This is a genomic window from Longispora albida DSM 44784 (genome assembly GCF_000379825.1).
Lineage (GTDB): Bacteria > Actinomycetota > Actinomycetes > Mycobacteriales > Micromonosporaceae > Longispora > Longispora albida.
Genome location: NZ_KB903834.1, coordinates 449,263 through 504,833, shown reverse-complemented (window position 1 = coordinate 504,833; position 55,571 = coordinate 449,263). Strand labels below are relative to the sequence as shown.

The 55,571-nt window shown below is 70.4% G+C and carries 56 protein-coding genes and 1 riboswitch (1 of these 57 running past the window's edge); of the genes, 25 read left to right on the top strand and 31 right to left on the bottom strand.

The annotated features are described in order from the left end of the window. Nucleotides 1–3: 3 nt before the first annotated feature. The gene (locus A3G1_RS42230; protein WP_026212422.1) at nucleotides 4–396 is read left to right on the top strand and encodes a cold shock domain-containing protein; all 393 of its coding nucleotides are present in this window, start codon (nucleotides 4–6) and stop codon (nucleotides 394–396) included. Between the two features lie 3 nt (nucleotides 397–399). Here the strand turns inward: A3G1_RS42230 and A3G1_RS0122890 are convergent, their stop codons facing one another. Genes A3G1_RS0122890 through A3G1_RS0122880 form a run of 3 tightly spaced genes read right to left on the bottom strand, consistent with a single transcriptional unit; the run spans nucleotide 400 to nucleotide 3,672 of the window. After that, nucleotides 400–2,220: a hypothetical protein gene (locus tag A3G1_RS0122890; RefSeq protein WP_018351829.1), complete on the bottom strand. Its 1,821-nt coding sequence runs from the start codon at nucleotides 2,218–2,220 to the stop codon at nucleotides 400–402. 26 nt (nucleotides 2,221–2,246) lie between these two features. Further along, nucleotides 2,247–3,032: a 1,4-dihydroxy-6-naphtoate synthase gene (locus tag A3G1_RS0122885; protein ID WP_018351828.1), complete on the bottom strand. Its 786-nt coding sequence runs from the start codon at nucleotides 3,030–3,032 to the stop codon at nucleotides 2,247–2,249. 10 nt (nucleotides 3,033–3,042) lie between these two features. After that, nucleotides 3,043–3,672 (bottom strand): futalosine hydrolase, encoded by a 630-nt coding sequence (locus tag A3G1_RS0122880; RefSeq protein ID WP_085985730.1) that lies wholly within the window; start codon nucleotides 3,670–3,672, stop codon nucleotides 3,043–3,045. 14 nt (nucleotides 3,673–3,686) lie between these two features. Between A3G1_RS0122880 and A3G1_RS0122875 the strand changes: the two genes are divergently transcribed. Together A3G1_RS0122875 and A3G1_RS36310 are read left to right on the top strand one after the other, a co-directional pair. Beyond that, nucleotides 3,687–4,460: a DUF3027 domain-containing protein gene (locus A3G1_RS0122875; protein WP_018351826.1), complete on the top strand. Its 774-nt coding sequence runs from the start codon at nucleotides 3,687–3,689 to the stop codon at nucleotides 4,458–4,460. A 25-nt stretch (nucleotides 4,461–4,485) separates the two neighbouring features. Then, nucleotides 4,486–6,894: a sacsin N-terminal ATP-binding-like domain-containing protein gene (locus tag A3G1_RS36310; RefSeq protein ID WP_018351825.1), complete on the top strand. Its 2,409-nt coding sequence runs from the start codon at nucleotides 4,486–4,488 to the stop codon at nucleotides 6,892–6,894. A 17-nt stretch (nucleotides 6,895–6,911) separates the two neighbouring features. On the opposite strand, the gene A3G1_RS41860 is transcribed toward A3G1_RS36310, so the two are convergent. Both A3G1_RS41860 and A3G1_RS0122860 read right to left on the bottom strand, forming a co-directional pair. Next, nucleotides 6,912–7,178, bottom strand: a complete 267-nt coding sequence (locus A3G1_RS41860; protein ID WP_342664505.1) for a DUF2530 domain-containing protein — start codon at nucleotides 7,176–7,178, stop codon at nucleotides 6,912–6,914. Between the two features lie 164 nt (nucleotides 7,179–7,342). Beyond that, nucleotides 7,343–8,935 (bottom strand): peptide-N4-asparagine amidase, encoded by a 1,593-nt coding sequence (locus A3G1_RS0122860; protein ID WP_018351823.1) that lies wholly within the window; start codon nucleotides 8,933–8,935, stop codon nucleotides 7,343–7,345. A gap of 81 nt (nucleotides 8,936–9,016) precedes the next feature. Here A3G1_RS0122860 and A3G1_RS0122855 point away from each other — a divergent pair, with 81 nt between their 5' ends. Then, a complete protein-coding gene (locus tag A3G1_RS0122855; RefSeq protein WP_018351822.1) occupies nucleotides 9,017–10,426 on the top strand; it encodes an NCS2 family permease in 1,410 nt (469 codons plus the stop codon). Between the two features lie 13 nt (nucleotides 10,427–10,439). On the opposite strand, the gene A3G1_RS0122850 is transcribed toward A3G1_RS0122855, so the two are convergent. The 7 genes from A3G1_RS0122850 to A3G1_RS0122820 form a co-directional block, all read right to left on the bottom strand. Next, the gene (locus tag A3G1_RS0122850) at nucleotides 10,440–11,000 is read right to left on the bottom strand and encodes a hypothetical protein (RefSeq protein WP_018351821.1); all 561 of its coding nucleotides are present in this window, start codon (nucleotides 10,998–11,000) and stop codon (nucleotides 10,440–10,442) included. A 54-nt stretch (nucleotides 11,001–11,054) separates the two neighbouring features. Then, nucleotides 11,055–11,792, bottom strand: coding sequence for a maleylpyruvate isomerase family mycothiol-dependent enzyme (locus A3G1_RS0122845; RefSeq protein WP_018351820.1), 738 nt, complete (start codon nucleotides 11,790–11,792; stop codon nucleotides 11,055–11,057). Nucleotides 11,793–11,890: 98 nt separating this feature from the next. Continuing rightward, nucleotides 11,891–13,129 (bottom strand): MFS transporter, encoded by a 1,239-nt coding sequence (locus tag A3G1_RS0122840; RefSeq protein WP_026212418.1) that lies wholly within the window; start codon nucleotides 13,127–13,129, stop codon nucleotides 11,891–11,893. Between the two features lie 66 nt (nucleotides 13,130–13,195). Continuing rightward, nucleotides 13,196–13,630, bottom strand: coding sequence for a MarR family winged helix-turn-helix transcriptional regulator (locus A3G1_RS0122835; protein WP_018351818.1), 435 nt, complete (start codon nucleotides 13,628–13,630; stop codon nucleotides 13,196–13,198). 64 nt (nucleotides 13,631–13,694) lie between these two features. Further along, on the bottom strand, nucleotides 13,695–14,717 hold the full coding sequence (sepH, locus tag A3G1_RS0122830) for a septation protein SepH (protein WP_018351817.1): 1,023 nt from the start codon (nucleotides 14,715–14,717) through the stop codon (nucleotides 13,695–13,697). 169 nt (nucleotides 14,718–14,886) lie between these two features. After that, a complete protein-coding gene (gene serC, locus A3G1_RS0122825) occupies nucleotides 14,887–15,996 on the bottom strand; it encodes a phosphoserine transaminase (protein ID WP_018351816.1) in 1,110 nt (369 codons plus the stop codon). 127 nt (nucleotides 15,997–16,123) lie between these two features. Next, the gene (locus tag A3G1_RS0122820; protein WP_026212417.1) at nucleotides 16,124–17,224 is read right to left on the bottom strand and encodes a citrate synthase 2; all 1,101 of its coding nucleotides are present in this window, start codon (nucleotides 17,222–17,224) and stop codon (nucleotides 16,124–16,126) included. 231 nt (nucleotides 17,225–17,455) lie between these two features. On the opposite strand from A3G1_RS0122820, the gene pdxH reads away from it, so the two are divergent. Genes pdxH through A3G1_RS0122805 form a run of 3 tightly spaced genes read left to right on the top strand, consistent with a single transcriptional unit; the run spans nucleotide 17,456 to nucleotide 19,319 of the window. Next, nucleotides 17,456–18,073: a pyridoxamine 5'-phosphate oxidase gene (gene pdxH / locus A3G1_RS0122815; RefSeq protein ID WP_018351814.1), complete on the top strand. Its 618-nt coding sequence runs from the start codon at nucleotides 17,456–17,458 to the stop codon at nucleotides 18,071–18,073. Between the two features lie 50 nt (nucleotides 18,074–18,123). Then, nucleotides 18,124–19,029 (top strand): aldose 1-epimerase family protein, encoded by a 906-nt coding sequence (locus A3G1_RS0122810; protein WP_018351813.1) that lies wholly within the window; start codon nucleotides 18,124–18,126, stop codon nucleotides 19,027–19,029. Then, nucleotides 19,026–19,319: a type II toxin-antitoxin system VapB family antitoxin gene (locus tag A3G1_RS0122805; RefSeq protein WP_018351812.1), complete on the top strand. Its 294-nt coding sequence runs from the start codon at nucleotides 19,026–19,028 to the stop codon at nucleotides 19,317–19,319. The genes A3G1_RS0122810 and A3G1_RS0122805 overlap by 4 nt, the downstream gene beginning before the upstream one ends. A 5-nt stretch (nucleotides 19,320–19,324) precedes the next feature. On the opposite strand, the gene A3G1_RS36305 is transcribed toward A3G1_RS0122805, so the two are convergent. Further along, entirely contained in the window at nucleotides 19,325–19,963 is a 639-nt protein-coding gene (locus tag A3G1_RS36305; RefSeq protein ID WP_157641290.1) for a hypothetical protein, read from the bottom strand. Between the two features lie 42 nt (nucleotides 19,964–20,005). Between A3G1_RS36305 and A3G1_RS0122795 the strand changes: the two genes are divergently transcribed. After that, nucleotides 20,006–21,166: an acyl-CoA dehydrogenase family protein gene (locus tag A3G1_RS0122795; RefSeq protein ID WP_026212416.1), complete on the top strand. Its 1,161-nt coding sequence runs from the start codon at nucleotides 20,006–20,008 to the stop codon at nucleotides 21,164–21,166. Here the strand turns inward: A3G1_RS0122795 and A3G1_RS0122790 are convergent. Next, entirely contained in the window at nucleotides 21,163–21,447 is a 285-nt protein-coding gene (locus A3G1_RS0122790) for a DUF202 domain-containing protein (protein ID WP_018351809.1), read from the bottom strand. The two genes, A3G1_RS0122795 and A3G1_RS0122790, sit on opposite strands and share 4 nt — an antisense overlap. Beyond that, complete coding sequence (locus A3G1_RS0122785) at nucleotides 21,444–21,833, bottom strand: YidH family protein (protein ID WP_018351808.1); 390 nt, start codon at nucleotides 21,831–21,833, stop codon at nucleotides 21,444–21,446. Before A3G1_RS0122785 ends, A3G1_RS0122790 begins: the two co-directional genes overlap by 4 nt. A 14-nt stretch (nucleotides 21,834–21,847) precedes the next feature. On the opposite strand from A3G1_RS0122785, the gene A3G1_RS0122780 reads away from it, so the two are divergent. The 7 genes from A3G1_RS0122780 (at nucleotide 21,848) to A3G1_RS0122750 (ending at nucleotide 29,641) form a co-directional block, all read left to right on the top strand. Further along, a complete protein-coding gene (locus A3G1_RS0122780; RefSeq protein WP_018351807.1) occupies nucleotides 21,848–22,750 on the top strand; it encodes a 2-hydroxyacid dehydrogenase in 903 nt (300 codons plus the stop codon). 93 nt (nucleotides 22,751–22,843) lie between these two features. Further along, on the top strand, nucleotides 22,844–24,193 hold the full coding sequence (locus tag A3G1_RS0122775) for an L-serine ammonia-lyase (protein ID WP_018351806.1): 1,350 nt from the start codon (nucleotides 22,844–22,846) through the stop codon (nucleotides 24,191–24,193). 50 nt (nucleotides 24,194–24,243) lie between these two features. Beyond that, on the top strand, nucleotides 24,244–25,479 hold the full coding sequence (locus tag A3G1_RS0122770) for an ABC transporter ATP-binding protein (protein WP_018351805.1): 1,236 nt from the start codon (nucleotides 24,244–24,246) through the stop codon (nucleotides 25,477–25,479). 151 nt (nucleotides 25,480–25,630) lie between these two features. Beyond that, nucleotides 25,631–27,898, top strand: coding sequence for a family 20 glycosylhydrolase (locus A3G1_RS0122765; RefSeq protein ID WP_211216368.1), 2,268 nt, complete (start codon nucleotides 25,631–25,633; stop codon nucleotides 27,896–27,898). Nucleotides 27,899–28,015: 117 nt separating this feature from the next. Next, nucleotides 28,016–28,432 (top strand): hypothetical protein, encoded by a 417-nt coding sequence (locus tag A3G1_RS0122760; protein WP_018351803.1) that lies wholly within the window; start codon nucleotides 28,016–28,018, stop codon nucleotides 28,430–28,432. 5 nt (nucleotides 28,433–28,437) lie between these two features. Further along, nucleotides 28,438–28,959, top strand: a complete 522-nt coding sequence (locus A3G1_RS36300; RefSeq protein ID WP_018351802.1) for a thiol-disulfide oxidoreductase DCC family protein — start codon at nucleotides 28,438–28,440, stop codon at nucleotides 28,957–28,959. Then, a complete protein-coding gene (locus tag A3G1_RS0122750; protein ID WP_018351801.1) occupies nucleotides 28,931–29,641 on the top strand; it encodes a TetR/AcrR family transcriptional regulator in 711 nt (236 codons plus the stop codon). Before A3G1_RS36300 ends, A3G1_RS0122750 begins: the two co-directional genes overlap by 29 nt. Here A3G1_RS0122750 and A3G1_RS0122745 read toward each other — a convergent pair. Beyond that, nucleotides 29,638–30,540, bottom strand: coding sequence for a LysR family transcriptional regulator (locus A3G1_RS0122745; RefSeq protein WP_018351800.1), 903 nt, complete (start codon nucleotides 30,538–30,540; stop codon nucleotides 29,638–29,640). The two genes, A3G1_RS0122750 and A3G1_RS0122745, sit on opposite strands and share 4 nt — an antisense overlap. A gap of 161 nt (nucleotides 30,541–30,701) precedes the next feature. On the opposite strand from A3G1_RS0122745, the gene A3G1_RS0122740 reads away from it, so the two are divergent. Further along, nucleotides 30,702–31,043, top strand: a complete 342-nt coding sequence (locus A3G1_RS0122740; RefSeq protein WP_018351799.1) for a nuclear transport factor 2 family protein — start codon at nucleotides 30,702–30,704, stop codon at nucleotides 31,041–31,043. A gap of 61 nt (nucleotides 31,044–31,104) precedes the next feature. On the opposite strand, the gene A3G1_RS0122735 is transcribed toward A3G1_RS0122740, so the two are convergent. Continuing rightward, nucleotides 31,105–31,800 carry a DUF4097 family beta strand repeat-containing protein gene (locus A3G1_RS0122735; protein WP_018351798.1) on the bottom strand — a complete coding sequence of 232 codons (696 nt, stop codon included), beginning with the start codon at nucleotides 31,798–31,800 and terminating at the stop codon, nucleotides 31,105–31,107. Nucleotides 31,801–32,094: 294 nt separating this feature from the next. On the opposite strand from A3G1_RS0122735, the gene A3G1_RS36295 reads away from it, so the two are divergent. Together A3G1_RS36295 and A3G1_RS0122725 are read left to right on the top strand one after the other, a co-directional pair. Continuing rightward, complete coding sequence (locus tag A3G1_RS36295; protein ID WP_245563579.1) at nucleotides 32,095–32,643, top strand: copper resistance CopC family protein; 549 nt, start codon at nucleotides 32,095–32,097, stop codon at nucleotides 32,641–32,643. After that, a complete protein-coding gene (locus A3G1_RS0122725; RefSeq protein WP_245563570.1) occupies nucleotides 32,640–34,661 on the top strand; it encodes a bifunctional copper resistance protein CopD/cytochrome c oxidase assembly protein in 2,022 nt (673 codons plus the stop codon). Before A3G1_RS36295 ends, A3G1_RS0122725 begins: the two co-directional genes overlap by 4 nt. Nucleotides 34,662–34,902: 241 nt before the next feature. On the opposite strand, the gene A3G1_RS36290 is transcribed toward A3G1_RS0122725, so the two are convergent. After that, on the bottom strand, nucleotides 34,903–36,393 hold the full coding sequence (locus tag A3G1_RS36290) for a M4 family metallopeptidase (protein WP_018351795.1): 1,491 nt from the start codon (nucleotides 36,391–36,393) through the stop codon (nucleotides 34,903–34,905). A gap of 108 nt (nucleotides 36,394–36,501) precedes the next feature. Here A3G1_RS36290 and A3G1_RS0122715 point away from each other — a divergent pair, with 108 nt between their 5' ends. Together A3G1_RS0122715 and A3G1_RS0122710 are read left to right on the top strand one after the other, a co-directional pair. Further along, nucleotides 36,502–37,581: a WD40/YVTN/BNR-like repeat-containing protein gene (locus A3G1_RS0122715; protein ID WP_018351794.1), complete on the top strand. Its 1,080-nt coding sequence runs from the start codon at nucleotides 36,502–36,504 to the stop codon at nucleotides 37,579–37,581. A 25-nt stretch (nucleotides 37,582–37,606) separates the two neighbouring features. Further along, nucleotides 37,607–37,864: a MoaD/ThiS family protein gene (locus A3G1_RS0122710; RefSeq protein ID WP_245563569.1), complete on the top strand. Its 258-nt coding sequence runs from the start codon at nucleotides 37,607–37,609 to the stop codon at nucleotides 37,862–37,864. 5 nt (nucleotides 37,865–37,869) lie between these two features. Here A3G1_RS0122710 and A3G1_RS0122705 read toward each other — a convergent pair whose 3' ends face one another. The 11 genes from A3G1_RS0122705 to A3G1_RS0122655 form a co-directional block, all read right to left on the bottom strand. Beyond that, nucleotides 37,870–38,082, bottom strand: a complete 213-nt coding sequence (locus A3G1_RS0122705) for a PspC domain-containing protein (RefSeq protein ID WP_018351792.1) — start codon at nucleotides 38,080–38,082, stop codon at nucleotides 37,870–37,872. 78 nt (nucleotides 38,083–38,160) lie between these two features. Continuing rightward, on the bottom strand, nucleotides 38,161–38,928 hold the full coding sequence (locus A3G1_RS0122700; RefSeq protein ID WP_018351791.1) for an ECF transporter S component: 768 nt from the start codon (nucleotides 38,926–38,928) through the stop codon (nucleotides 38,161–38,163). Continuing rightward, a complete protein-coding gene (locus A3G1_RS0122695; RefSeq protein ID WP_018351790.1) occupies nucleotides 38,925–40,490 on the bottom strand; it encodes an ABC transporter ATP-binding protein in 1,566 nt (521 codons plus the stop codon). Before A3G1_RS0122695 ends, A3G1_RS0122700 begins: the two co-directional genes overlap by 4 nt. Next, nucleotides 40,490–41,527 carry a CbiQ family ECF transporter T component gene (locus tag A3G1_RS0122690; RefSeq protein ID WP_018351789.1) on the bottom strand — a complete coding sequence of 346 codons (1,038 nt, stop codon included), beginning with the start codon at nucleotides 41,525–41,527 and terminating at the stop codon, nucleotides 40,490–40,492. The genes A3G1_RS0122695 and A3G1_RS0122690 overlap by 1 nt, the downstream gene beginning before the upstream one ends. Then, nucleotides 41,520–42,314, bottom strand: coding sequence for a hypothetical protein (locus tag A3G1_RS36285; protein WP_018351788.1), 795 nt, complete (start codon nucleotides 42,312–42,314; stop codon nucleotides 41,520–41,522). Before A3G1_RS36285 ends, A3G1_RS0122690 begins: the two co-directional genes overlap by 8 nt. Further along, a complete protein-coding gene (locus A3G1_RS36280; protein ID WP_018351787.1) occupies nucleotides 42,311–43,576 on the bottom strand; it encodes an LPXTG cell wall anchor domain-containing protein in 1,266 nt (421 codons plus the stop codon). The genes A3G1_RS36285 and A3G1_RS36280 overlap by 4 nt, the downstream gene beginning before the upstream one ends. A 76-nt stretch (nucleotides 43,577–43,652) precedes the next feature. Continuing rightward, a riboswitch (cobalamin riboswitch) is annotated at nucleotides 43,653–43,777 on the bottom strand. A gap of 104 nt (nucleotides 43,778–43,881) precedes the next feature. After that, nucleotides 43,882–44,331, bottom strand: coding sequence for a type II toxin-antitoxin system VapC family toxin (locus A3G1_RS0122675; protein WP_018351786.1), 450 nt, complete (start codon nucleotides 44,329–44,331; stop codon nucleotides 43,882–43,884). Then, the gene (locus A3G1_RS36275) at nucleotides 44,328–44,642 is read right to left on the bottom strand and encodes a hypothetical protein (protein WP_018351785.1); all 315 of its coding nucleotides are present in this window, start codon (nucleotides 44,640–44,642) and stop codon (nucleotides 44,328–44,330) included. Before A3G1_RS36275 ends, A3G1_RS0122675 begins: the two co-directional genes overlap by 4 nt. A 125-nt stretch (nucleotides 44,643–44,767) precedes the next feature. Beyond that, nucleotides 44,768–45,928: a low temperature requirement protein A gene (locus A3G1_RS36270; protein ID WP_018351784.1), complete on the bottom strand. Its 1,161-nt coding sequence runs from the start codon at nucleotides 45,926–45,928 to the stop codon at nucleotides 44,768–44,770. A 47-nt stretch (nucleotides 45,929–45,975) separates the two neighbouring features. Further along, on the bottom strand, nucleotides 45,976–46,293 hold the full coding sequence (locus A3G1_RS0122660; protein ID WP_157641287.1) for a hypothetical protein: 318 nt from the start codon (nucleotides 46,291–46,293) through the stop codon (nucleotides 45,976–45,978). 44 nt (nucleotides 46,294–46,337) lie between these two features. Beyond that, nucleotides 46,338–46,895, bottom strand: a complete 558-nt coding sequence (locus A3G1_RS0122655; RefSeq protein ID WP_018351782.1) for a TetR/AcrR family transcriptional regulator — start codon at nucleotides 46,893–46,895, stop codon at nucleotides 46,338–46,340. A gap of 51 nt (nucleotides 46,896–46,946) precedes the next feature. Here A3G1_RS0122655 and A3G1_RS38885 point away from each other — a divergent pair, with 51 nt between their 5' ends. After that, nucleotides 46,947–47,366: a DUF3995 domain-containing protein gene (locus tag A3G1_RS38885; RefSeq protein ID WP_157641286.1), complete on the top strand. Its 420-nt coding sequence runs from the start codon at nucleotides 46,947–46,949 to the stop codon at nucleotides 47,364–47,366. A gap of 105 nt (nucleotides 47,367–47,471) precedes the next feature. After that, the gene (locus A3G1_RS0122645) at nucleotides 47,472–48,428 is read left to right on the top strand and encodes a helix-turn-helix domain-containing protein (protein WP_018351780.1); all 957 of its coding nucleotides are present in this window, start codon (nucleotides 47,472–47,474) and stop codon (nucleotides 48,426–48,428) included. On the opposite strand, the gene A3G1_RS36260 is transcribed toward A3G1_RS0122645, so the two are convergent. Continuing rightward, complete coding sequence (locus A3G1_RS36260; RefSeq protein WP_018351779.1) at nucleotides 48,425–50,773, bottom strand: XRE family transcriptional regulator; 2,349 nt, start codon at nucleotides 50,771–50,773, stop codon at nucleotides 48,425–48,427. The genes A3G1_RS0122645 and A3G1_RS36260 overlap by 4 nt on opposite strands. Before the next feature lie 135 nt (nucleotides 50,774–50,908). On the opposite strand from A3G1_RS36260, the gene A3G1_RS41200 reads away from it, so the two are divergent. From A3G1_RS41200 to A3G1_RS0122625, 3 genes are all read left to right on the top strand, one after another. Beyond that, the gene (locus tag A3G1_RS41200; protein WP_018351778.1) at nucleotides 50,909–51,388 is read left to right on the top strand and encodes a hypothetical protein; all 480 of its coding nucleotides are present in this window, start codon (nucleotides 50,909–50,911) and stop codon (nucleotides 51,386–51,388) included. Nucleotides 51,389–51,498: 110 nt separating this feature from the next. Continuing rightward, a complete protein-coding gene (locus tag A3G1_RS0122630) occupies nucleotides 51,499–51,918 on the top strand; it encodes a hypothetical protein (RefSeq protein ID WP_157641284.1) in 420 nt (139 codons plus the stop codon). Then, nucleotides 51,915–53,444, top strand: a complete 1,530-nt coding sequence (locus A3G1_RS0122625) for a multicopper oxidase family protein (protein WP_245563568.1) — start codon at nucleotides 51,915–51,917, stop codon at nucleotides 53,442–53,444. Before A3G1_RS0122630 ends, A3G1_RS0122625 begins: the two co-directional genes overlap by 4 nt. Nucleotides 53,445–53,497: 53 nt before the next feature. Here A3G1_RS0122625 and A3G1_RS0122620 read toward each other — a convergent pair whose 3' ends face one another. Continuing rightward, nucleotides 53,498–55,571, bottom strand: partial view of a PhoX family protein gene (locus A3G1_RS0122620; RefSeq protein WP_040479381.1) — the 3' portion only. The gene runs 20 nt beyond the window's last position; the window shows 2,074 of its 2,094 coding nt (coding positions 21–2,094); its start codon lies beyond the right edge, outside the window — the gene reads right to left on this strand; it ends in the stop codon at nucleotides 53,498–53,500.

Genomic DNA, 55,571 nt, shown 5'->3' with positions numbered 1-55,571 from the left:
GCTGTGCCCACCGGTCGCGTGAAGTGGTACGACGAGGGCAAGGGATTCGGTTTCCTCACCCGGGACGACGGCGGTGACGTCTTCGTGCACAAGGCGGCCCTGCCCGCCGGCGTCGGCGCACTGACCCCCGGGCAGAAGGTCGAGTTCGGCGTCGTGGAGAGCAGGCGTGGCGACCAGGCACTGTCGGTGAAACTTCTCAGCCAGCCGGTCTCGCTGACCGAGCTGCGGCGGCGCTCGCCGGAGGAGCTGCACAGCCTCATCGAGGACATGATCAAGGTGCTGGAAGTGAAGGTGCAGCCCGGCCTCCAGCGCGGCAGGTACCCGGACAAGAAGGCCGCTGCCCAGCTGGCCGAGGTCGTGCACGCCGTCGCAAATGAGCTGGCGGCAGGGGCCTGACCCCTACGACGTACGCGTGAAGAGCAGTTCGATCCCGCGATCGGGCTGCTCTTTCTGTACCTGCGTGGTCAGGTCAGCCATCCACTGCTGGTCGGTCACGACGCGCAGCCAGATCGGGTATGTGCGGAGCAGTTCCCGGTAACCCTGCTCGTCGCGCACCCCGAGGTACCAGGGCTGGCCGTAGGCGAGGTTCGCCGCGACCGGGTACTGGTGCTGGAGCGTTCCGCTGTAGAGGGTCGCGTTGAAGCCCGACTCCTTCTCGGCGGACACGGCCAGGACGACCCGGCCGTCGGCCTGTGGCCACCGGTTGAGCGCGGCGATGACGAGCGCGGCCCCGGTACCGTCGACGCGGTTCGGCGACTTGTACCGCTTGCCCCACGAGTGCACGCCGGGCATCTTCGGCGCCGCCATCACCACGAACGCCACGGCCACCACGACGAGGCCAGTCACGTACCGGAAGCGATTGCGGACGATCAGCGCGACGAAGGCTCCGGTACCGACGAGGACGACCACGGTCGCCTGGTGCCACATCTTCTCGAAGTAGTAGATCGTCCTGCCCACCGTGGACAGCTGGTACACGGCGAGCGCGGCCGTGGCGAGGACGGCGATCCCGGCCGCCAGGGCCATCGACCGCCACACCCGGTCACGCCAGGACGCCACGATCCCGAGCAGCGTGAGGCCGAGGACCACCAGGACCGGTACCCGGGAACCCGTGAGCGAGCTGCCCGGCAGGTTGAGGTTGTCGCCGACGGGAGCCCCGAACACCGCGATCAGTGGCAGCACAGCCGATCCGGCCGCCGTGCCCAGCATGACGACGGCGGCGAGGAGGCGGTGGCGGAGGACGTGCCTGCGGTACACGACCAGCCAGGCCAGCGCGATCAGCCCGGCCAGCGGCAGGAACAGGTAGTAGGTCAGGGCGACGGCGGTGACGAGCAGCCCGACGAGGACGATCTGCTCGCGCGTGCGGTGCAGGGGCCGGACGCACAGCGCCGTCAGCATGGCCACCATCGTCAGCCCGGAGATCTCCGACGGGAAGGACATCATGAGCACGATGACCGGCTCGCCGTACAGGATGAAGATCGTGAGCAGGGCGGTGAGGGTGAGGCTGGTCCAGCCGGTCGCGCGGGCGATCCACCGGGCAGCCCACAGCATGACCAGCAGGAACAGCAGCCAGCCCGCCACGTGCAGCCAGATGTAGATGTTGAGCGCCGCCATGCCGGGGCCGGGATCGGTCGTGCCCTGGACGAAGTTGGCGGCGAGGGCGGACACGAGATGCGAGCCCTGCGGATACGACTGGTAGTGCAGCCAGGCCGTGAGATAGGGGTAGGTCTCGGCCGAGTGGTAGAAGAGATAGCCGCCGAACCGCCGGATGCTGTCGAACATCACGAAGTGCCGCGAGAAGTCCTCGGCGAAGAACGCCTCGAGCAGACCCCGGAAACCCTTGCCGGCAAAGGGGGACACGGTGAAGGCCGCACCTGCGGCGACTGCCGCCACGATGCCCCAGTCCCCAGCTGGTACCCGTTTCCACGGCAGCCTGGGTGCGCGGGGCACGAGCGCGAGGGCGGTCAGTGCCATGCCGGCCACGGGGACAGGGTGCATCGGCAGCGGGACCAGCCAGAGCACGCACACGGCCGAGTAGAGCGCGGCCGCCGACAGGACCAGCCGGTCGAGCAGCGTCCGGCCACCGCGCAGCAACGCCGCGAGCCACAGCCACACCAGCACGGGGAGCAGGAAGTCCGCCCCCGCCGCGTGGGCGGCGAACGGGACGGCCCAGGCCCCCAGCACCTTGAGAGCGGTGAATGCGATGGTCCGGCGAGTGAGCACTGGTTCTTTTCCCTACGGGTCGCGGCTTACCGGACCGTACACGGGGGCACCAGCCCAGCCTCCGCCGCCCGGCCGAGCAGCGCCTCGATCGCCGCGTACCCCTCCTCGCCCAGATCCTCGGTGAACGCGTTGACGTACAGCTCGATGTGCTGGGCCGCGACCTCCGGCGACAGCTCCTGCGCGTGGGCCATCACGTACTCGTGGCTGGCAGCCGGATGCGCCCAGGCGTGCCGGACGGACGACCGCACCCACTCGGTGAGCGCTGCCGTGTCGAGCCCGCGCCGGGCCAGGATCGCGCCGAGCGGGATCGGCAGCCCCGTCTCCCGCTCCCACCACTCCCCGAGATCGGCGAGCGCGACCAGCCCGTGGTTGGAGTACGTGAACCGGGCCTCGTGGATCACCAAGCCTGCGTCCCAGCGCCCGGCGGCGACCCCCGGCATGATCTCGTGGAACGGGACGACCGTGATCTCGTACTCCTCCGGCGACCACAGCCGGAACAACAGGTAAGCCGTGGTCCGGTCACCGGGGACGGCCACCGTGCGGGGCTTCACGCCGGGGCGGGACACGACGAGCGGGCCGCAGCCCCGGCCGAGCGCCCCGCCACACGGCAGCAGCTCGTACTGGTCGAGCAGCCACGGCAGCGCGGCGTAGGAGACCTTCACCAGGTCGTAGTCACCGGTCAGCGCCGAGGTGTTCGTGACGTCCACGTCGGCGAAGGTCACGTCGAGGTCAGGCGCGCCGGGTACCAGGCCGTGCGCGAGCGCGTGGAAGACGAACGTGTCGTTCGGGCAGGGGGAGTATGCGACCTTCACGAGCACTCCTTCAGGGAGTGGCCTCGGCGAACACTGTGGTCAGCGCGGCCAGGGCCTCCTTGATGAACCATGCGGACTTGTCGCGCGGCCCGACCAGGTTGGAGATCGTCCGCACCTCGGCGAACGGTACCCCGGCCCGGCTCGCCGCCGTCGCCACGCCGAAGCCCTCCATGCCCTCCGCCACAGCGTCCGGGTACCGCAGCATCAGCGCCTCGGTGCTCGCGGCCGTCCCGGTGACCGTCTGCACGGTCAGCACGGAACCGGTGACGACGGGGGAGAAGCCGAACGGGACGGCGGGCAGCCGGGACGTGCCGAACCCCAGTTCCTCGATGGGCACGAAACCCTCAGGTGAGTCGGCACCCAGCTCGGGAGCGATCGACTCCGAGGCCACCACGACCTCCCCGATCTCCGCCCGGCCCCGGAACCCGCCGGCGATCCCGGCACTGACCACCAGCTCGTATCCGCGCCTGGCCAGCTCGTGCGAGCGGGCGGCGAGCAGGACAGCCGTACCCGCGGCAGCTGCGGCGATGCCGACGCCCACGGCGTGCACATCGGCGTCGTCGCGCCCGGCGGCGAGCAGACCGGCCCGGACAGCTGCTGCCTCGGCTTCGACGGCCGTGACGATCAGGGTTCGCATGATGCGAGAATAAGCGGGTGACCAGCGCAGCGACCCGACCACGTGCCCGTGCGGCCAAGATTGACCAGGTGTGCGCCGACGCGCAGGAGCTCGCGCGTGCGGCGCTCCTCGCAGCGATCCCAGAGGCCGACGGCAGCGTCGGCAAGTACATCGAGGCCGAAGGCACTGGTGAACGGCTCGTCACCCACTATTTCGAGTGCACGCTCACCGGGTACCGGGGCTGGCGCTGGGCGGTCGTTGTGACCCGCATCTCGCGCAGCAAGCACGTGACGGTGTGCGAGACCGCGCTCCTGCCCGGCGACGGGGCGCTCACCACCCCGGCCTGGGTGCCGTGGAGCGAGCGCCTCCAGGCCGGCGACGTGGGCGTCGGTGACCTGCTGCCGACCGCGCCCGACGACGAGCGGCTCGCCCCCGGGTACCTGATGTCCGACGACCCTGCCGTCGAGGACGACCAGTGGGAGCTGGGCCTGGGCCGGCCACGGGTGCTCAGCCGGATCGGGCGGCAGGACGCCGCCCAGCGCTGGTACGAGGGCGACCACGGGCCCAACGCGCCGATCGCCAAGGCCGCGCCGGACGGGGCGAGCTGCGTGGGCTGCGGCTTCTACCTGCCGCTGGCCGGCGCGCTCAAGCAGAACTTCGGGGTGTGCGGCAACGAGTACGCCGCTGACGACGGCCGGGTGGTCTCCTCCGACCACGCGTGCGGCGCGTTCTCGGAACTGTTCACGGAAGCTCAGCCGGAGGCCGAGCCGTCGGGTCCCGCGTACGATGACGCCGCTATCGAGGAACTTTAGCCACAAGTAGAGCGGCGGCGGTTGAGTGACCAGCACTGATCTGGCGGGGCGACGAGCGGCCATCCTCTCGGCGTGGCGGGACTCTCCGACGCGGTTCCGTGAGGACGCCAACGCCGAGGAAGACCTGGTGCACGGCGGGTACGCCGACCGGCTCCTCATCGAGCTGTGCACGAACGCGGCTGACGCGGGGGCGACGGCCGTCCAGGTACGCCTGGACGGTGACGTGCTCAGCGTGGCCAACAACGGCGCCCCGCTGACCGCGGCCGGGGTCGACGCGCTGACGTCGCTGCGGGCGTCGAGCAAGCGGGACGAGGGCGCGACCGGCCGGTTCGGGGTGGGCTTCGCCGCAGTACTGGCCGTGACCGACGAGCCGGAGATCCGGTCGACCGGTAGCGGAGTCCGGTTCTCCAAGGCGCTGACCCGTGACGCGATCGACGACGTTCCGCATCTCGTCGCGGAGGCCGACCGGCGCAAGGCCGTACCGGTGCTGCGGCTGCCGTGGGAGACGACGGGCGAGCCGGAGGACGGCTGGGCCGTCGAGGTACGGCTGCCGCTGCGGGGTGGCTGGCGCGCCGAGTTCGATCCGACGCTGCTGCTCGCGCTCGATCTGGACACTGTGGACTTCCTCGGCACCGTGTACAGCAAGGCCGAGGTCGAGAAGGAATGGAAGATCGCCCGGCGGAGCGGGACGCTCGACGCCGCGCTGCTGGCCGGCCGGCCAGCCGAGGAACAGAACCGGACCGGCTGGTGGATGATCGCCGCTCTCGGCCCGGTGGCTGACGAGGAAGTGGTCCACGCGCCGACGCCGAGCGCAGAGCGGATCAGCCTGCCGGTCCGGCTGATCGGCACCTTCCCGCTCGACGCGAGCCGCCAGCACATCCCGGACAGCGAGCTGACCAGCTTCCTGGTCGCCCAGGCCGCGGAGACGATCGCCGACCTGATCGCGACCCCGGAGGAAGCGAAACTCTTCCTGGCCGGGGGCTTCCCGGTCAGCGGGTTCGACGCGCAGCTCCGCGACCGGCTGCGCGACACCCTCGCCGAGCGGCCGTGGCTGCCCGGCAACCTGACCATGCGTGACGCGATCGCTGTGCCCGACGCCCTGGTCGACGTGCTGGGTGAGGCGCTGGATGGTGTGCTGCCAGCCGGCTGGTACAAGATCAAGGGTTTGAACAGCCCTGGTGTCGCCGACATCGTGGAACTCGTGCAGGGCCAGCACCGCGAACCCCGCTGGTGGCACGCCCTGTACGACGGCCTCAAGGCCGAGGACCCCGGTGAGCTGGGCGCACTGCCCGTGCCGCTGGCTGACGGCCGCACGGTGACCGGGCCGAAGGGCCTGCTGCTGCCCGACGGCGACCTGCCGCCGGTCGAAGGCCTCGGCCTCCGCGTCGTCCACCCCGAAGCCGCACATCCGCTGCTGGAAAAGCTGGGTGCCCGGCCTGCGACACCGCGATCGGTCCTGGCGGATGATTTTGTACGAGCCGCCGTGGCCGAATCCTTCGACAGCGAAGAACCGTCCCGAGTGGCGGAAACCGTGCTGGCCCTGGCCGCAGCGGCCGGACTCCAGCCCGGCGAGGAACCATGGCTCGCCGAACTGGCACTCGTTGCCGAGGACGGCGACTGGTACCCGGCAGGCGAGCTGCTGCTCCCCGGCGGCCGGCTGGCCGAGGTCGTCAGCCCCGACGCGCCCTACGGCATCGCGCTGGACGGCGACCGGGACGCGCTCCTCGCGGTCGGCGTCCTGGAAACGTTCCCGATCGTCGAAGCTTCGGACGTGCTCCTGTCCGAACTGGACGACCTGCACCTCGACGGCGCAGAGGACTGGGCGGCTGCCTGGGGACCGGACGTCCTGATCGAGCACCTCGTCGCGGTACGCGACCTGGAATGGGTCGACGACTGGGACACGGCGCTGCCCATGCTCCTCGAACTCCGGCGCGCCATCGACGCCCCGTGCCGCGTGATGCTGGCCGACGGCTCACCGATGACGGTGCCCTCGTACACGAAGTGGTGGCTCGCCCAGCAGCCCATCCTCGACGGCGTCGTACCCCGGGCCGCGACCGTCGCCCCGGAACTGGCCGGGCTGTACCGGCTCGTCGACGAGCGCATGACGGCGTTCGGCGCGTGGAGCGGGCTCGACCAGATCCTCGACGACCGCGACGCGTGCGCCGACCTGCTCGACCGGCTCGCCGACCCCGAACTGACCGTCCAGGCCGAACTACTGGCCGTCGTGTACCAGCGGATCGCGGCGGCCGACTTCGGGCTGGAACCACCGGCCCGGGTCCGCGTGGCACCCGGCCTGGTCGTACCGGCCGCCCAGGTGGTCGTGATCGACCAGCCGTGGCTGCTGGACCAGCTGGGGGAGAGGTACCCGGTGCTCGGTGGCATAGCCGTAGCCGACCTGCTGGACTCGCCCCTCCTGTCCGAACTCCCCGGCTGACGCCGGGAACCCAGCGGCTACACAGCCTCCCGCTGCTTCCGATTCCGCCGTCCGCGATCATGCACGATCATCGTGAGCAGCCCCGGGATCCCCACCAGCACACCGGCCAGGCAGATCTGCCCCCAGACCTCCGACCCGCCGAAGGCCTTCACGGCCACCCATGCCACAGCCCACAGCGCGATCCCCGCCACCGCGAACGGCGTACCCGGGAGATCCAGCGGCTCGGGCTCGGGCCGCGACTCCAACGACTTGTGCGGCTCACGCGGCTCGGGTCTCCTGGTCACGGGGCCAGCGTACCGAGCGTGATCGTCCCGGGCGAGACGAAACAGAACGCCCGTACCGCTCAGACGTACCCAAGCTCCGGCCGCAAGGCCCCGGGCCCGGCGGCGACCGGTCATGACTCGCGCCACAACCACCCCGCCACCGGGCCCGGAGCGTCGTACCTAACTCACACCCGGTACCCGTTGACCGTCTTGACGATCCGGGTCACGCCGTTCAGCTTGTACGTCTCCTGCGACGTCCCCGTCGCGTGCCGCTCGGGCCTCGGGACGCCCAGCGTGAAGCCGGCCTCCCCGTCGAACACGTCCTCCAGCTTGAAGCGCTCGATCGGCCCGCCGCCGATCCGGCTCCAGTTCTGGTAGTCGCCCAGGGTCAGCTTCGTGACGAGCCGGTTGGCGGAGTTCACGTCGATGTACCCGTTCACGGTGAACCGCTTCGTGTCCTTGACGATTCCCGTCCCCGGCCCGGCACCCAGCCGGCTGACCACCGAGGCGTCGGTCCACGTCGCGTTCAGCTCGTCGTGGTTCTCGCCCTCCGACCAGGTGTGGACGCTGTCGTTGCCGACCGTCTGGTCCACGCTCACCTGGACCTGGCCGCTCGCGGTCCGCAACGTCGCCGACGCCGTGAACCGGTGCCCGGCCTTCACCGCGACCCGCATGCCCCCGGCCGTCACGACGTTGCTCGCCGGGTAGTCGGCGGTCTCCACGGCAGTACCGGTCACGACACCGGCACCCTGCCACCCGAGGATGTTCGTCGGAACGTCCCAGCCGACCTGGCCCTCCGGCACGCCGACCACCCGGACCGAGACCCGGTGCGCGGCCCCGTCCGTCAGCTGCCCGAGGAACGGGCTCAGGTCATAGCTCAGCGGCCGGATGCTGAACGCCCTCGGCGCCGGCACCGCGTACCACAGGAACGGGTTCGACCATCCGCCGGTGTAAATGTGCGGGTACGGGGAGGCGATGCCGGCCAGCTTCCCGTCGATCAGCACCTGGACCTCGCGGTACGGTCCGCTCGCGTACGCGCACGAGTACGCCGTGTCCGCCGGCGCCACCGTGTACCAGAACTCCTCGCAGCCACCGCCCGACCCGGTCGCGTACACCTCCGCGACGAGCCGCTCCGTCTTCCGGTCCACAGTCACCGTGCCGACCTGGTCCGGCCCCTCCCGGTGCAGCCCGTCCAGCGCCTGCACCGTGTGCGGCGTGGCCCCGTACACATGATCCGGCCCAACGACCTTCGCCGCGGCACCCGTGTAGAACGTCAGGCTCACCTGGACGTCGAGAATCCCGGTGTACGTCTCGTTGACCACGTTCCCGATCAGCATCCAGATCGGCTGCTCACTCTTCAGCAGCGCCGAGTACTGGGTGACGTCCTTCTCGACGTGCCACTGGATGCCATCAGCCGACGGCTCCGGAGTGGACGTCTTGAAGATGGTCACCCCGCCCAGCGACAGGGCGCCGAGCCGGTCGAACTGCCGCCCCTTCACCGCCCCGTGCAGATCAAGCACGACCTTGCTCCAGCTACCGGCGGCGCCACACCCACCCGGCGGCACATACGTCCCGGTGAACGGCGTGAAGTTCACGAACTTGTGGTCGACGATCTGCACCGTGCACGAGTGCCCGGCCGGGCGCTCGACGGCCGGGGCGGCGGTCGTCGGGTCGTCCCAGTCGGTACCGAACTCTGGCGGAGGGGCCGCGGCATACGCCGGGGTACCCAGCCCGAAGGCGAGCACCCCGGCGGCCAGCGCGCCGAGAATCTTCTTCATCCGGACAACCTGGCAGCCCGCACCACCTCAGGACAAGACCCAATACCGGGATACGCAATGACCCAATGTAAAGATCTCCAGGTGACAGGCTTCGACAGGTACTTCCAGATCAGCGCCCGGGGTTCGACCATCAGCCGGGAGGTGCGCGGCGGGCTCGCCACCTTCTTCACGATGGCCTACATCGTCGTCCTCAACCCGCTGATCCTCGGCGGGGCCAAGGACATCACCGGAGCCAAGCTCAGCACCCCGGCCCTGGCCGCGGCCACCGCACTGGTCGCCGGGCTGATGACGATCCTCATGGGCGTCGTCGCGCGCTTCCCGCTGGCCCTCGCGGCTGGCCTCGGCGTCAACGCGATGATCGCCTACGAGATCGCCCCGCACATGACCTGGGCCGACGCGATGGGCCTGGTCGTCATCGAGGGCCTGATCATCACGATCCTGGTACTCACCGGCCTGCGCACCGCCGTCTTCAAGGCAGTACCCATCCAGCTCAAGGCGGCCATCGGCGCCGGGATCGGCCTGTTCCTCGCGCTGATCGGCTTCGTGGACGCCGGCTTCGTCCGCTCGACCGGCGTGCCCACCCCGCCGATCGGCATGGGTACCGGCGGCAAGCTGCTCGGCTGGCCGACCCTCGTCTTCGTCCTCGGCCTGCTCGGCCTGCTGGTCCTCGTCATCCGCCGGGTACGCGGCGCGTTCCTGATCGGTATCGTCGGCACGACCGCCCTCGCCATCGCCGTCGAGTCGGTCGCGAAGATCGGTTCCAGTGCCGGAAACCCCAAGGGCTGGCAGCTCAACGTCCCCAAGCTGCCATCCACCATTGTGGACGTACCCGACCTGAGCCTGGTCGGCAAGTTCGACCTGTTCGGCTCGTGGCAGCGGGCGGGCTGGGTGGTCGCGCTGATGTTCGTGTTCACCCTGCTGCTGACCGACTTCTTCGACACGATGGGCACGATGGTGGCCGTCGGCCAGGAGGGCGGCCTGCTCGACGCCGAGGGGAACCCGCCACGGTCCCGCGAGATCCTGCTCGTCGACTCGATCGCGGCTGCGGCCGGCGGCGCGGCCAGCGTCTCCTCCAACACCTCGTACATCGAGTCGGCGGCAGGCGTCGCCGAAGGTGCCCGTACCGGCGTCTCCAACCTGGTCACCGGCGGCCTGTTCCTCGCGGCGATGTTCCTCGCCCCGCTCGTGACGGTCGTGCCCTTCGAGGCGGCCACGGCGGCGCTCGTCGTCGTCGGTTTCCTGATGATGACGGCCGTCCGCACGATCGACTGGACCGACTACGAGATAGCGATCCCGGCCTTCCTCACCATCGTCCTGATGCCCTTCACGTACTCGATCTCCAACGGCATCGGCGCCGGCGTGATCTCGTTCGTCCTGCTCAAGGTCGTCAAGGGCAAGGCACGCTCCGTCCACGTCCTGCTCTGGCTGATCGCGGCCCTCTTCGTCCTTTACTTCCTCCGCGGCCCGATCGAATCCGCGATCGGCGCCTGACCGGGCACCGATCTCACCGGACCCGCAGCCCCGCCTCGATCAAATCCTCCTCGACCCGGATCCGCTCGGCGGCCAGTTCCACGCCGACCACGGTGTCCAGGTGGTGTGGCACGCCGAGCGCCCGGCACGCGTCCCGCAGTGCCTCGTCGTAGGAGATCCACACGGCCTCGCGGCGCAGCTCGGCCCGCCACTGGGCGGCGCGGCGCAGGGTCTCGGCCGAGGGCGTGGCGACCTCGGCCGGCTCGATGCCCTGTTCCATGCCCTCCAGCTGCCGGGCCAGCCGGTCGAGTTCGACGGCCTCGCGCTCGTCCTGCTCCAGCTCGGCCAGCTCCGCCGGGATCAGCACCGGGGCGCGCAGCTCGGCGGCCAGGCGGCGCAGGTCGGCGGCGATGTCCTCGATCGGCCGGTGTCGGGCGGTCGGCTCGTGCCCGAGCGGGCCGGGCAGCCTCTCGATGACATCGTCCGCGTACCCGGCGAGGTCGTCAGCGCGGACGACCAGCCAGGCGATCAGGATCGGGCTCGCGGCCAGGGTCGTCAGGGCGACGGCGACGGCAGCGGCATGCAACGCGGCCACGTCACCAGGCTAGGCGCGTCAGGAGCGGATGCGCCAGCCAGTTGACCGTGATCCTCACTGGGTGGTGACAGCCAGCAGCTCCCGGAGGTGAGCCACCCCGGCCGGGTCGCCTTCGACCTTGACGGTGTCGTCGCCGGCCCGGGCCCACAGCCACAGCATCAGCTGCTCCGGCTCGGCGCTGATCCTGGTCCCGGCGGCCACCTCGGCCCCGTCCGTGACCACGACCCGCTCGGTACCCGGCTGCACCGTCCACGAGCGGCCGCCGCTGTGCACGGTGATGGCGGGCCCGTCGGCCAGCGGGAAGTCCTCCGGCCACATCGTCGTCCAGCCTTCGAGGAAGACCTTCAGCATCTCGTCGACACCGTCCAGCGCGAGGTCGGCGGGCACCGGGCTCACCTGCCCGGCGGCGCGCTCGGCGTCGAGCCGGTGGACGACGGTCTCGTGCGCCATCCGCCGGATCCAGAACCCGACGCTCTGGTCGGGCTTGAACCACGTGTAGCGCACCTCTTCCGGCTCACGGCTGCCGAACTCCGCCGCCAGCTCCCGGTACGCCCGGTCGAGGAGCCCCAGCGCCTCCTCGCCCGAGAAGTCGCGTGGCCAGTCGACCGGCTGCTGGCCGAGCCGCATGCACTCGACCTTGTGCAGATACACCTCGGCGACGTGCCGGACCAGGTCCTCGACCGTCCAGCCCGGGCACGAGGGCACGGGAGCGGTCAGGCCGGCGCTGGCGGCGGCCGCGGCGAGCCGGTCGTAGTCGTCAGCCAGCCGGGTACGCAGATCAGAGAACTCCATGCCTGCAACCTTCACACGCCCGTACGACATTTTCGGCCCCAACGTGTGAACCGGCAGAGGCCCGTGACCACCACGGACCCTGCCGAGAGCAGGAGGTACTACCGGGCCAGCCTGGCCAGGGCAGGCACCGCCACCCGCAGGTCGTCAGCGCCCCGCAGCCTGATCCGGACGACCAGCGCGGTGATCGCGACGACGATCGCGGTCAGCCCGCCGACCCAGATGCTCGACCGGGGGCTGACGTGCTCGGCCAGCCAGCCGACGATCGGCGCGCCGATCGGGTTCGTCCCGGCGAAGACCATCATGTAGAGCGCGGTCACCCGGCCCCGGTACTCGGCCGGCACGCCCATCTGCACGCGCTGGTTGCACGCCTGCGCCAGGTACACCATCGCGAAGCCGGTCGGGAAGAGCAGCGCGATCATGGTCCAGTAGGTCGGGGCGAAGCCGAGGATCGTCTCCAGCACCCCGAAGAGGAGTGCCCCGCCGAGTACCACGAACACCGAAGGGCGTGCCCGCCGCTTGGCCCCGGCCAGCGCACCCATGAGCGCCCCGCCAGCGAGGGCTGAGGTGAGCAGCCCGAACGACGCCGCTCCATTGTGGAACACCGTCTTCGACATGATCGCCAGCGTGAGGTTGAAGTTGTACCCGAGCATCGCGATCACGCCCATCATCGCCATCGGGAGCATCAGGTCGGCCCGCCGCCGCACGTACCGCAGCCCGTCGGAGATCTTCGCCGGGGTCCGCGACGGGGCCGCCCGGTGCAGCTCGGCCGACCGCATCATGATCAGGCCGGCCAGCGGCCCGAGGTACGTGAGCGCGTTGAGCAGGAACACCGGCCCGGTACCGAGCCACGCGATCCCGACACCGGCGAGCGCCGGCCCGATGATCCGGGCGGTGTTGAACGTGGCCGCCGACAGCGACAGCGCGTTGGGCAGCAGGTCCGTACCGACGAGCTCACCGGCGAACGACTGCCGGATCGGTACCTCGATCGCGTTGATCGAGCCGAAAAGCGCCGCGGAGACGAACAGGTGCCAGAGCTGCACGTGGCCGCTGACGACCAGCAGGCCGAGGGCGATCGCGAGCACACCCCAGGCGGCGTTCGCGAAGATCAGGAGTTTGCGCTTGTCATAGCGGTCGGCGAGCTTCCCGGCCCACAGGGTCAGGACCAGGATCGGCAGGAACTGCAACGCGGTGATCACCCCGAGGGCTGTCCCGGAGTTGTCAGAGAGTTGCAGCACCAACCAGTCCTGGGCGACGAACTGCATCCAGGCGCCGATGAGGGAGATGAATTGTCCGGTGACGAAGAGCCTGTAGTTTCTGACCCGGAGAGAATGAAACACGCTGTAATGCGCCCCCTACGTAGACAGTGGTCGTCTGACGCGGGATGGTCCGGCGCACGGGCGAAGCTATGACCGGGCGATGCGCTCCAGCACCTCGGCGGCCCTGCTGAGCGTCTCGCGGTCTTCGGGATCGAGGTCCGCGAGGCGCTCGGCGAGCCAGGCGTCCCTGGCCCGGGTGCTGTCCCCGAGGAGCTCCCTGCCCGCTTCGCTGGCCGTCAGGATCACCTGGCGGCCGTCGGTCGGGTGGGGAGCCCGCTGGATCAGGCCGTGCTCTTCGAGCTTGGCCACGATCTTGGTCATCGTCGGCGGCTGGACGCGCTCTGCGTCGGCGAGCTCGCGGGGAGTCAGGGTCCCGGCCAGATCGATACTGGTCAGGGCCGAGAACTGACTCGGCGTGAGAACGCTGACCGGGCGCGCCCGGCGTAGTCCGCGGTTGAGCCGCATGATCGCCCGCCGCAACGTCGCGGCGAGGAGTGCCTGGCTCTCCGAGGGCCGAACCATCACGATCGTTAGCCTAACTCATTAGTTTGTGAAACGACCTGTGATGGTCCACACCAAGATCGGGTCAGGAAGTGGCCTGGCCGGGGGTGGCCGGCGCGCTGCCGAACAGCACATCGTCCCAGCTGGGGAGCTTCTTGCGGGGTTTGTCCGCTGTACTGTCCGCGCCGGCGGCCGGAGTCGCGGGCGTCGTCCGCCGAGGCCGGAGCACGGCCAGCGAGGGCACAGCCGGGATCTCCTTCGGGGCGTCGCTGTCGTCCTCGGCGAACGCGGAGACCGACAACGTCCCGCTCTTCGACGGCCGGGCGGCGGGCTCCAGCCCGCGGCCGGGCCGGTCGAGCGGGCGCTCCAGGGAGGCCAGCAGCGCGTCGCGGCCCGAGCGGATCGGGTCTGCCGCCTGCTTGCGGGCCTCGCCGAGCTGGTCGGCGGGGCGCAGCGGGCGGGCGGCCGGGCCGACCGGGTCGTGGCCCTTGCTGTGCGGCTCGGGCAGCGGGTCCTGGCCGAGCAGTGGTGCGGGGCGCTCGGTGCACAGGTAGTGGGACATGTCGTCGGACGGGATGACGACCTGCCGGGCCTTGTCCAGCTCCCAGACGGCCTGGGCTGTCGCCTTGCCGCTCGGCCAGGTCGCGACCACGCGCCACGTGCCGTCGTCACGCCGGTACGCGTCCCAGGAGACCTTCTCCGCGTCCACCCCGTGCTTGCCGAGGCGCGCGTCGACGACCTCGGCCAGCGAGGCGCCACGGTCGGAGGTGCGCAGCCGGGTACGGCGGGCGTGCTGGGCGAGCATGGCCCGCTCCTGGAGCACCGGCCCCGCGTACCGCAGGACGCGGTCGACGGGCACGTTTGCGACCCGGGCCACGTCCTCTGCGGACTCGCCGCCCCTGATCCGGGCCTGGATGTCCCGTGGGGACAGCGCGGTCTGGGAACTGACGGCCGGGCTCGCCGGATGCGTGCGCAGCGCCGTCCGGTCGTGCCGGAGGGCAGAGGTCATCTGCTCGTCGATGGGGAGCGCCAGCAGTCGTCCGACCTCGTCGGCGAGTACCAGCGCCTGGCCGTCCTCGGAGAGGGCGACGAAGCGTACCGGCCGCATCGCGATCCTCCGTCCCGTCGGGGGCGCCTGTCTAGACACCGTACGACGAACCTTAGCGGCTCGGTGCGAGCCACGCCGGAGCTATCTGGACTCCGAGTACCTCAAAAGTGGGCAAAAAGCCAGCAGCGGCACGCGGAATTTGGCGCCGCGTGCCGCTGTGCAAGATTAATTACAGTTCAGAAAGGACAAAGTCAATGCAGCTGGTCAACGCGGCCACATCGGACGGATCGACGCTCGGGAAGAGGGCGATCCGGAGCTGGTTGCGGCCAAGCTTACGGTACGGCTCCGTGTCCACGATCCCGTTGGCCCGCAGCGCCTTGGCGATCGCCGCCGCGTCCACCGAGTCCGCGAAGTCGATCGTGGCGACCACGTTGGACCGCAGCGCCGGGTCGGTCACGTACGGCGTGGCCACGTCGGACGCCGCCGCCCAGTCGTAGAGCACCGCCGCCGACTCGGCCGTCCGCTTCGCGCACCAGTCGAGCCCGCCGTTCGCCACCATCCAGTCGGTCTGCTCGGCGGCGAGGAACACCGTCGACAGCGAGGGCGTGTTGTACGTCTGCTCCAGCCGGGACTGCTCGATGCAGGTCACCAGGTCCAGGAACGCCGGGATGTACCGCCCGCTCGCCTTGATCGCGAACGCCCGCTCGATCGCGGCCGGGGACATGATCGCGATCCACAGCCCGCCCTCGGAGCCGAAGCACTTCTGCGGGGCGAAGTAGTACACGTCGGTCTCGGCGATGTCGACCGCGAGGCCGCCGGCCGCCGACGTGGCGTCGACCAGCATCAGCGCGCCCGGATCGGCACCGGCCACCCGGGTCACCGGCACGGAGACGCCGGTCGAGGTCTCGTTCTGCGGGTAGCCGTAGACGTCCACGCCGGCCTCGGCGGTCAGTACGGGGGCGCTGCCCGGCTCGGACTTCTGCACGATCGGCTCAGCCAGGAACGGCGCGGCCTTCACCGAGGACACGAACTTGGCGCCGAACTCGCCGAACGAGGCGAACTTCGCCTTCTCCTGGACCAGGCCGAACGTGGCGACCTCCCAGAAGGCCGTGGTGCCGCCGTTGCCGATCACCACCTCGTACCCCTCGGGGAGGCTGAACAGCTCAGCCAGCCCGCGCCGGAGCCTGGCGACTTCGTTCTTCACGGTCTTCTGCCGGTGGGAGGTACCGAGGAAGGTGGGCGCTGCCGCGGCGAGCGCTGCCACAGCCTCGGGGCGGACCTTGGACGGGCCACAGCCGAACCGGCCGTCGGCGGGCTTGAGGTTCTCGGGAATGATCACGTGCGTGCCCTCTCGGGGTACCGAAGAATGATCTGCCCGGCGACGCTGCCGTTACCCACGACACTATCCAATGAAAAGGGGCCGCTGGAAAGCGGCCCCTTAACGGTGATTCAGTAAAGAGAGCTGTCTACCGGGCGATCTGGTCGAAGCCCTCGACGTCCTCCGGCTTGCGCGCGGCGGGGCCGACGTAGCGGGCCGCCGGGCGCACGATCCGGTTGAGCTTCTTCTGCTCCAGGATGTGCGCGGACCAGCCGGCCACCCGGGCGCAGGTGAACATCGAGGTGAACATGTGGGCCGGCACCTCGGCGAAGTCGAGGACGACCGCCGACCAGAACTCGACGTTGGTGGCGAGCACCCGGTCGGGCTTGCGGGCGTGCAGCTCGGCCAGAGCGGCCTTCTCCAGCGCCTCGGCGATCTCGAAGCGGGGCGCGCCCAGCTCCTTGGCCGTGCGGCGGAGCACGGCGGCACGCGGGTCCTCGGCCCGGTAGACCCGGTGGCCGAAGCCCATCAGCCGCTCGCCGCGGTCGAGGACACCCTTGACGTACGCCTCGGCGTTGCCGGACTTCTCCACGCCCTCCAGCATGTGCAGCACCCGGGAGGGCGCGCCGCCGTGCAGCGGGCCGGACAGGGCACCGATGCCGGACGAGATGCAGGCAGCGGCGTCGGCACCCGTGGAGGCCACGATCCGCGCCGTGAAGGTGGAGGCGTTCAGGCCGTGCTCGGCTGCCGAGATGAAGTACGCGTCGACGGCCTTCACGTGCCGCGGGTCCGGCTCGCCCCGCCAGCGCTTCATGAACCGCTCCACAATGGTGGCCGCGGTGTCGATCTCCTTCTGCGGTACGGCGGGCAGGCCGACGCCGCGCGCGGACTGCGCGACGAAGGACAGCGCGGTCACCGACACGCGCGCGAGGTCCTCGCGGGCCTGCTCGTCGCTGATGTCGAGCAGCTGCCCGAGGCCCCAGTACGGCGCGAGCATCGCCACGGCCGACTGCACGTCGACCCGGATGTCTCCCGAGTGGACCGGCACCGGGAACGGCTCGGCCGGCGGCAGGCCCGGCCCGAACTTCCCGTCGACCAGCAGCGCCCACACGTTCCCGAACGACACCCGCCCGATGAGGTCCTCGATGTCGACGCCGCGGTAACGCAGCGAGCCGCCTTCTCGGTTCGGTTCGGCGATCTCGGTCTCGAAGGCGACGACGCCCTCGAGGCCCGGCTTGAAGTCGGACATCTTCACTACTCCCAGGATCCGCACATCGTTGTCTGACGGAATCTCCGGTTGCGCGCCTCCGGCCCGAGACCTTGCGCCCGGTGATGCTTTGGCGACATCTTGGACCCTGGAAGGCCCTGGTGGGGGGAAACCACCCCGCAGTGTGGCGAGTGCCACCCTAAAACGGCCGAAGGGCCGATCCGCTGACAGGATATCTGTGTGAGAGACGACGTTGCGGTAAATCTGGCGGCCATGCGCCAGGAGTACGGAGATCTTCCGCTCGACGAGGCGGACCTCGCCGCCGACTGGACGGCCCAGTTCGCGGGCTGGCTGGAGATCGCCAGGCTGACCGTCGCCGAGCCCAACGCGATGGTGCTCGCGACAGCCTCGGCCGACGGGCGGCCCTCGGCGCGCTCGGTGCTCCTCAAGTCCTTCGACGCGCGCGGCCTCGTCTTCTTCACCAACTACCAGTCGCGCAAGGGGCAGGAACTCGCCGGCAACCCGAACGCCAGCCTGGTCTTCCCCTGGTACGAGGTGCACCGGCAGGTGGTGGTCTGCGGGCGGGCCGAGCGCGTGACCCGGGCCGAGACCGCCGAGTACTTCGCGGAGCGGCCGGTCGGCGCCCGGCTCGGCGCGTGGGCGTCGAAGCAGTCCGCGGTGCTGACCGGCGGGCGGGCCGAGCTGGTCACGGAGTGGGAGGCGGCCGCCGACAGGTACGGGGAGGAGGTGCCCGTGCCGGATCACTGGGGCGGGTACCGGATCGTGCCGGAGACGGTCGAGTTCTGGCAGGGGCGGCGGAGCAGGCTGCACGACCGGCTGAGGTACCGGCACTCGGCGGCCGGCTGGATCGTCGAGCGCCTTTCGCCGTAAGTTCAGTTGGGGGTTTTGTCTGGTGTGCTGAAGCGCTATGGTCGGCGGCTATGGAGTGGTCCATCGCGGCGGGCGCGCACCGGGCAGTGATTGCCCAGGTCGGCGGTGGCCTGCGCGGCTACTCCGCCGGCACAGAGGACTATGTGGACGGCTACGGCCCCGGCGACGTGGCTCCGGCCGCCGCCGGGCAGGTGCTCGCCCCATGGCCGAACCGGGTGCGGGACGGCCGGTACAGCTTCGGCGGCGTCTACCAGCAGCTGCCGCTCACCGAGCCCGACCACCACAACGCGATCCACGGGCTGGTCAACTGGGTGCCGTGGTACCTGGTCGACCAGGCGGCCGACGCGGTCACCGTGGGCTACGACCTGCCGCCGCAGCCCGGCTATCCCTTCGCGATCCGGCTGCGCACCCGGTGGTCGGTCGGCCCCGGCGGGCTGACCGCCGAGCACGAGGCCACCAACACCGGGGAGGACCCCGCGCCGTTCGGGCTGGGGAGCCATCCTTATCTCCGGATTCCCGGGGTCGCTGTGGACGATCTGGTACTCCAGCTGAGCATGGGCTCCCGCCTGCTGACCGACGGCCGCCTTCTGCCGATCGGCGCGGCCCGGGTCGGCGACAGCTCCTACGACTTCACCGCAGGCCGCAAGCTGGCCGGCGTCCGCCTCGACACCACTTTCGGCCTCCCGTCCCGCGACGGCGAGGGCCGCGTGCACGGCGTGCTCACCGCGCCGGACGGCCGGGCGGTCAGCCTGTGGGCCGGGGAGTCCTTCCGCTGGCTCCAGGTGTTCACCGCCGACGGGCTGCCCGGTGGCCGGGACCGGCGCGCGGTCGCGATCGAGCCGATGACCTGCCCGCCCGACGCGCTGCGCTCCGGGCGGGACCTGGTCACCATCGCGCCGGGCGAGAGCTGGCGGGGGACGTGGGGAATTGCGCCGGGCGATACGCTCAGTAGGTGATTTTCAAAGCGGTCCGCGATGGCAAGCCGTACCCGGAGCACGGCCTGACCCTCAAGGAGTGGGCCGACATCCCGCCACGCCCGGTCAGGCTCGACCAGCTCATCACCACCAAGCGTGAACTCGGCCTGGACCGGCTGCTCGCGGACGACTCCACCTTCTACGGCGACCTCTTCCCGCACGTGGTCCGGTTCGAGGGCGCGCTGTACCTGGAGGACGGCGTGCACCGGGCGCTGCGGGCCGCGCTCCAGCAGCGGACCACCATCCACGCCCGGGTGCTCGAGCTGAGCTGATCTCTCTAGCCGGCCGTCACCTGGATCTCGCGGCCGTCCTCGGGGTCTTCGCCGGCCCCGGCCGTCTTCGCCCGTACCTTCGCCATCGCCGGCAGGCTCGACAGCGCCGGCCCGGCGATCACCACGGCCGCGGTGAGCAGGACGATCGCGGCGAGCGCGGTGTAGCCACCGGTGGTGAGCGTGACCTCGACCTTCTCGACCGGTACCCGGTTCAGGCCGTCAGGGCTCGGGCCGGAGTCCAGGTTGAGCTGGTCAGCGATCATCATCTTCATCGCGAAGAGCGTGGCGATCGCGTACAGGCCGGTACCGGCGGCGGCCAGCCGGGCGGCGATGTTGAGCCTCCCGGTGCTGACCAGGGCGGTGATCAGCAGGGCCGCCAGGGCGAACAGCGAGGTCAGGTACCCGTAGCCGCTGGTCAGGGACGTCTCGCCGAAGAAGCTCATGCCCCGGCCGATGTCGCCGACGTCCTCGCCGCCGCGCTTCACCGAGTACTCGTCGAGGAACTTGGTGGCGATCGCCGCGATCACGGCCAGCCCGGCCAGGGCGGACGAGATGACCAGGCGCGGCCCGGACACCGGCCGCGCGGGGGCCGCCCCGGGGTCGTCGTCCGTCGATATTGCCTGGTGGAAGGGTGCAGTCGTCATACCCGGCAATGATGCCCTAAGTTGGGCCTCATGACCGACCGGGTGACTCCGCAGGAACTTCTGGCCCTCGATTCCCTCCTCACCGCCGAGGAGGCTGCCTTCGCGGACAGCGTCCGCCGGCTCGTGGGTGACGTCGTGCGGCCGCACGTCGCGCAGTGGTACGAAACGGGCGTCACGCCGGTCCGTGACCTGGCCAGGGAGCTGGGCAAGCTCGGCCTGCTCGGCGCGCACCTCACCGGCTACGGCTGCGCCGGCGTCTCCGCGGTCGCCTACGGCCTGTCCTGCCTGGAGCTGGAGGCCGGTGACTCCGGCGTCCGCAGCCTGGTCAGCGTGCAGGGCTCGCTGGCGATGTACGCGATCTGGAAGTACGGCTCCGAGGAGCAGAAGCAGGAGTGGCTGCCCCGGATGGCGGCTGGCGAGGCGATCGGCTGCTTCGGCCTGACCGAGCCCGACCACGGCTCCGACCCGGCCGGCATGACCACGCGCGCGGTCCGCGACGGCGACGACTGGCTGCTCACCGGTACGAAGATGTGGATCACCAACGCTCCGGTCGCCGAGCTGGCCGTGGTCTGGGCGAAGGTCGACCAGGGCGTCACCGGCTTCGTCGTGCCGCTGGACCTGCCCGGCGTGACCGTCAACGAGATCCACAACAAGCTCTCGCTGCGCGCGTCGGCAACCGGTGAGCTGGTCTTCGACCGGGTCCGGCTGCCCGCCAGCGCCCAGCTGCCCGAGGCTCGCGGGCTCAAGGCCCCGCTGTCCTGCCTGACCGAGGCCCGCTACGGCATCGTGTGGGGCGCGCTGGGTGCAGCCCGTGACTGCCTGGAGACGGCGATCGACTACACCACGACGCGTACCCAGTTCGGCCGCCCGCTGGCCGGCTTCCAGCTCACCCAGGCCAAGCTGGCCGACCTGACGCTGGAGTACCAGAAGGGCTGGCTGCTCGCCCACCACCTCGGCAGGCTCGCCGACTCCGGCCAGCTCAAGCCGGAGCAGGTCAGCGTCGGCAAGCTCAACAACGTCCGCGAGGCGATCGCCATCGCGCGTACCTGCCGGACGATGCTCGGCGCGAACGGGATCTCCGGCGAGTACCCGATCATGCGGCACGCGAACAACCTGGAGAGCGTGCTGACCTACGAGGGCACCAGCGAGGTCCACCAGCTGGTGATCGGACAGAAGCTGACCGGCCTGTCGGCTTTCGCTTAGAACAAGGACAGCAAACCCAGAAGAGCCATCGTCAGTACCGCGCCGGCGGCCAGCAGGGCCGTCGGCCGGTGTAGCCGGTCGGGGCGGGGGCTGGCCAGGCTCAGGATGCGCCAGTGCGCGACGCGCAGCAGGGCCAGCCACGTGACGACGGCAGCCGCGACGAGGAGCGGCCTGGAAGCCCCCAGCAGCACGACCACCGCTCCCGTGAGGACGGTGCGCCGCCATGCCAGCCGGGTTCGTTCCGGCTGGAGCCCGGCGTCGCGTACCAGCCCGGGGCTCATCTGCTCAGGCCGCCGGCCAGGACCAGCACGATCAGGCCCAGCGCTCCGGCACCGACCACGAGCGCCAGCACCGCTGGGAACCGCTGGGCCGGCAGGTCGGCCCCCGAGCGCATCGCCCGCTCGCACCGGATCCAGTGGTCGACCGCCCGGATCGCGCACACCGCGCCCAGGACGAGCAGGACGACGGCGACGACCGTCCGCAGGTACGGGGCTTTCGGCGTGTCGACGAACTGGGCCACGGCCAGCCCGCCGCCGGTCAGGGCGAGGGCCGTGCGCAGCCAGGCGAGGAAGGTCCGCTCGTTGGCGAGGGAGAACCGGTAGTCGGGTGTGTCGCCCGTCTCACGGACTTCGTGCGGGTCGAACCACTGCCTGAACTCTCGGAACACCCCATCATTGTCCCGTGCGCTATCTGATCTCGCTCCCCGAGGCCGCAGCTGACCTGTCCGACCTCGCTCCCGGCATGTACGACGGCGACGTGCCACTGCCCAGCCAGGCCGAACTCGACGAGGTGGAGTTCTACGCCCTGCCGTACGGCTTCAAGCCGGAGACCGTCGCGCACATCGCGAGGATGCCCCGGCTGCGCGTGGTGCAGGCGCTGACGGCCGGGTACGAGCACGTGCTGCCCCACCTCCGCGAGGGCCTGACCCTGGCCAACGCGAAGGGCGTGCACGACGCGTCGACGGCGGAGCTGGCCCTGGCGTTGACCCTGGCTGCCCAGCGGAACATCGCCGGGTACGTCAGGGCCGGCGACCGGGGGGAGTGGGCCAAGGACTGGCGGCCCTCGCTGGCCGACGCGAACGTGCTGATCGTCGGGTACGGCTCGATCGGCGAGGCCATCGAGCGGCGGCTGGCCGGCTTCGAGGTCAACGTGCGCCGGGTGGCCCGTACCGCCCGGCCCGGCGTCGAGCCGATCTCCGAGATCGCCGGCATCCTGCCCTGGGCCGACGTCGTCATCCTGATCACGCCGCTGACCGAGGAGACCCGTGGCCTGGCCGGCAAGGAGTTCCTGGCGTCGATGCGTACCGGGGCGCTCCTGGTGAACGTGGCGCGCGGGCCAGTCGTGGACACGGACGCACTCGTGGCCGAGCTGGAGTCCGGCCGGCTGCGCGCGGCCCTCGACGTGACCGACCCGGAACCGCTCCCGGCCGGCCACCCGCTGTGGCGCGCGCCGAACGTTCTGATCAGCCCGCACGTCGGGGGCCTCACCTCAGCCTTCGTGCCGAGAGCCCGGAAGCTGGTCGTGGCACAGGCCCGCCGGTACGAGGCCGGAGAACCCCTGGTCAACGTCGTGTGGCCGGCGTGATCTCGGCGTTACTTTTGGGGTAGCGGACCAGGCGGCCCGTACGCTGGCCCGGTGGGGCAACGGCGCCCTCGGTGCTAGGGAAGTGGGACAGCGGTGATCAGCGTCTTTGACCTGTTCAAGGTGGGTATCGGCCCTTCGTCGTCGCATACGGTCGGCCCGATGCGCGCGGCCCGGACGTTCGTGTCCGGCCTGAAGGGTGATGGCCTGCTCGCCGACGTCGCCGTGGTCGACTCCCAGCTGTTCGGTTCGCTGGGCGCGACGGGTCACGGTCACGGCTCCGACAAGGCAGTCCTTCTGGGCCTGGCGGGCGAGGCGCCGGAGACCGTCGACACGCATACCGCTGACCAGCGGGTCTCCGTGATCAAGTCCGAGGGCCGGGTGTGGCTGCTGGGCGTCCACGAGGCCAGGTTCGAGCTGACGCTGCACCGGCGCCGTTCCCTGCCGCTGCACCCGAACGGGATGACGTTCACCGCGTACAACCCGGCCGGGGAGCAGATCCGGACCCGGACGTACTACTCGGTGGGCGGCGGGTTCGTCGTCGACGAGAACTCCGGTCAGCTCAAGGAAGACGACACCCAGGTCACGTACCCGTTCAAGACGGGTGCTGAGCTGCTGGAGCTGACCCGCTCGACCGGCAAGAGCATCTCGGACATCATGCTGGCGAACGAGCTGGCGTGGCGTTCCGAGGCGGATGTGCGCGAGGGGCTGCTGCACATCTGGCAGGTCATGCGGGACTGCGTGACCGCTGGCTGCGAGGCGGAGGGCATCCTCCCGGGCGGCCTGAAGGTGCGCCGGCGTGCCGCTGAGCTGAAGCGGCAGATGGAGTCCGAGCATTTCGGCACGGACCCGCTGCGCGTCATGGACTGGGTGACACTGTTCGCTCTCGCCGTGAACGAGGAAAACGCGGCCGGCGGGCGGGTGGTGACGGCTCCGACGAATGGTGCTGCGGGCATTGTGCCGGCGGTGCTGCACTATTACTGGCGGTTTGTTCCGGGCGCGAGTGATGACGGGATCGTGCGTTTCCTGTTGACGGCTGCCGCTGTCGGCGTGCTGTTCAAGGAGAACGCGTCGATCTCGGGTGCCGAGGTGGGCTGCCAGGGCGAGGTGGGTTCCGCGTCGTCGATGGCGGCCGCTGGCCTGGCTGAGGTGCTGGGCGGTTCGCCGGCGCAGGTGGAGAACGCCGCTGAGATCGCGATGGAGCACAACCTCGGCCTGACCTGCGACCCGATCGGCGGCCTGGTGCAGATCCCGTGCATCGAGCGCAACGCGGTCGCCTCGATCAAGGCGATCACGGCGGCGCGCCTGGCGCTGCGCGGCGACGGGGACCATTTCGTGTCGCTCGACAAGGTCATCAAGACCATGCGGGAAACCGGCGCGGACATGAAAATCAAGTACAAGGAAACCGCACGAGGCGGACTAGCTGTAAACGTTATTGAGTGTTGATATCCGTTCGGGGGATGGCCGGACTGTGACGCCCGTCGCACAGTGACGGGATGTCGACGGTTGGCCTGAAATCGATCACCAAGACTTTCCCGGACGGCACCATCGCCGTCGACAACGTCAGCCTGGACGTCCGCGACGGCGAAGTGCTCGTGCTGCTCGGCCCGTCCGGCTGCGGCAAGTCCACCCTGCTGCGGATCGTGGCCGGGCTGGAGGACCCGACGTCCGGCGAGCTCTTCATCGACGGGGCCCCGGCCAGTGACCTGCCGCCCCGGGAACGCCAGGTCGCGATGGTCTTCCAGGACTACGCGCTCTACCCGCACCTCACCGTCGCTGGCAACATGTCCTTCCCGCTCCAGCTGGCCGGTGTCGACCCGGCCGAGCAGGCCGAGCGGGTGGCGGGTGTGGCCAGCGCGCTCGGCATCGGCGAGCTGCTGCACCGCAAGCCGCACCAGCTGTCGGGCGGGCAGCGGCAGCGGGTGGCGATGGGCCGGGCGATCGTACGGCGGCCCCGGTTGTTCCTGATGGACGAGCCACTGTCGAGCCTGGACAGTGGCCTGCGGGCCGAGCTGCGGGCCGAGATCTCCGCGATGGTCAGGGAACTGGGCATCACCACGCTCTACGTCACCCACGACCAGGCCGAGGCGCTGACCGTGGCCGACCGGGTCGCGATCCTGCGCCGTGGGGTGCTCCAGGATCTCGGTACGCCGTCGGAGGTCTACAGCCGTCCGGCCACCATGTACGTCGCGGCCCTGCTCGGCACCCCGAAGATCAACCTGCTGGAGGCCGTGGTCCACGCGCACCTCGACAGCCGGGTCGCGCTCCGGATCGGCGAGCAGGAACTCGACGTGCCCTGGGCCGACCACCGGGCGCGCGCCCTGGCCAGGTACCACGGGGAGCGGATCGTGGTCGGCATCCGCTCGGAGGCGCTGACGCCGGTCGCCGAAGGCCCAGTGGGGGCGACGCTGCGCGGCCGGGTCCGGTACGTCGAGCACCACGGGCACGAGACCCTCGCGTACCTCGACATCGGAGCCTTCGCCGTGCAGGCCGACGACCCGGGTGGCCCGGCGGTGATGCCGCAGCCGAAGCGCTGGTGGCAGCGGCGGGCCGCGCAGGTTTCGACGCCTGCCGAGCCCGGCCGTCACCAGCGCAAGCCGGCGGAGCTGGCCGTCCGGCTCGCCGCGTACCCGGCGCTGGTGACCGGCGAGCCGATGACGATCGGGGTCGCCCTCGGCCAGCTGCACTTCTTCGACTGGTCGGGTACCCGGATTGATTCGGGCTGGCGATGAACATGAATCTTGCTCGATAGGTACCCGGATCGTGCGCGGGGTGCGTCTCCCGTGCGCGGAATCTGATCAGATCCGTCGATGTCTTGTTCTTGACCATTGACGTTCGTAGCATCCCCGCAACGCGCAACTTCGTGCACGCAGGGAGGCTCACGTGGCTCAGGTGCGGACTTTGGCAGGAGTGGCGGCGGCGGTGCTCGCCGCAGGGCTGCTGGCGATCGGTGGTGCTCCGGCGCAGGCGGCGGCCGGTCCACCGCAGACGATTCCGGCGCTGCAACAGTGGACGGCCGGCACGGGCAGCTACACGTTCGGGGCTGGCAGCCGGATCGTTGTCGATCCCGCGTACAACGCTGCCCTGGCCGGCGACGCGGCGGTGTTCGCCGAGGATCTGGGCGCGCTGGCTGGCCGGACGATCACGGTCGTGCAGGGCAGCCCGGCGGCCGGCGACATCGCGCTGACGCTCGGCGGCACGGACACCGACGAGGGTTACACGATGACGGCCGGTTCCTCGGTGACCATCAAGGCCAAGACCAGCGCCGGGGCCTTCTACGGCACGCGGACCGTGTTGCAGCTGCTCAAGCAGGGGCCGGCGATCCCGGCCGGCACGGCGCGTGACTGGCCGGTGAAGAGCGAGCGCGGCCTGATGATCGACCAGGGCCGGAAGTTCTTCACCGTCGAGTGGGTCACCAAGCACATCCGCGAGCTGGCGTATCTCAAGCTCAACACCTTCCACTTCCACCTGTCGGACACGTTCGGCTTCCGGCTGGAGAGCGCCAGCCACCCGGAGGTGGTCTCGGCCCAGCACTACACGAAGGCCCAGATCAGCGAGCTGGTCACCCTCGCTGCGAAGTACCACATCACGGTGGTACCCGAGATCGACATGCCCGGTCACATGAACGCGATCCTCGCCTCGCACCCCGAGCTGCAACTCGACAAGACCAACGGCACCAGGGATCCGTACTATCTGGACCTCGCCGAGCCGGGCGCCTACACGCTCGCCCAGGACCTGATCACCGAGTACCTGCCGTTGTTCCCGGCGAAGTACTGGCATGTCGGGGCTGACGAGTACGTGACGGACTACAACCAGTACCCGCAGCTGCTCAGCTACGCCCGCAGCCACTACGGGCAGAACGCGACGGCGAAGGACACGTACTACGGCTTCATCAACTGGGTGAACGACCTCGTCCGCGCGCGAGGCAAGACGCTGCGCATGTGGAACGACGGCATCAAAGCCGGCGACGGCACGATCCAGCCGGCCTCCAACATCCTCGTCGAGTACTGGTACTCCTACGGCCTCACGCCCCAGCAGCTCCTCGACCGTGGCCACACCATCGCGAACGAGTCGTGGACCCCGACGTACTACGTCCTCGGCGGCGCGAAGCCCGACACCCGCTGGATGTACGAGACGTGGACGCCCGACCGCTTCGAGGGCGGCCAGTCGGTCGCTACACCGGCCCGCAACCTCGGTTCCCTGATCCACGTGTGGTGCGACAGCCCGAACGCGGAGACTGAGGACCAGGTCGCGGCCGGGATCAGGTACCCGCTGCGCGGCCTGGCCCAGCAGACGTGGGGCTCGCCGAAGCTCGTCGCCGCCTACTCGGACTTCACGCCGATCGCCGACCGGATCGGCCGCGCGCCCGGCTGGCCTGCCTCGGGCAACCCGGGCAACCTCGCGCTCGGCAAGCCGGTAACCGTGTCGTCGACGGAGACGGCGAACTTCCCGGGATCGTCCGCCGTGGACGGTGATCCCGGTACGCGCTGGTCTTCGGGTTACGCCGACCCGTCGTGGATCCGGGTGGACCTGGGCTCCGCCCAGCAGATCAGCCGGGTCGTGCTGCGGTGGGAGGCGGCCTTTGGGCGCGGGTACAAAATCGAGGTTTCGAACGACGGCACGACCTGGACGCCCGTCTTCACGACGACCACCGGAGACGGCGGGGTCGACGACCTGGCAGTGAGCGGAACCGGTCGTTACGTGCGGATGTACGGCACCGCGCGCGGCACGAGCTGGGGCTACTCGCTCTACGAGTTCGAGGTCTACGGCGGAGCTTCGTCCACTGTGTACCAGGTGACGACCGCCGGCGGGAAGGCGCTCGACAACCCGGCGAGTTCGCAGACCGCAGGCACCCAGCTCATCACGTGGACCGCGCACGGCGGCGCGAACCAGCAGTGGCGTTTCACGGCGCAGGCGGACGGCTCGTTCACGCTCACGAACGGCTCGTCTGGCATGTGCGCCGACCTGAGCGGCACGAACGTCGTGCAGAACCCGTGCACGGCTGCGGCGAGCCAGAAGTGGCGCGTGGCGAACGGTGTCATCACGGCCAGCACTGGTCTCGTGCTCACGTCGGCATCCACATCGGACGGTGCGAAGGTCACCGTCGCCGCCGACACCGGCTCGGCTCTCCAGCGCTGGACCCTGAACTGATCCGAGTGTGACGCACGTCGCTGGACGGGGACTTGAACGTGTTCAACTGATGGACCTACGCTGTGCTCGCACGGCTATTGAACACGTTCAAGTAGCCACTTGTCCAGGGAGAGTGTCATGGCATCAGACCAGCTCAGCATCGTCGCCTACAGCGCGTACCTCGTGATCAGCATCGGGCTCACCGTCTGGGTGGCCCGGACGCTGAGCAAGGCGGGCAAGGTCTTCCTCGTCGATGTCTTCCACGGCAACACCGAGCTGAGCGCCGCGGTCAACCACCTGCTCGTCGTCGGGTTCTACCTGCTCAACCTCGGCTTCGTCGCGCTGTTCATGACCACGGAGGAGCCGCTGTCGTCATCGCGGGCCGTCTTCGAGCTGGTCGCGATGAAGATCGGCATCGTGCTCCTGGTCCTCGGCGCGCTGCACATGCTGAACCTGTACATCCTCAACAAGTTCCGCAGGCGCAGCGCGCTCGAAGGCCAGCAGAACCCGCCGGTCCCGCCCCAGTTCGTCACCCGCGTCCTGCCGCAGGGCTGAGTGACATGCGCCAGCTCACGGTTCTCTACGACGCGTACTGCCCCTTCTGCTCGAAGGTGAAGGCGTGGCTGGCCGTCCAGCCGCAGCTCGTCCCGCTGGAGTTCCTCGCGGCGGCCTCGGAGGAAGCCCAGCGCCGGTACCCGGACCTCGATCCGGCCGCCACCCTGCGCGACGTCACCGTGGTCGCCGACGACGGCTCCGTCTACACCGGGCCGGCAGCGTGGGTGACGATCCTGTGGGCGCTCCGCGAGTACCGGGCCAAGTCAATCACGCTGGCCAAGCCCGGCATGGCCCCGTTCGCCAGGGCCGCCGTCGCGACCGCCAGCAAGATCCGGGCCGTGACGGCCCCGCCCCGGCCGGGGTCCGGCATCCAGCGGCCGCCGGTACCCGCGCTCGTCGTGAACACCCCGCCCCGGCATCTCAACCTGCCGGACCTGCCCAGGCCGCAGCCGCGCGGCCCGGGCAGGGGACCGGAACCGGACGGATACGGTAGAGCCTGTGACGACGACCGGTGCGGTGGAGAGTAAGGGCGCGGCGACCCGGGCACTGATCCTGGAGACGGCGATGCGGCTGTTCCAGGAGCGTGGGTACGGCAAGACGACGATGCGGGCGATCGCGGAAGCGGCCGGCGTGTCCGTTGGCAACGCGTACTACTACTTCTCGTCCAAGGAACAGCTCATCCAGGGCTTCTACGACCGGCTCCAGCAGGAGCACGCCGAAGCCGCCCGCCAGGTCCTCGCGAACGAGACGGACCTGGCCCGGCGGCTCGGTGGCGTCCTGCACGCCTGGCTGGACGTCGCGGAGCCCTACCACCAGTTCGCCGCGCAGTTCTTCATCAACGCCGCCGATCCGGCCAGCCCGCTGAGCCCGTTCTCCGAGGACTCGGAGGCGTCACGGGAGGCGAGCATCCGGATCCACGCCGACGCGGTACACGGCGCGGCGACGAAGATGGACCCGCAGCTCCTGGAGGTCCTCCCGGAGCTGGCCTGGCTGGGGAACATGGGCCTGTGCCTCTTCTGGGTGCACGACCGCTCGGAGGGCCGGACGCAGAGCCACAAGCTCGTCGACCGGTGCGTGCCGGTGGCGGCCCGCCTGATCAAGATGAGCAGGTACCCGATCGCCAAGACCCTGATCCGCGAGGTCGCCGACGTGGCCGTCGAGTTCGGCATCACCCGCCGGACGGGTTACACGAAGCCGCGCAGCAGCTAGGACTGCCCCGCGATGATCAGCCGGAGTTCGGCGATCAGGCGGGCCACCAGCGGTTCCTGGGCGCGGCCGGTCCAGACGACGGCCAGCTCGAAGGGCTCGGCGCCGGTGACCGGTACCCAGGCGACCCCCGGAGCCGGTGCCCACCGGGCGATCGGCTCGGGCGCCAGCCACACGCCCTTGCCGCGCGCGACGAGGAACAGGCACTCCTCGATCTGCGCCACGGCTGGGCCGGGCGTCGCCGGTTCGCCGCCGGGGCGCGGGTCCGCCGTCCAGTGCCGCTCGGCCTCGGGGGACACGAAGATGTCGGGCCGGATGACCGGCTCGCCGGCCAGGTCGGCGAGCGACACCGAGGCGCGGCCAGCGAGCGGGTGCTGAGCTGGCAGGGCGACGACCCGGTCGTCCGTGCGGATCACCGCGTGGTGCAGCCCGGCCTCGCTCACCGGCAGCCACATGAAGGCCACGTCGGCGGTACCGGCGTTGAGCAGGTCCAGCTCGTCGCGCTGGGTACGGACACTGGACAGCTCGACCGTCAACCCCGGTACGGCAGCCTCCATCGCGTCGGCGACCTCGGCGGCGAACAGCGAGGTGGAGTACGGGCAGCAGGCCAGGGTGAGCGTGCCGGACTGCTGGCGGGCGGCGTGGCGTACCCGGCCGGACAGCCCGGCCAGGTCGGTGAGCACCGTCTTGCCCCCGGCGGCCAGCTCGTCGCCGGCCGGCGTGAGCAGCACACCCCGTGACGTGCGGACGAGCAGGCAGACCCGCAGGGCCCGTTCGAGCTGCTGGATGTGCCCGGACACCGCCTGTTGTGTCAGGTGCAGCCGGGCCGCGGCGCGCGTGATGTTCTGCTCCTGCGCGACCGCGACGAAGGACTCCAGGTGCCTCACGTCAATGTCGACCATGGAGTCACCGTACAAGGCCGGTGTGGCGGGGCCCGGCCACAAGCGGGGGCTGTGGCAGCACTCAGGATTCTTTGTTTCCGCTGGCAGTGCCCTTCGAGGCACGATTCTTGCCGCCCTCACCGCGCTGCTCATCGGTTGCGGCAACACTGAAGGAGTACGGCATGCCCGACGCGGCGATCGACATCATGCACCGATTCAACGAGGCGTTCCTGCGCCACGACCCCGCGATCCTGGCGGGCCTCGTGGCCGAGGACTGCGTCATCGAGAACACCGACGGCACCCGGCACGCCGGGCGCGCGGCCTGCCTGGCCCTGTGGTCGGGCATCGCGGGCGCCGCCGACACCGAGTTCGAACCCGAGGAGGTCTGGGCCGCCGGTGACCGTGCGGTCATCCGCTGGCGGCTGCGCTGGGGCCCCGGCCTGGCGGAGTCCTTCCGTGGCGTCAACCTGATGCGGGTACGCGACGGCCTGATCGTCGAGGCGATGGGCTACGTCAAGGGCTGACCCCGTGCGCACACGAACCGGCCCGCCGTACCGAGTACGGCGGGCCGGTTCACGCTTGGTGTCAGGTTGTGCGGACCTCGACCTCGCCGGCGTTGGTGACGGCGCGGATCTTGTGCGGGGAGGAGGAGTCGACGCCGACGGTCACCTCGCGGCGGCCGGCGTCGGTGCTGGCGTCCACCGAGTACTTGACGGTGCCCGGGAGTTTGATGGCGACCCGGCCGGCCTTGGTCTCGGCGTCCACCGAGTCCGGCACGGCGGCGAAGAAGGCCTCCACCTCGCCAGCCTGGCTGCGCAGCTTGACCTTCTTGCTGGTCAGGCTGGTCAGCTCGATCTGGCCGGCGTCGGTGGACATGTCGAGGTCACCGCTGAGCCCGCTGGCCTGGATCTCGCCGGCGTCCGTCTTCAGGGTCACGGCCAGGGTGGCCGGGATCCGGATCTCGTAGTCGATCGAGCAGTTGAGGCCGAGCCCGCTGCACCCGTGGTCGACGAGCTTGAGGATGCCGTCCTCGACCTTGTGGCTGGCTGTCGGCTTCTTCGAGCCGTACTTGATGGTCTCCTTGACCTTGATCGGCCCGTCGCCGGTGCTGATCACGACCTTGCCGGCGTCGCCGGTGAAGTCGAGCTTGGTGACCTTGTCGGTGATCTCGTACGCCGTCTCGATCCGGTTGCTGTCCCAGTCCGCGAGGTCGCAGCCGGAGAGCAGGCCCGCCGCGAGGAGGCCGGTCGCCGTGGCCACGAGGATGCTCCGCTTCGTCATGGGCACCAGCCTGCCCGCCCGGCCCGGCCCGGGGTATCGGGACTCACCCGGAGATCTACCCTGAGTGCCCCCGGGTTACCCCGACAGGCTTTTTGATCTTGATCTGGTGCGAGGTGGCCCGGTGTGGGCGGCGAGGCGAAGGCGCAGAGAACCCGGCATACCGGTGTTGTATGCCGGGTTCTCTGCAACGCGCGCATCGTCGTCCACACCGGGTCGGCACAACCCAGGCTGGAGTTGGCTGGCAGGGATAGGCGAGTATTACTCCCGGCCATTCATACGAGAGGTTACGTGATCATGAAGCGTGCGCTGGTCGTCTCCGCTCTCGCCGCGGCTGGGGTGCTGGCCTTCGCGGCCCCCGCCGCCGCGCACAGCAGCCTGAACAGCACGAATCCCACGGACGGGGCGACGATCACCACGCCGATCTCCGACGTGAAGCTGCGGTTCAACGAGCCGGTCGACGGCCGGTTCAGCACGGTCGCCGTCAATGGCCCGGGCGGCGTCTCCTACAGCACCGGCAAGCTGACCGTCACCGACACCGAGGTCAGCCAGCCGGTGAAGCCGCTGAAGGCCGGCAAGTACGACGTCGCCTGGCGGGTGGTGTCCGCCGACGGGCACCCGATCAGTGGCACGTTCACCTTCACCGCGGATGTCTTGGCCGCGCCCGCTGCCGTGCCCGGTGACCCTGAGCCCAGCGACGGCCCGGTCAAGCCGGTGAAGAAGGAGAAGGAGGACAGCTACGCCGCTTCCGGCTGGCTGTGGTGGGCCGCCGGGGGTGGCGCACTTCTCGCGATCGGTGCCCTGGTCTTCGTGCTCCTGCGCGGCAGGAGCAAAGTAGCTGCGTGAGATTGCGGAACACCGTCGCCGCCGGCGCCGTCGGGCTCCTGGTCCTTTTCCTGGTACTCCGGACGAGCGGCGCGGTCACCGGCCGGTCACCGGCCGGCCTGCCCTCGGCTGGTGACCTGGTTACCTACGGCCTGCCGGTCAGCCGGGTACTGCTCGACGTCCTGGGCGCGCTGACAGCCGGCTTCGCGGTCGGTGCGGCCTTCCTGACCCCGGGCAAGGACCGGACGGTCGGGCCGGAGGGGTACCAGCTCGTCCGGCTCGCGGGCTGGACGGCGCTCGGCTGGACGGCGGCAGCCCTGGCCCTCGCCGTCTTCACGCTGGCCGACTTCCTGGCGCAGCCGGTGTCGCAGCTCAGCTTCCCGATGGTGTGGAACTTCGTCACCAGCGTGGACCTGGGCAAGGCCTACGGGCTCCAGATCCTCGGGGCCGGCCTGCTCGCCATCGCGTGCCGCTTCGTCCTCTCCCGTACGGGTGCCGCGCTGCTCGCCGTCGGTGCGGTCATGACGGCACTCCCGCCGGCGTTCACCGGTCACGCGGCCGGTGCCGGTAACCACCAGGTCGCGGTGACCAGCATGGCCCTGCACGTGGCCGGCGCGGTGCTGTGGCTCGGCGGGCTCGCCGCGCTGATGGTCATCAAGCGCAGTGCGGTGCTCGGGGTGGCGGCTCGCCGGTACAGCCAAATGGCTTTTGGGGCTTTTGTTCTGGTGCTGTTGTCGGGTGTCACGAACGCGGCCGTGCGGCTCGGCACCTGGGACGCGCTGTGGGGCACGAACTACGGGCGGCTCGTGCTGCTGAAGACGGCCGGGCTGGTCGTGCTCGGCGCGTTCGGCGTGGTACACCGCCGGGTGACGCTGCGCCGCCTCGATGGTGAACCCGGCTTGTTCCGGCGGCTGGCGGCCGGTGAGATCTTCGTCTTAGCCGCCGTCTTCGCCCTCGCCGTCGGCCTGGGCCGGACGCCGACCCCGGTGCCGGTCAACCCCTCGGACCCCGACCGGGTCACCGACCTGCTCGGCTTCCCGATGCCGCCGGAGCCGGACCTGCGCGCGCTCTTCGGCGGCTTCCTGCCGGACCTGTTCTTCCTGGCCCTGGTGGCCTGCGCCATCGGCTACTACGCCGCGGGAGTCTGGCGGCTGCGCCGCTCGGGTGTCGCCTGGCCCTGGCACCGGACGGTCAGCTGGGTGCTCGGCTGGCTGATCCTCGGCGCGATCACCAACCTCGGCCTGGCCAAGTACGCGTACGTGCTGTTCAGCGCGCACATGATGCAGCACATGATCCTGTCGATGCTGGTGCCGATCCTGCTCGTCCTCGGCGCGCCGATGACGCTGGCCCTGCGTGCGCTGAAGCCATCACCGGGGGACCGGGGCGCGCGGGAGTGGCTGGTCCTGGCCCTGCACAGCCGGGTACTGCGGCTGTTCACGCATCCGGTCGTCGCGCTCGCCATCTTCGTGGCCAGCCTCTACGCGCTTTACTTCAGCCCGCTCTTCGCCGTGCTGATGCGCAGCCACCTGGGCCACCTGGCGATGCTGACCCACTTCATCCTCGCCGGCTACCTGTTCTTCTGGGTGATCGTCGGCGTCGACCCCGGCCGGCGTCCCGTCTCGCACCCGGTGCTGATCATCATCCACTTCGGAGGGATGATCTTCCACGCCTTCTTCGGCGTGATCCTGCTCCAGGCGAAGATCCTGGTCGCCGACGACTGGTTCAGTATCGTCCGCCCGCCGTGGCTGACCGATCCGGCCGCAGACCAGCATCTCGGGGCCGGTATCACGTGGAGCTTCGGCGAGATCCCGAGCGCGATCGTCTTCGTGATCCTGGTGCTCCAGTGGATCCGGGCCGACGAGCGCGAGCAGCGCCGCCTCGACCGGGCGGCCGACCGTGCGGCGGCGAGCGGGGAGGAAGACGAGTGGATGCGCTACAACGAGTATCTGAAGCGGCTGTCCGTTGAATCCACCGAACCGGCAGGGTCTGCGTCGCCTGCCGGCCCAGTGGTACAACGAAGTATCGACGGTCCTGCATGAAGAGCAACCCAAGGTAACCTTAAGACTTGCTCAAGGGCGTTCACGTCCAGTGTGAACACCGAGTCATAGATCGTTATCTAGCAGGGATTGCGGGGGTGTCCCTTGTGGATACTCGGTGGTGTTCACCCTGGCTGCGGCGCCACTCCGGCCATGCTGGACGCGTCACGTGGTGACGCACCGGGGTCACGGTCCGGTGTCGCGATCACTGGACAGCGAGTCGTCACATAATCACGGTGCGTAGCTATACGGTCAGCGTGACATCGTCGATGACGAAGCTGGTCTGGAGCGAGACGTCCTCCGTGGACACGAACCTGACGGCCAGCGGGCCAGCCCCGGCCGTGACCGGGTAGGTGACCTTCTGGAACGCGGCCCCGGCGTTCAGGTTGCTGAACGTGCCGAGCTGGGTGGTGCCCGCGTAGACGGTCAGCCGGTCGTAGGCGACGGTGGTCGTCTTCTCCGCCGTGTCGATCCGCAGCCAGAACGTGAGCGTCGCCGGAGTGCCAGGGAAGGTCACGCTCTGGGTGAGCGTCTCGGTACCGGTCACGCCGTCGCCGCCCAGCCAGGCCTTCCAGGTACCCGAGAGCGCCGGGCGGCTGGCGGAGTTCGTGACGACGCCTGCGGTACCGGTCCACGCCGTCGCGCCGGCCTCGAAGGTGCCGTTGCCGATCAGGTTGTCGCAGGAGGCGTCGTTGCCGGCCACCTTCACCGACGTCCACGCCGCCTGGACCGCCCGGTACTCGGTGGAGCAGCGGCCGTACAGGTCCGCGGCGGCGTTCAGCGTCGCGTTCCGCGCGTTGCTGCCCGTGCTCACGTACCTCGTGTTGGAGGTGAAGTAGAAGTCGAGCGCCCGGTACCAGATCCTCTCGGCCTTGGCCCGCCCGATTCCGGTCACCGGGGGCGCGCCGGCGCACGCGGGGGAGAGCGAGCCGTTGCCCTCGGCGAGGTTGTAGAAGAAGTGGTTGCCGACGCCGGAGGAGTAGTGCACGTCGACGCTCTGCGTGCTGGTCGACCAGCAGCCGTGCGAGGACCCGTCCAGCGGCGGGTTGTACATGTACCGCAGCGGCGTGCCGTTGCCGAAGATGTCGACCTTCTCGCCGATCAGGTAGTCCGGCTGGTCACCGGGACTGTTCGCGCTGTACTCGACCATCGTGCCGAAGATGTCGCTGGTCGCCTCGTTCAGCCCGCCGGACTCTCCCGAGTAGGTCAGGCCGCCCGCGACCATGTGCTCGGTGTACCCGTGAGCCAGCTCGTGGCCGATGATGTCGAGCGAGGTCAGCGCCTTGCCGTCCGAGCCGATGGTGACGAGCAGCTTCGTGCCGTCCCAGGTCGCGTTGCCCGCCGTGCCGTTGCGCAGGCAGATCGTCACGCCCTTGCCGTCGGCGGCCATCCCGGCGCGGCCGTGCGTGTTCTTGAAGTAGTCCCAGGTCTTGGTCAGGGCGTACATCGCGTCGACGGCGATGCTCTCGAAGCCGCCGCCGAAGACCGGGTCGGGGCTGACGATCGGGGAGCCGGTGCCGGTGCGGCAGTCGAGCACCTTGTTGTTGCCCCGGGTGGGGTCGGTCAGCTCGTACTGGAGGTCCGGGCGCTGGTTCGCCGGCAGGGACACGGAGCCGTTGTACGTGCCCTGGCCGGTGACGGTCGCGGGGCCGAGGGTGGCCGACGCGGCGGCCGGCTGTGCTGGGGCCGCGAGGACGGCCAGCAGGGTACAGGCGATGAGGGGTTGGAGTTTCATGCACGTAAATATAGATGAGCATGATGGCATCGTGCCGACGTTCCGACACGTGTTCTAGCGGGGCGCAACCAGCCGCGAGTTCGGTGTGGCGCAGGTCATACTGTCGGCATGACAGTGCTGCTCGCGATCGGTACCGGGAAAGGGCTCTTCCTCGCGTTCAGCGAGGACGACCGGCGCAGCTGGGAGATCTCCGGCCCGCACTTCCCGATGACCGCCGTCTACTCCGTGATGATCGACCGGCGGCGGGGCGCACCCCGGCTGCTGGCCGGCGTGACCAGCTCGCACTTCGGCCCGAGCGTGATGACCAGCGACGACCTGGGCGTCTCCTGGGAGGAGCCGGACGCGGCCCCGATCGCCTTCCCCGCCGACACCGGCACCACCCTCGAACGGGTCTGGCAGCTGGCCCCCGGCACCGAGCCGAACGTCGTCTACGCCGGCACCCAGCCGTCGGCGCTGTTCAGATCCGCCGACGGCGGCGTCACGTACGAGCTGGTCCGGCCGCTGTGGGACCACCCGCACCGTCCACAGTGGGGCGCGGGCTTCGGCGGCCAGGCCATCCACACCATCCTGCCCCACCCGCACGACGCGAACTCGATCCTCGTCGCGATGTCGACCGGCGGCGTCTACCGGACAGCCGACGGCGGCGAGTCCTGGGAGCCGGGCAACAAGGGCATCAAGGCGTACTTCCTGCCCGACCCGTGGCCGGAGTTCGGCCAGTGCGTGCACAAGGTCTCCCGGCACCCGTCCCGGCCGGAGCAGCTCTTCGCCCAGAACCACCACGGCGTGTACCGCTCGGAGGACGGCGGGTCCAGCTGGGAGTCGATCGCGGAGGGCCTGCCCAGCGACTTCGGCTTCGCGATGGTCAACCACCCGCACCGGCCCGGCGTGATCTACGCGTACCCGCTGGAGGCCGACGGCAAGCGCTGGCCGCCCGGGTACCGCTGCCAGGTCTTCCGCTCGGAGGACGCCGGCGCGACCTGGCAGCCGCTGCACGAGGGCCTGCCGTCCGACGACCACTACGGCACGGTGCTGCGCGACGCGATGTGCTGCGACGACGCCCCCGTCGCCGGCGTCTACTTCGGCACCCGCAACGGCGAGGTGTACGGCAGCCGCGACGAGGGCGGCCACTGGCAGCTCATCGCCTCGCACCTGCCGGACGTGGTCTGCGTACGGGCAGCGGCATGGTGAGTACGACCCGGGGGGATGACCAGTGGTGACGATCCTGATTCCGGGAGTGCTGCGGACCGAGGCCGGCGGCGCGGCGCGCCTGCCGGCCGACCCCGGGTCGCTGGCCGAGATCTTCGCGGCGCTCGCCCGCTCGCACCCCCGGCTGGAGCGCCGGATCCGCGACGAGAGCGGCCGGATCCGGCGCTACGTGAACGTGTACGTGGACGGCGAACCGGCCGGGCTCGACACCCTGGCCCCCGACGGGGCGGAGATCCAGGTACTGCCGTCGGTGGCCGGGGGCTGAGGCTCTTAGTAGCCGCGGTCCGGCATGAAGAGCCAGAGGGCCAGGTAGATGAGGAACTGGGGGCCGGGCAGCAGGCAGGACAGCAGGAAGAGGAGCCGCACGGTGCCGTGCTTCATACCGAACCGGTCGGCGATCCCGGCGCACACTCCGCCGATCATCCGACCCGACCGCGGCCGGGTGAACCTGCTGGTGCTGGACTGGCTGAATGTCGTCGTCATGTCATCAACGATCCGCTGCGCTCGGCCCTTCGGCATCGGTGACGGACCCTGAGTTGCCCCTGACCTGCTGTCTCAGGGTCAGCGCGTGAAACGGGCCCGGTGTGCAGCCCTGCGGAGTACGCGGAGGATGACGGCGGAGGTGACCAGGATGAGGATGCCGGTGGTGAGCGCCCGGCCTGCGTCCCAGCCCATCGACGTGGCCAGCATGAAGCCGAGCAGGCGGACCAGGTTGTCGAGGATGGGGTCACCGGCCACGTATGACAGGGAGCTGCTGCCCGCCCCGGTACCGAAGGGCCAGAACGACAGGTTCATCAGCAGCCCGTAGAGCAGGCTGGCCAGCGCGCCGTACCCGGCGAGCATCACCGGCTCCTGCCAGCCCCGCACGCGCCGGGGCAGCAGCCCGGCCCCGAGCCCGAACCAGGCGGCCGCGAGCATCTGGTACGGCAGCCACGGCCCGACTCCGCCCGTGAGCAGCGCGGACGTGAACAGCGTCGTCGCGCCGAGCACGAACCCGAAGCCGGGCCCGAACACCCGGCCGCCCAGGATCAGCAGGAAGAACACGGTTTCAATCCCGGCGGTACCGGCACCGAGCGGCCGGACGGCAGCCCCGCACGCCGACAGCACCCCGAGCATCGCCACGGCCTTGGCGTCGAGCCCGCCCTCACTGATCTCGGCGAGCACCACGGCCAGGATCAGCGGCAGCATCAGCGCGAACACCCACGGCGCGTCGGCACCGTGCGCGAGGCCCGAGGCTGGGCTGATGATCAGGGGCCAGCAGAAGGCGGCCAGGCCGAAGACGCTGGCGAGCGTGAGGGCCGCGACGGACCGTGCCCGGAGCCGGATCACCGCAGCGCCTCGGCGACCTGCTCGACAGTCAGGTACCCGGGGAAGACCTTCGTCACCTGCGGGGCGAACACGGGGGATGCGGTGACGACCTCGGCGGCCGGCCCGTCCGCGACGATCTCCCCGTCGGCCAGGACGACGACCCGGTCGGCGTACTCGGCCACGAACTCCACGTCGTGTGTCGTCACGAGCACTGTGGCTTCGAGGCCGCGCAGCAGGGCAGCCAGGGCCGCCTTGCCCGGGTAGTCCAGCCCGCGGGTCGGCTCGTCGAGCAGGACGACCGCCGGGCGGGCGCTGAGCGCGATCGACAGGACGAGCGCGAGCCGCTGCCCCTCGGACAGGTCGCGCGGGTGGATGTCGCCGGAGATGCCCGGTGCCAGCCGGTCGAGGATGCCGCGGGCCGTGCCGGGCTCGGCTCCGGACTCCCGGTCGGCCTGCGCGCACTCGCCGGCCACGGTCTCCAGGTACAGGAGGTCGGATGGCTGCTGGGGGACGAGCCCGACGTGCTTGCGGCGCTCGCCGGCCTTGGCTTTCCGCGTGTTCACGCCGTCGACGGAGATGGTGCCCGAGTCCAGGGCTCCCGTACCCTGCATCGCCCACAGCAGGCTCGACTTGCCGGCTCCGTTGCGGCCCATGATGGCGACGCGCTCGCCACTGTCCACTGTGAAGTCGACGCCGGAGAGGGCCGGCACGCCGGCGTAGCGCAGCTTGGCTCCGCGTACCTCGACCCGGCCGCCGGTCGCGGGTTGTGCTGCCGCCGGGGTGCTGGCCGGCAGTTCGATGCCCCGGGCTGCCCGGCGGGCGTCGCGGATCGACACCGGTACCGGGTCCCAGTTCATCAGCGTGCCGAGGCGGACGACGGGCGGGGCGACCTCGGAGGTGGCCAGCGCCGGGCCTGGGTCGCCGGATTCGCAGGATGGCAGCAGGACGACCCGGTCGGCGTACTGCACGACGCGTTCGAGCCGGTGTTCCGCGAGCAGCACGGTGACGCCCAGGTCGTAGACGAGCCGGTGCAGGGCTGCCAGTACTTCCTCTGCCGCGCCCGGGTCCAGCGCTGATGTCGGCTCGTCGAGGACCAGTACCTTCGGGTGCGCGGTGAGCGCCGCGCCGATCGCGACCCGCTGCTGCTGCCCGCCGGAGAGCTGCGCCAGCGCCCGCCCGCGCAGGTCGGCCAGGCCCAGCAGGTCGATGGTCTCCTCGACGCGCTTGCGCATCACGGTGTTCGGCAGGCCCAGCGACTCCATCGCGTAGGCCAGCTCGTCCTCCACGTGGTCGGTGACGAAGCCAGCCACCGGGTCCTGCCCGACGTAGCCGACCAGGTCGGCCAGCTCGCGCGGCGGGTGGTCACGGGTGTCGCGGCCGCCGATGACGACCCGCCCGGCCAGCTCACCGCCGGTGAAGTGCGGCACGAGCCCGTTCACGCACTTCAGCAGGGTCGACTTGCCCGATCCGGTCCGCCCGGCCAGCAGGCACAGCTCGCCTTCCGGCACGTGCAGGTCAACCCCGCTGATGGTGGGGGCAGCGGCCTCCGGGTAGGTCACGCTGACGTTCTCGAACAAGATCATTATTTGGTACCTCGTGACGGAGCGGGCGCGACGAAGCCGGGCAGGAGCGCGACGAGCAGCCCGGCGGCTGGCAGTACCGGCAGCGCGGGCAGGGCCAGCGGCGCGAAGGCCGGGGAGAGCCCGTCCGGGAACACCGCCATGACGACGGCGGGAACGAGTCCACTCGCGACAGTCAGGAACTCGGGCGCCCGCCACCGGTCCGGCCGGTACGTCGTCCGCCCGACCCGCCGCCCGCCGACCACCAGCCCGGCCGTCGCGAGACCGAAGCCGAGCACGAGCACGACGGCACCGGCGGCCGCTGGCCCGGTACCGTCCAGCAGCCCGTACAGCCCGAAACACGCCCCCAGCAGCCCGGCCAGCACCAGCCCGCCGGCGAGCTTCGAACCCGGCCCGCGCCGCCCGTACCCGCGCGAGTCCATCGCGGCGGCCAGCGCCAGCGACCGGTCCAGCGCGTCGGTCAGCACGGGTACGAGGACCGTCCGCGCCCGGCGTTTCGTGTCGCCGCGCAGCTCGCGTGCCCGCCACACCCGCTTCACGCTCGCCACGAGCTGGGGCGCGACGGTCAGGCCGACAGTGACGGCGACGCTGACCTCGTACAGCGCGGCCGGCATGCTCCGCAGCAGCCGCTTCGGGTTCGCCAGGGCGTTCGCGGCGCCCAGGCAGGCGAGCAGCGCGGCCAGCCGCATCCCGTCGTACAGGGAGGCGACGACGCCCTCAGCGGTCACCGGGCCGCCCAGCCGGATGCCCTTCGCCCAGCCGGGCAGCGGGACCTCCGGCAGGCTGAACAGCACCGTCTCGCCCTCGACCCCGCCGAGCAGCGCGTGCATCACGAGCCGGAAGCCGACGGCGGCCAGGCCGAACTTCAGGAACACCAGGTACGAGCCGGCCCACGGCTCGTCGGAGCGGCGGGCGGCCACGACGTAGCCGGCCACGGCCACGGCGAGCAGCAGCAGCCACGGGTTGGTCGTCCGGCTGGCCGCCGTACCGAGTGCCAGCGCCCAGACCCACCACGCGGCCGGGTGCAGCCGGTCAGGCACGCCGCCTCTTCCACACCTGCCCGGCGGCCATGCCAGCGATCACGAGGAGCAGGACGACGCCGACGACCCAGGGCAGGCCCTGCTCGTCGGCCGCGCGCTCGGCGTTCGCGTTCGCGGGGACGGGCTCCGAGCTGGCGGAAGGCTCAGCTGTGCGGCCCTCCGGGGTGGACTCCGGCGTGGGAGCGGCGGTGGGTGCCGGTGTGGCAGCAGGTACCGGGGAAACCTCAGCCGGAGTGGCACCCGGCTGGACTTGCCCAGGATTCCTCGTGGCTCCCGGCGCTGGTGGCTGGGGCTGGGCCGGCGCAGGCGGCTGAGGCTGCGGGACCGGCGGAGCAGTCGTCGGAACCGGCTGGGGCTGGGGCTGCGGGGCAGGCGGCGCGGCACCTGGCTGCTTGCCGGGGCCGAACGCCCAGCCCTCGACGTCACCCGGTGCCGGATTGTGCCCGCCAGCACCGACATCGCTGTACTGCCACTGCCCACCCTGGCCGTGCCAGTAGGACCAGTAGGCGTTCGCCGGCGCGCCGTTGCACGGGTCTGGCACGGAGTTGACCGTGCACACCATGCCGTTCTGCCCGGGCACGAACGTGAACGTGAACCCGGCGTTGCGCAACGCGGCGAGACCCGAACCCGGATCGCCGGCCGCGCACCCCGACTGCACGCGCCCGCCGCCGAAGTCGACGATCACGGTCACGCCGGAGCAGGCCGCCTGAGCAGGGGCGGCCGGTACGGTGATCGCCGCCGCTGTTGCCGCCGTGAGCAGCGCGGCGGCGGCGAACCTCCGGGTCACGCCGATCGCCGCCGGGCGAGCACGAGGATCAGGGAACCGACGGCGAGCAGGCCGCCACCGATCGCCAGGAAGACGCCGATCTGCGCGCCGGTCTTGGCGAGCTCACCGGGGTTGGCGGGGTTTTCGGCCGGCGGGACGGCCGCGCCTGTGGTCGGGGCCGGCGTCGCGGTCGGGGTGGTGGTCGGGGCCGGCGTCGGAGCCGGGGTGCAGTCGAGCTTCGGGGCGGCCTTGCTGGCCCCCGCCGAGCTGATCTTCAGGAGGGGCGTGCCGGCCATGCCCAGCACCGCGCCCGTCGTCGCCCGGGGCGCCTGGCTCTCGGTGAACTTCCCGCTGTGCGTGACCGCGCCACGCTGCGCCTCGGGACCAGAGCAGCCGATCTGGAGCGTGTACAGGAACGTCAGCGCCTTGTCCGCAGCCGCCGTCTTACCGCCGGCCCGCAGGGCCTGGAGCGCGTTGCCGGTGCTGTTGGCGTTGACCGGGTGCTTGCCGAGGTCAGCCGAGCCGTCGTTGAACCCGCCGCTGCCCTGCTGCGCCTTCAGCAGCCAGGCCAGGCCGGCGTCCGCCTCCTCGGTACGGCCGGCGCCCAGCAGTGCCTGCACCGCGACCCCGGTCGCGTCGACGCTGCTCTCGCACTTCTCCTGGCCGAAGTTCTGCGGGAAGCCACCGTCGGTGCACTGGCTCTCCACCAGGTACCCGGTGGCCTTGGCCGGAGCCTTGCCCTCGGCCTTGGTCACGGCCAGAACCCCGTACGACTGGCCCAGCACGTTGCTGTAGTCGCCCCAGGCGGACTTGTTGACGTACCGGCCCTCCTTCGACTCCAGCGCCGCCAGCTCCTTGAGCAGGTCACGCCCGCCGAAGTTCTTCGGGTCGGCACCCTGGCCGCTGAGCGCGAGCGAGAGCTTGCCGAGCTGGCCGCCGTAGGACTCGGTCGTCCCGTCGCCGACGTACCCGTCCAGGTTCGCCTTCGCCCCGAACCAGGTCACGGCCTTCGCGGCGTTGTCCTGCGCGACCCCGGCCGCGTTGAACGCGAGCAGCGCGTCGGCCGTCAGGCCAGCGTCGGGGAAGGTCTGGGTGTTGCCCTGCTCGTCGACGTAGGAGGACTCGAGGTACCCGTCGGCCTTCGCCTGCCCGGCCAGCCAGCCTGCCGCCGCCTTGGTCTTGTCTGTCGTCAGCGCTGCCGTCTGGGCGGGGGCCGCCTGGGCGGGGGCCGCGAACAGTGCCGCCGTTGCGGCCACGGCCGCGAACGCGAGTGTCCGGCGCATGTCAGCTACCTTTCCGGGTCCATGATGGATCCCGGGCACGGTGCCGGGCGCCATCCCGTAGACCTCGACGGGAGGGGTGATTGATGCGCGCCTGCCGGGCGATCGGGCTGTCCCCTGCCGTGCTCTCGTGGCGGGGCTTACCGCTGCGGGTCAGCGCCGGAATCTCACCGGCTTCCCCCAGTCAGTCACGCACCGGCCAGTGTCCCGAGCCCCGCAGAACCCTGTCAACCCGCCGTGAGCAGCCCCACGACCAGGGAACCTGCCCAGGTTCCCTGGTCGCGGTGGCGTTCAGAGCCTGGCTCTGCCTAGAGCACGGCGAGCTTGATGCGGAAGCCGACCGCTTCGGCGATTTTCCGGAGATCTCCGGGATCGGAGGTCAGCACGGTCGCGTTGTGTTCCATCGCCGCCACGACCACTGCGGCATCGACGACGTCCGAGGTCCCGCTCTCGCCGAGCAGAACGCCAGCCTTCCTGGCGGTGTCCTCGGTGAAAGGCAAGATCTCACAGACCTCCTGGAGCCGGGTCAGTGAGTGCTGGCGCCGATGGTCCCGCCAGACCTGACCGAGCACGACCGAGGGCAGGATGGGACGGCGGCCCTCCCGGTGCGCGAGCTGACAACTTTGCATGGCCTCGCCACGGGGGTTGCGATCGACGTCGATGAGCGCTCCGGCATCGAGAACCAGTGTCCGCTCCGTCATCACCGTCTTGTGCGCGTTGTTCGCCCTCTGACTCTTGCGTCTCTGCGTCTTGCTCATCGCAGCGGCTCCGCTTCGCCCCGGATGATGGCCAGAGCCCTCATCCGGGCTGCGTGGTCTTCTGGGCTCTCGGGCTGGCCGAAGCCGGCCTCACGGAGCTTGGCCGCAGTGCGTTCCATCTCCTCGGGGTCCGGCTCGCCGTAGTAGGCGATGTATTCGGCCATTGCCTCCTGCGCGTCAGTCACGTCCAGGGTGTGCTCGACCGCTCGGTTGAGCCAGGCGGACAGGGAGATCCCCTCGGCCTCGGCCGCCCGGCGCGCCCGGTCGACGACGGCGCTGTCGAGGGAGACGCTGAGCTTTTCGACGGCCATAGGTGAAGGGTAGTACTTCGGTGCTACCAGTGTCATTGTCACGGCGGAGAGCCTGCCTCAGGCGCCGGATCCAAACCCGCAAAAAGTTGCGGGTTCCTCAAGCGGCAGGCACAAAACCCCCAAACTCATCCGCGTACCCGGTCCCGCCCCACCAGCAGCAGCGGCCGTCCCGTCTCCACCCGCCACGCCTCGTACGCGTTGAGCCCGAGCAGCAGCGCCCCGCCGAGCCCCGCCGTGACCACCAGCGGCAGGAACGGTGCCGCGCACGCCAGCCCGGCGGCGGCCACGGCACCGGCCAGCCGGGTCAGCCCGATCCCGCCGAACATCCGCCAGCGCGAGTAGCAGAAGCCGGCCAGGTACAGCGCGATGCCCGGCGCGAGCAGCAGCTCGGCTGCCTTGTGCGGGAGTTCGTAGGGATGCGCGACCGTCTTCTTCAGCCCCACGGCAACGAAGATGATCGCGATGACGTAGAGCAGGTGGGCGTACGTGAACACCTGCTGCGCGATCCGCAGCTGGTCGGCGGAGGACCTGATCGCGTGCCGGGCCGCCGAGGCGCCGAAGTGGAAGTACGTCCACCACAGCGTGACGATGACCAGGAAGGCGACGGGCAGGGTCAGCGCGTCCGATCCGGTACCCCGGGCGGAGGCACCGACCGCGACCACCGTCTCGCCGAGCGCGATGATGACGAACAGGCCGAACCGCTCCGGCAGGTGCTCGGTCTCGAACCGCCAGCCAGAGATCCGCCGCCGCAGTACCACCGGGCTGAGCAGCTCCAGCCCGACGGCCACGCTCCACACGGCGATCCGCCAGCCGCCCGGCAGCAGCGCGCCCGCGACGAACAGCGGACCGTTCACGAACAGGCTGACGACGAACGGGTTGAGCTTCTGCCGCCCGCCGGCGATGTGCCCGACGGCCAGCCACAGCCCGAGCCGGAGCACCAGGTAGAAGCCGGCGTACACCCAGCCGAGCGACTCGTAGGCGTGCGGCACGGCCACCGCCATGCCCAGCCCGCACCCGGCGAGGGCGAACAGCCCGATCCGGCCACGGAACCCGTCGAGCCGCGCACCGGCGGCGTTGCTCATGATCGTGGTGCCGACCCAACCCCACCACAGTGGTACGAGGAGAATCAGGGTCGGCCACGGCATGGTGGCGCCAGCGATGGACGCGGTGATCTGGGTGATGGCGAAGACCCAGATCAGGTCGAAGAAGAGCTCGGCCCAGATGACGCGCTGTTCGGTGTGTTCCGCGGGCGGGACCTCGGTCCCGCGCTCGTCAGTGAGATCCACTCACACATGATCATGCCTGCCGGCCCGGCAGCCAACCTCTGGTCAGATCACGGGTTGTACATCGTCTTCGTCGTGACCTTGCCGTTCGCGTAGCAGATCTCGAAGGCGTCGTTCCCGCCGTCCTTGTTGATCCACGTGCGGCACTCGGTACCGGCAGGCGGGTTCTTGGTGTTGTCGGACGGCAGCCCGCTGCTGCCCATGATGTCCTCCACCTGCGACCGGTCCTGTCCGATCTGGACCTGGTCGTATGCCGACTGTGTCGCGGTGGCCTTCTGGAAGAACTTGTATCCGAAGAGGCCGACGCCGACGCAGCACAGCAGCAGGACGACACCGCCGATGATGAGGCCGATCACCCATTTCTTCATACTCCGAAGATAGGGCGAACGCTGCCAAAATCTGGCAACAACCCCTAATCAGCGCCCTCGCTGGCCAGCAGCCTGCCCATCAGGTACTCGAGATCGGCCGCCCCCGGCCCCACCGCCCCGATCTTCCGCAGCTCGATCCACCCGAGGTACGCCGAGTACGCCACCAGCCCCTGCCGGGCGGGCTCGGCGGCGCCCATCTCCCGATACAGCGAGGTCAGGTAGGCAAGCCGGTGCTCGGTCACCCGTCGCAGTACCGGCTCGACGACCGGGTCGTGCGCGTGCGCCACAATCGACGGTTCGAGCCCGGCGAACTCCTCCGGGTCCTCCGCGAACGCGATGCCGAACAGCGCGCGCAGCCGCTCCTCCGGGCCGGGGATCGCCGTCAGTGCGGCGATCACGTCTGCTGTCGCTTCCTGCTCCCACAGTTCGAGCGCGGCGCGCAGCAGGGCCTCACGGTCGGCGAAGTGCCAGTAGAAGGAGCCCCGGGTCGCGCCGAGCTGTTTGGCCAGAGGGTCGACAGCCACGGCGCCCGGGCCGCCGCGCGCCATCGCGGTCAGTGCCGCCCGCGTCCAGTCTTCCCTGCTCAGCCGCGCCTTCTTCATGCTCCGTACAGTACTGTACGGAAAACCATACAGTGCTGTATGGTCGAAACCATGAAGATCCTCGGCGCTTCTGCGGCCCTGATCGTGCTCGCCGCAGGCCTCCTGCACGTGATCTGGATGTTCTCGCCCTGGCCGGTGTCCACCCGGGAGCGTTTCGCCCGGATCGTCGTCGGGGTCGAGCAGGACAAGCTCCCCTCCCGCCCGCTCACCGCCCTCGTCGCGGTGGCACTCGGCGCCGCAGCTTTCCTGATCGCTGCCCGGTCCGGCGTCCTGCCAGCCCCCGGTCCCTTTTTCCTGTACGCCGCCGGAGTCCCCGTCGTCTGCGGCGTCTTCCTGTTACGCGGCACCGGCGGGCTGGTCATGGGCCTGATGGGCAAGGGCCTGCCGGAGTACATCCACTGGGACCTGAGGGTCTACTCCCCGCTCTGCCTGTTCCTCACGGCGCTGACAGCGCCGGTCATGTTCGCCTGATGCATGACGCCTGACTGTCTGACCAGGGCTGATTGCTGGCGGTTCACCGTCACAATCTGAACACGGGACTAGTGACGTAAATATGTCCTGGCCCATACTCGCCACGTGACCCTCGGTGCCCTCGGCCTCGACGGCCCCGCCGAAGACGCCTACCGCTGCCTCGTCGCGCAGCCCTCGGCCACGGCGGCCCAGCTCGCGGCTGACCTCGGGTGCGGCACCGCCGAGATCCGGCACGCGCTCGAGCTGCTGGCGGCCCGTGGCCTGGCCGCCCGCTCCGGCGCGGACCTCGACCGCTACGTCGCGGCCCCGCCGGCCGTGGCCCTCGGCGCGGTCCTCAGCCAGCGGCACGACGACCTGCGCCGTGCCGAGGTGGCCATCGCTGCCCTCGCCGAGGAACACCGCCGGGCCGTGGCCGGGCGCCCGTTCGGCGACCTGATCGAGGTGATCAACGGGGCCGAGGGCATCCGGCAGCGCGTCGACCAGATCCAGCGCGCCGCCCGTACCGAGGTCCGCGCCTTCGTCACCGCCCGCGCCACGGTCGTCCGCACCGAGGAGAACACCGTCGAGCAGGCGCTCGTCCAGCGCGGCATCCGGTACCGCGTGATCGTCGAACGCGCCGCTCTCGAATCCCCGGTGGAGGCGCAGGCGGCCGTCGAGGCCACTGCGGCCGGCGAGGAGGTACGCGTCACGGAGACCCTGCCGGTCAAGCTCATCGTGGCCGACCGTGACCTGGCGCTGGTCTCGCTGCCCCCGGACCCGCACGGCGAGCCAGCCGCGGTGCTCCTGCACTCCAGCGGGCTGCTCGAAGCCCTCGCGGCCCTCTTCGAGGCGTACTGGGAACACGCGCGCCCCTTACAACCAGCCGCCGACTCCAGCCTTGACCCGGACGACGCCCGCATCCTCGCCCTGATGCTGGCCGGGCTCACCGACCGCTCGATCGCCGGGCATCTCGGCATGTCGATGCGCACCGTCCAGCGCCGCGTCCACTGCCTCATGGAACTGGCCGGAGTCCAGACCCGGATCCAGCTCGGCTGGCACGCCGCCCGAGCCGGCTGGGCCTAGCCCGCGGGTACGCCGAGCAGGGTGAACAGGCGCGTGCCCTCGTCGGCCAGGGGCTGGTCGCCGGTGGCGGAGCCGAGGCGGACCAGGGAGCGGGCCTCCTCGTACTGGTCGTTGCGCCGCCGGCTCAGGTCGAGGGCCTCGCGGTGGACGACGACGGCCTCCTCTGGCCGCCCGGCAGCCAGGCAGGATTCGGCGTAGTCGTTCATGATGGTGGCTTTGCGGCGTTCCGAGCCGCAGAGGTGCACGAGTTCCATCGCCTGTTCGTGGAGGTCGATGGCTTCGGCTGCTGAGCCGGTGCGGCGGGCGACGTTGGCGAGCCCGTTGACGGCGACGGGTTCCTCGGTGCGGTGGCTGACGGTGCGGCTCAGCGTGAGGGCTGAGCCGAACTGGTGGCGGGCCTCGGCGAGCAGGCCGAGGGCCAGGTACAGCTCGCCGAGGGCGTTGAGGCACATGGTCTCGGCGAAGGGGTCGCGGTGTTCGCGGGTGGACTGGAGTGCCATCTGGAGGATCGCCCGGGCCTCGTCCCACGCGCCGGTCGTGGTGAGCAGCCGGCCGAGGCTGATCTCGCACCACACCGTCCGGGGTTCGCGTGCGCTCATCGAGCGGTGCAGGCGCAGGCCCTCGCGGAACTTGGCCTCGGCCGGGCCGAACTGGCCGAGGCGGGCGAGCAGCGCGCCCAGCAGGCAGTACAGGTCGGCGCGGGCGACGTCTTCCGTGGCGAGTGCCAGGGCGGCTTCGGCGTGCTGGCGGGCCTCGGTGTGCTGGCCGAGTTCGGCGTAGGCGTATCCGAGGCCGCCGAGCAGCCCGGCCGCTGCCTCGGTGTCCCCGGCCCGGCGTGCGGCTGCCAGGCCGAGCTGGCCGATCGTGACCCACTCCCTGTTGTTGGTACGGATGAAGAAGTGCCGGGTGAGCGCCCTGGCCAGCTGCCAGGCGTGCGCGTCGCGGCCTTCCTCCCCCGCCGAGCGGATCAGCTCGGCCAGCCCGCCCAGCTCGGCGTCGAACCAGCCGGTCACGCCGGCCGGGGTGCTCAGATCCGGGGTGTACGCGGGCACGCGCAGCCCCGGCTCCCCGGCCCGCCCGACGATGCCCAGCACGTTCGCGGCGGTCATCGCGCAGTGGAGGTAGTAGTCGTACATCCGGGTCAGCGACTCTGGCCGGTCCTCGGCTGGCACGGTCTGCCGGGCGTGCTGGCGGAGCAGGTCGTGGAACTGGTACCGCCCGGCGCGCGGCTGCTGGAGCAGGTGCGCGTCGACCAGCTCCTCCAGCAGGTCCCGGACCTCGGCCAGCGGGCACCCGGCGACGGCAGCCGCAGCGTACGCGTCGAAGTCCCCGGCCCTGATCAGCCCGAGGAGCCGGAAGACCCGCCGCTGGGCCGGGCTGAACTGGGTGAGGGACAGCTCGAACGTGCCGCCCAGCCCGGCCTGCTGCTCGCCGAGCTGCTCCGCCAGGTCGGCGACCCTCCAGGTGGGACGGTGCCGGAGCCGGGTCGCGGCGAGCCGGACGGCCAGCGGCAGGTACCCGCAGCGGGCCAGCACCTCGCTCACCGCCTCCGGTTCGGCCGAGCACCGGGCCGCGCCGGCGATCCGGGTGAACAGCTCGCGGGCCTCGGAGTCGGGCGGCAGGTCCAGCGACAGCGGCGGCACGCCGTCGAGCCCGGCCAGCCGCCGCCTGCTGGTGACCAGGAACAGGCTGCTGGTCCGGCCGGGTAACAGCGTGCGGACCTGGGCCTCGTCGGCGGCGTTGTCGAGGACGACGATGGCTCGCCGGGCGGTCAGCTCCGCGCGCCACAGCCCGGCGCGTTCCTCCAGGGTCTGGGGGATGGCGGAGCTGGGCAGGCCGAGTGCTGTCAGCATCATGCGCAGCGCCGTACCCGGTTCGAGCGGATCGTGGCCGGGCGTGTAGCCGTGCAGGTCGATGTAGAGCTGCCCGTCCGGGTACTGGGCGGCGAGCCGGTGCGCCGCGTGTACGGCCAGCGCGGTCTTGCCGACCCCGGCCATGCCGTCGATGACGGTGATGGCGGGGCTGGGCGTTTCCAGCAGCTCGGCGAGTTCGGCCAGTTCCGCCTCGCGGCCGGTGAAGTCGGCGACGTCGCGGGGGAGGTCGCTGCGGCCGGTCTTGCCGGACGCCCGGTTGCGCGCGGCCTCCCACATCGGCAGTACCTCACGCGGGTCGCGCCGGACCACCTTGCACAGCGCGGCGACGACGGGCCAGGGCGGGAGCAGCCGGCCGCTGAAGTACCGGGAGAGGGACGAGTCGCTGGTGTGGGTGTGCCGTTCGAGTTCCTTGAGGCTCTTTCCCGACAGGTCGCGCATTCTGCGCAGCTCCTGGCTCAGCTGGCTGGTCACTGCTTTCCCCCGTCCCACGCCGTCCCACGGCACGTGTGGGGAGCATGCCATTTGGCCAGCCTGCGAACAAGATGCGTCCCACCGGGGGCGGGGCGGGGTCGCGGCCCGGACGGGGCCGGGCAGATCATCGGAGGCATGAACGGACTGATCGGCCGCATGATCGGCAGCGCCCCGCAGTGGACGGTGTACGGCATGGTCGCTGCACCCCGGGAGCAGGTGTCCGAGCTGCTGCTGGAGATCAGCCCCGGCCAGGTGTCCGCAGCCAACGCGCTGATCCTGGCCAGCGAGACCGGGCTGGCCCGGACGGTCACCGGCGGCCCCGGCTGGTTCCGCGCGCAGGCCGACGGCCGGGACTACGTCGAGCTGGAGACCGACCCGGCCAAGCATCTGATCGCCGCGCAGGGCTGGTTCGGCGGCGTGCACTTCGTCGAGTCGTACGGCTCCGGCAGCCTGATCGTCCACAGTGTCCACAATGTGCGCGCCTCGCATCCCGAGTTCGTCGCGGGCGTCGCGCACCTCGGGATGCAGGCCCGGATGTGGCGGGATCTGGAGCGGGTGCTGAACGTGGCCGGCGAGCGCCTGGGCTGCCCGGTCGAGCTGAGCAAGGTCGCCTGAGCCGGCATTCGTCCGATATGGACAGCGACTTCCCCTAGGGGAGCCAGACCGGGGTGAGATCCGGGCGACTCCGGATGGCTGCGCGCTCTTCAAGATCGCAAACTGAGGGCATGTCAGCCCCCATCCCCTCTCCCGTCCCGCAGCGACAGGGCGCTCGCTGGCCCATCGTCCCGTTCCGCGTGCTCAGCGTGCTGCTGCTGATCCAGGTGTTCTGCCAGGCCGCGCTGGCCGGCGGGTTCATCAGCGGCAAGGTCGGCCTGCTGTCGATGCACAGCCTCAACGGCGGTTTGATCATCCTCACCTCCTTCGCGCTCGTGGCCGCGGCGTTCCTCGTCTGGCGGCCGGGTCGCGGCCCGTGGTGGCCGATCGTGTTCACGTTCCTGCTGTGGCCGGTGATCGGGATGCAGATCGGCGCGGGGTACTCCCGGGCGCTGGAGCTGCACATCCCGCTCGGCGTGACCATCTTCGGGATCGCGGCCTGCCTGGTGTTCTGGTCGTTCACCTACCGTCCGAAGTGGGCGCAGCGGTGAACCGGCGTACGCTGCTCGCCCTGGCCGGCGGGGCTTCGGTCGCGGTCGTCGCCGGGTGTGGAGGACCGAACGAGGGCGGCACGGGCACGATGCTGGAGAGCAGGCTGCCGTTGCCGGATGCGTTCAAGGTGCCGCTGCTGATCCCGCCGGTCGCCAAGTCCGTCCGGCGCGACGACACCACCGACTACTACGAGATCACCCAGCGCGCGGCCAAGGTGGAGATCATCCCGGGTACGAAGACGACGATCTGGGGCTACGACGGGATCTTCCCCGGGCCGACCTTCATGGGTAAGGCCGGGCGGCGCATGGTGGTGAAGGTCAAGAACGAGCTGCCGGTACCGACGTCGACGCACCTGCACGGCGGCGTCACCCCGGCCGGCTCGGACGGCTTCCCAACGGATCTGGTCGCCCCCAAGGGTTACAACGTGCACGCCGCGCACACCGGGCACGGTGGCATGGCGATGAACATGGCGGACTGGAAGTTCCACGACCAGGCCAAGGACTACGAGTACCCGATGGTCCAGCGGGCCGCGACCCTCTGGTACCACGACCACCGGATGGACTTCAGCGCCCCGCAGGTGTGGCGGGGGCTGGCCGGGGCGTTCCTGGTGACCGATGCCGAGGAGTCGGCGCTCCCGTTGCCGAGGAAGGAACGGGACATCCCGCTGATCATCGGTGACCGGTCCTTCGAGGCGGACGGCGAGTTCCGCTACCCGTCGCTGGACTCGACGCTGACGAAGCCCGGCGTGACGGACGAGTGGATGTCCGGCGTGTTCGGCGACGTGATCCTCGTGAACGGCAGGCCGTGGCCGTTCCTGGAGGTGGAGGCCGTCCGGTACCGCTTCCGGCTCGTCAACGGCTCCAACGCCCGCCGGTACACGCTGACCCTCGGCGGCGGGCTGAAGTTCACGCAGGTCGGCGGCGACGGCGGCCTCCTCCCGGTACCCGTGGAGCACGGCGAGATCACCATCGCGCCCGGCGAGCGCTACGACGTGGTCGTGGACTTCTCGGCGGTGAAGCCCGGTTCGTCCGTCGTGCTGGCCAACACGCTCGGCGAGGGCCGGACGCGGGACGTGATGAAGTTCGTGGTCACCAGGGCCGGTCAGGACGACTCGCGGATTCCGGCGGTGCTGTCGCAGGTACCGAAGCTGACCAGGGAGCAGGCCGTGGCGACCCGGCAGTTCGACTTCCGGCTGCTCGGCGGCAAGTGGACGATCAACGGGAAGCCGTACGACACGTCGGCCTCGCTGGCCAGCCCGAAGCTGGGCACGGTCGAGCTGTGGCGGTTCACGAGTGACTTCCACCATCCCGTGCACATGCACCTGGCTCACTTCCAGGTGCTGTCCCGGGGCGGGCGCGGGCCGGGGCCGCTGGACGGGGGCTGGAAGGACACTGTGGACGTCCGGCCGTACGAGGTGGTGGAGGTGCTGGCGAAGTTCGACGGCTTCCAGGGCCGGTACATGCTGCACTGTCACAACCTGGAGCACGAGGACATGGCCATGATGGCCAACTTCGACGTGGTCTGAAGATCGTGGGACCCCTCATGCTGCTATAGCAGCATGAGGGGTCCCACACTCACTTAGTGGCCGATCGCCTTGCCGTCGCGGCGGTAGGTCACCACGATGCCCGGCTTGGCGAAGTCACCGTCGGGCCAGTTGGAGGCCGGCTTCTCCAGGGTCGCGCCGCCGACCTCGCCGGGGTGCTGGACCGCGACGAACACCGACAGGTTGTCCTCGTAGACGAACGGGCCGCAGCACTCCGCGCCGTACGGCATGGTCATGAACTGCTTGAGGCGGCCCTTCTCCGGACCGGCCAGCGGCACGGCGAACAGGCCGTCGTTGGTGCCGAGCGCGTTGCCGTCCGTGGAGATCCACAGGTTGCCGGCCCCGTCGAAGGCGACGTTGTCCGGGCAGGAGATCGGGGAGACCTTCGTCTTGTCGTAACCCATGAAGTAGGTCGACGCGTCGGCCGGGTCGCCGCAGACGATCGGCAGCGCCCAGGTGAAGGTCTCGGCGGCGTTGTCGCCACCGTTCTCGGTGATCTCCAGGATGTGGCCGTGCTTGTTGCTGTTGCGCGGGTTGACCTCGTCGGCGGCGGCGAAGCCGGCCTTGCCGCGGTTGGAGTTGTTGGTCAGCGCGCAGTACACCTTGCCGGTGAGCTGGTTCGGCTCGACGTCCTCCGGGCGGTCCATCTTGGTAGCGCCGACCTTGTCGCCCGCGAGACGCGTGAAGACCAGCACCTCCTCGACCGTCATGCCCTCGACCATCGACTTGTTGCCCTTGACCAGCGGGATCCACGTACCGGTGCCGTTGAAGCCACCGTCGGCGGGCAGCTTGCCGGAGCCGTCGACCTCGGCGGCCGAGGTGAAGTCGAACTTCGCGACGTAGAGCGTGCCGGACTCCAGCAGGCTCAGGTTGTGCTTGCGGGCCCGGGCCGACTTCGACGGGTCCATCTTCTTGTCGGAGACGAACTTGTACAGGTAGTCGAAGCGCTCGTCGTCACCCGTGTACGCGACGGCCCGGCCGTCCTTCGCCAGGATGACGTTGGCGCCCTCGTGCTTGAACCGGCCGAGCGCGGTGTGCTTCCTCGGCGTCGACTGCGGGTCGAACGGGTCGACCTCGACCACCCAGCCGAAGCGGTGGAACTCGTTCGGGTGCGCGGTCAGGTCGAAGCGGGAGTCGGCCCGGTCCCACTTGCGGCTGCCCGAGGGGTACCGCTTGGTGGTGTCGATGCCGTAGCGCTTGAGGGCCGGCTTGAGCTCCTCCGGGGCGCCGTCGCCGCCGACGTAGTACTGGTTGAAGTTCTCCTCGCCGGACAGCACGGTGCCCCACGGGGTCACGCCACCGGCGCAGTTGTTCTGGGTACCGGTGACCTTGCGGCCGGTCGGGTCGGCGGCGGTGCGCACCAGCGCGTGGCCGGCCACCGGGCCGGTCAGCTCGAAGACGGTGCCGGAGGCGGTGATCCGCCGGTTGTACGGCAGGCCGTTCTTGCCGGAGGCCACCCGCCAGTTGCCTTCGCCGTCGTTGCGCTCCAGCTCGACGACGCTCATGCCGTGCGCGGCCATGGCAATCTTGATCTGCTCGACGGTCATGTTGTCCAGGCTGGTGAAGCCGGGGAACATGAGCTCCTCGTTGGTGTACTCGTGGTTGCACACCAGCAGGGCGCGCTTGCCGCGCCGGTCGAGCGGGAGGACCGCGACGAAGTCGTTGTTGTAGCCGAACTGGGCGGCCTGCGCCTCGGCGGTCTGCTTCCAGGCGTTGAACGCCGGGGCGCCGGGCAGCACGGCGTCGCCCCACCGGATGACGACGGAGTGGTCGTAGCCGTTGGGCACGACCACAGCGTCGAGCGTGTTCGGCGGGATCTGCTTGAAGGTCAGCGAGGACGGGACGCTCGCCTTCGGGGCGGCGCTGGTCTCGGGGACGACCGGGGTCTCGTCGGTCGCGAAGGCCGGGGCGGCGTCGCCAGCGGCGCCGAGGCTGGCCGCGACGACCACCGCGCCCGCCGCGCCAGCACCGGCCTTGAAGATGCCGCGCCGGGAGATCTCGGCACCGAAGTACTCGTTGGACGACTCGTTCGGAGCCGGGTGGTCACAGGCGTTGCCGCACCGGTACTGGCAGGTCATCGCCGTCCGGTTGCTGTGGGCGGAGAAGAGC

What these genes read in the sequence shown, in the direction of transcription:
- pdxH (WP_018351814.1), top strand. Translation starts at nt 17,456, where the DNA reads ATGCGCCAGGAGTACGGAGATCTTCCGCTCGACGAGGCGGACCTCGCC.
- sepH (WP_018351817.1), bottom strand. Translation starts at nt 14,717, where the DNA reads ATGCGGCCGGTACGCTTCGTCGCCCTCTCCGAGGACGGCCAGGCGCTG.
- A3G1_RS36275 (WP_018351785.1), bottom strand. Translation starts at nt 44,642, where the DNA reads ATGGCCGTCGAAAAGCTCAGCGTCTCCCTCGACAGCGCCGTCGTCGAC.
- A3G1_RS0122845 (WP_018351820.1), bottom strand. Translation starts at nt 11,792, where the DNA reads ATGGAGTTCTCTGATCTGCGTACCCGGCTGGCTGACGACTACGACCGG.
- A3G1_RS0122860 (WP_018351823.1), bottom strand. Translation starts at nt 8,935, where the DNA reads ATGAAGAAGATTCTCGGCGCGCTGGCCGCCGGGGTGCTCGCCTTCGGG.
- A3G1_RS0122675 (WP_018351786.1), bottom strand. Translation starts at nt 44,331, where the DNA reads ATGAGCAAGACGCAGAGACGCAAGAGTCAGAGGGCGAACAACGCGCAC.
- A3G1_RS0122630 (WP_157641284.1), top strand. Translation starts at nt 51,499, where the DNA reads ATGTCAGCCCCCATCCCCTCTCCCGTCCCGCAGCGACAGGGCGCTCGC.
- A3G1_RS0122745 (WP_018351800.1), bottom strand. Translation starts at nt 30,540, where the DNA reads ATGGTCGACATTGACGTGAGGCACCTGGAGTCCTTCGTCGCGGTCGCG.
- A3G1_RS0122820 (WP_026212417.1), bottom strand. Translation starts at nt 17,224, where the DNA reads ATGTCCGACTTCAAGCCGGGCCTCGAGGGCGTCGTCGCCTTCGAGACC.
- A3G1_RS0122695 (WP_018351790.1), bottom strand. Translation starts at nt 40,490, where the DNA reads ATGATCTTGTTCGAGAACGTCAGCGTGACCTACCCGGAGGCCGCTGCC.
- A3G1_RS0122760 (WP_018351803.1), top strand. Translation starts at nt 28,016, where the DNA reads ATGGCATCAGACCAGCTCAGCATCGTCGCCTACAGCGCGTACCTCGTG.
- A3G1_RS0122655 (WP_018351782.1), bottom strand. Translation starts at nt 46,895, where the DNA reads ATGAAGAAGGCGCGGCTGAGCAGGGAAGACTGGACGCGGGCGGCACTG.
- A3G1_RS0122705 (WP_018351792.1), bottom strand. Translation starts at nt 38,082, where the DNA reads ATGACGACGACATTCAGCCAGTCCAGCACCAGCAGGTTCACCCGGCCG.
- A3G1_RS0122770 (WP_018351805.1), top strand. Translation starts at nt 24,244, where the DNA reads ATGTCGACGGTTGGCCTGAAATCGATCACCAAGACTTTCCCGGACGGC.
- A3G1_RS0122735 (WP_018351798.1), bottom strand. Translation starts at nt 31,800, where the DNA reads ATGACGAAGCGGAGCATCCTCGTGGCCACGGCGACCGGCCTCCTCGCG.
- A3G1_RS36295 (WP_245563579.1), top strand. Translation starts at nt 32,095, where the DNA reads ATGAAGCGTGCGCTGGTCGTCTCCGCTCTCGCCGCGGCTGGGGTGCTG.
- A3G1_RS0122715 (WP_018351794.1), top strand. Translation starts at nt 36,502, where the DNA reads ATGACAGTGCTGCTCGCGATCGGTACCGGGAAAGGGCTCTTCCTCGCG.
- A3G1_RS36280 (WP_018351787.1), bottom strand. Translation starts at nt 43,576, where the DNA reads ATGCGCCGGACACTCGCGTTCGCGGCCGTGGCCGCAACGGCGGCACTG.
- A3G1_RS0122660 (WP_157641287.1), bottom strand. Translation starts at nt 46,293, where the DNA reads ATGAAGAAATGGGTGATCGGCCTCATCATCGGCGGTGTCGTCCTGCTG.
- A3G1_RS38885 (WP_157641286.1), top strand. Translation starts at nt 46,947, where the DNA reads ATGAAGATCCTCGGCGCTTCTGCGGCCCTGATCGTGCTCGCCGCAGGC.
- A3G1_RS36305 (WP_157641290.1), bottom strand. Translation starts at nt 19,963, where the DNA reads ATGACGACTGCACCCTTCCACCAGGCAATATCGACGGACGACGACCCC.
- A3G1_RS0122740 (WP_018351799.1), top strand. Translation starts at nt 30,702, where the DNA reads ATGCCCGACGCGGCGATCGACATCATGCACCGATTCAACGAGGCGTTC.
- A3G1_RS41200 (WP_018351778.1), top strand. Translation starts at nt 50,909, where the DNA reads ATGAACGGACTGATCGGCCGCATGATCGGCAGCGCCCCGCAGTGGACG.
- A3G1_RS0122810 (WP_018351813.1), top strand. Translation starts at nt 18,124, where the DNA reads ATGGAGTGGTCCATCGCGGCGGGCGCGCACCGGGCAGTGATTGCCCAG.
- A3G1_RS0122835 (WP_018351818.1), bottom strand. Translation starts at nt 13,630, where the DNA reads ATGGTTCGGCCCTCGGAGAGCCAGGCACTCCTCGCCGCGACGTTGCGG.
- A3G1_RS0122790 (WP_018351809.1), bottom strand. Translation starts at nt 21,447, where the DNA reads ATGAGCCCCGGGCTGGTACGCGACGCCGGGCTCCAGCCGGAACGAACC.
- A3G1_RS36290 (WP_018351795.1), bottom strand. Translation starts at nt 36,393, where the DNA reads ATGAAACTCCAACCCCTCATCGCCTGTACCCTGCTGGCCGTCCTCGCG.
- A3G1_RS36300 (WP_018351802.1), top strand. Translation starts at nt 28,438, where the DNA reads ATGCGCCAGCTCACGGTTCTCTACGACGCGTACTGCCCCTTCTGCTCG.